Annotated in this window: 47 protein-coding genes and 1 other RNA gene; 39 read left to right on the top strand and 9 right to left on the bottom strand. The window is 48.6% G+C overall.

What is annotated here, in order from left to right; genetic code table 11:
• Window positions 1–309: 309 nt before the first annotated feature.
• The 5 genes from pckA to nadA all read left to right on the top strand — a co-directional run bounded on the left by pckA (window position 310) and on the right by nadA (window position 6,890).
• Window positions 310–1,914, top strand: coding sequence for a phosphoenolpyruvate carboxykinase (ATP) (pckA, locus tag DWZ76_RS04640; protein WP_022359843.1), 1,605 nt, complete (start codon window positions 310–312; stop codon window positions 1,912–1,914).
• Window positions 1,915–2,342: 428 nt separating this feature from the next.
• Window positions 2,343–3,887, top strand: a complete 1,545-nt coding sequence (locus tag DWZ76_RS04635; protein ID WP_118472035.1) for a DNA methylase — start codon at window positions 2,343–2,345, stop codon at window positions 3,885–3,887.
• Window positions 3,888–4,436, top strand: coding sequence for a hypothetical protein (locus tag DWZ76_RS04630; protein WP_117796438.1), 549 nt, complete (start codon window positions 3,888–3,890; stop codon window positions 4,434–4,436). It begins immediately after the preceding gene.
• 427 nt (window positions 4,437–4,863) lie between these two features.
• The gene (locus DWZ76_RS04620) at window positions 4,864–5,511 is read left to right on the top strand and encodes a hypothetical protein (RefSeq protein WP_118472033.1); all 648 of its coding nucleotides are present in this window, start codon (window positions 4,864–4,866) and stop codon (window positions 5,509–5,511) included.
• Window positions 5,512–5,978: 467 nt separating this feature from the next.
• Window positions 5,979–6,890: a quinolinate synthase NadA gene (gene nadA / locus DWZ76_RS04615; RefSeq protein WP_117796479.1), complete on the top strand. Its 912-nt coding sequence runs from the start codon at window positions 5,979–5,981 to the stop codon at window positions 6,888–6,890.
• Window positions 6,891–7,075: 185 nt separating this feature from the next.
• On the opposite strand, the gene DWZ76_RS04610 is transcribed toward nadA, so the two are convergent.
• Window positions 7,076–7,582, bottom strand: coding sequence for a flavin reductase (locus DWZ76_RS04610; RefSeq protein ID WP_107000129.1), 507 nt, complete (start codon window positions 7,580–7,582; stop codon window positions 7,076–7,078).
• A 431-nt stretch (window positions 7,583–8,013) separates the two neighbouring features.
• On the opposite strand from DWZ76_RS04610, the gene DWZ76_RS04605 reads away from it, so the two are divergent.
• From DWZ76_RS04605 to DWZ76_RS04540, 14 genes are all read left to right on the top strand, one after another.
• The gene (locus DWZ76_RS04605) at window positions 8,014–8,289 is read left to right on the top strand and encodes a transcriptional repressor (protein WP_118472032.1); all 276 of its coding nucleotides are present in this window, start codon (window positions 8,014–8,016) and stop codon (window positions 8,287–8,289) included.
• A 176-nt stretch (window positions 8,290–8,465) separates the two neighbouring features.
• Window positions 8,466–8,780, top strand: a complete 315-nt coding sequence (locus DWZ76_RS04600; RefSeq protein ID WP_118472031.1) for a DUF6110 family protein — start codon at window positions 8,466–8,468, stop codon at window positions 8,778–8,780.
• A 105-nt stretch (window positions 8,781–8,885) separates the two neighbouring features.
• Window positions 8,886–10,985 carry a heavy metal translocating P-type ATPase gene (locus DWZ76_RS04595; protein WP_118472030.1) on the top strand — a complete coding sequence of 700 codons (2,100 nt, stop codon included), beginning with the start codon at window positions 8,886–8,888 and terminating at the stop codon, window positions 10,983–10,985.
• Window positions 10,986–11,186: 201 nt separating this feature from the next.
• Window positions 11,187–11,954, top strand: a complete 768-nt coding sequence (locus DWZ76_RS04590) for a prolipoprotein diacylglyceryl transferase (protein ID WP_118472029.1) — start codon at window positions 11,187–11,189, stop codon at window positions 11,952–11,954.
• 502 nt (window positions 11,955–12,456) lie between these two features.
• A complete protein-coding gene (gene speD / locus DWZ76_RS04585) occupies window positions 12,457–13,224 on the top strand; it encodes an adenosylmethionine decarboxylase (RefSeq protein WP_118468053.1) in 768 nt (255 codons plus the stop codon).
• Between the two features lie 81 nt (window positions 13,225–13,305).
• Window positions 13,306–14,883: an aminotransferase class I/II-fold pyridoxal phosphate-dependent enzyme gene (locus DWZ76_RS04580; RefSeq protein ID WP_270224102.1), complete on the top strand. Its 1,578-nt coding sequence runs from the start codon at window positions 13,306–13,308 to the stop codon at window positions 14,881–14,883.
• A 28-nt stretch (window positions 14,884–14,911) separates the two neighbouring features.
• Entirely contained in the window at window positions 14,912–15,772 is an 861-nt protein-coding gene (gene speE / locus DWZ76_RS04575) for a polyamine aminopropyltransferase (protein WP_022360541.1), read from the top strand.
• A complete protein-coding gene (gene speB / locus DWZ76_RS04570; protein WP_118472028.1) occupies window positions 15,753–16,628 on the top strand; it encodes an agmatinase in 876 nt (291 codons plus the stop codon). The genes speE and speB overlap by 20 nt, the downstream gene beginning before the upstream one ends.
• A 207-nt stretch (window positions 16,629–16,835) precedes the next feature.
• Entirely contained in the window at window positions 16,836–18,038 is a 1,203-nt protein-coding gene (locus DWZ76_RS04565; protein WP_022360539.1) for a saccharopine dehydrogenase family protein, read from the top strand.
• Between the two features lie 106 nt (window positions 18,039–18,144).
• Complete coding sequence (nspC, locus tag DWZ76_RS04560; protein ID WP_118472027.1) at window positions 18,145–19,317, top strand: carboxynorspermidine decarboxylase; 1,173 nt, start codon at window positions 18,145–18,147, stop codon at window positions 19,315–19,317.
• 169 nt (window positions 19,318–19,486) lie between these two features.
• Window positions 19,487–20,485 (top strand): NAD(+) diphosphatase, encoded by a 999-nt coding sequence (nudC, locus tag DWZ76_RS04555; protein ID WP_118472026.1) that lies wholly within the window; start codon window positions 19,487–19,489, stop codon window positions 20,483–20,485.
• A gap of 260 nt (window positions 20,486–20,745) precedes the next feature.
• A complete protein-coding gene (gene ilvN, locus DWZ76_RS04550) occupies window positions 20,746–21,246 on the top strand; it encodes an acetolactate synthase small subunit (RefSeq protein ID WP_022360536.1) in 501 nt (166 codons plus the stop codon).
• Window positions 21,247–21,382: 136 nt separating this feature from the next.
• Window positions 21,383–22,405: a ketol-acid reductoisomerase gene (gene ilvC, locus DWZ76_RS04545; protein WP_107000119.1), complete on the top strand. Its 1,023-nt coding sequence runs from the start codon at window positions 21,383–21,385 to the stop codon at window positions 22,403–22,405.
• Between the two features lie 144 nt (window positions 22,406–22,549).
• Window positions 22,550–23,722, top strand: coding sequence for an acyltransferase family protein (locus DWZ76_RS04540; RefSeq protein WP_182431264.1), 1,173 nt, complete (start codon window positions 22,550–22,552; stop codon window positions 23,720–23,722).
• Between the two features lie 245 nt (window positions 23,723–23,967).
• On the opposite strand, the gene DWZ76_RS04535 is transcribed toward DWZ76_RS04540, so the two are convergent.
• The gene (locus DWZ76_RS04535; protein ID WP_118472024.1) at window positions 23,968–24,852 is read right to left on the bottom strand and encodes a LysR family transcriptional regulator; all 885 of its coding nucleotides are present in this window, start codon (window positions 24,850–24,852) and stop codon (window positions 23,968–23,970) included.
• A gap of 338 nt (window positions 24,853–25,190) precedes the next feature.
• On the opposite strand from DWZ76_RS04535, the gene leuC reads away from it, so the two are divergent.
• The 8 genes from leuC (at window position 25,191) to DWZ76_RS04495 (ending at window position 33,764) form a co-directional block, all read left to right on the top strand.
• A complete protein-coding gene (leuC, locus tag DWZ76_RS04530) occupies window positions 25,191–26,456 on the top strand; it encodes a 3-isopropylmalate dehydratase large subunit (RefSeq protein WP_022359392.1) in 1,266 nt (421 codons plus the stop codon).
• 183 nt (window positions 26,457–26,639) lie between these two features.
• Entirely contained in the window at window positions 26,640–27,125 is a 486-nt protein-coding gene (leuD, locus tag DWZ76_RS04525) for a 3-isopropylmalate dehydratase small subunit (RefSeq protein ID WP_022359393.1), read from the top strand.
• Window positions 27,126–27,165: 40 nt separating this feature from the next.
• Window positions 27,166–27,633 (top strand): Cys-tRNA(Pro) deacylase, encoded by a 468-nt coding sequence (ybaK, locus tag DWZ76_RS04520; RefSeq protein ID WP_117796452.1) that lies wholly within the window; start codon window positions 27,166–27,168, stop codon window positions 27,631–27,633.
• A 438-nt stretch (window positions 27,634–28,071) separates the two neighbouring features.
• Complete coding sequence (locus DWZ76_RS04515; protein ID WP_118293250.1) at window positions 28,072–28,893, top strand: cell wall hydrolase; 822 nt, start codon at window positions 28,072–28,074, stop codon at window positions 28,891–28,893.
• Between the two features lie 158 nt (window positions 28,894–29,051).
• Complete coding sequence (locus DWZ76_RS04510; RefSeq protein WP_118472023.1) at window positions 29,052–29,714, top strand: HAD family hydrolase; 663 nt, start codon at window positions 29,052–29,054, stop codon at window positions 29,712–29,714.
• 138 nt (window positions 29,715–29,852) lie between these two features.
• Window positions 29,853–30,033, top strand: a non-coding RNA gene (ssrS, locus tag DWZ76_RS04505) — 6S RNA.
• Between the two features lie 120 nt (window positions 30,034–30,153).
• Complete coding sequence (locus DWZ76_RS04500) at window positions 30,154–31,410, top strand: AI-2E family transporter (protein WP_107000114.1); 1,257 nt, start codon at window positions 30,154–30,156, stop codon at window positions 31,408–31,410.
• 47 nt (window positions 31,411–31,457) lie between these two features.
• Window positions 31,458–33,764: a SpoIID/LytB domain-containing protein gene (locus DWZ76_RS04495; RefSeq protein ID WP_243017777.1), complete on the top strand. Its 2,307-nt coding sequence runs from the start codon at window positions 31,458–31,460 to the stop codon at window positions 33,762–33,764.
• A gap of 203 nt (window positions 33,765–33,967) precedes the next feature.
• On the opposite strand, the gene DWZ76_RS04490 is transcribed toward DWZ76_RS04495, so the two are convergent.
• On the bottom strand, window positions 33,968–35,284 hold the full coding sequence (locus tag DWZ76_RS04490) for a 6-phosphofructokinase (protein ID WP_118472022.1): 1,317 nt from the start codon (window positions 35,282–35,284) through the stop codon (window positions 33,968–33,970).
• A gap of 524 nt (window positions 35,285–35,808) precedes the next feature.
• Window positions 35,809–36,261, bottom strand: a complete 453-nt coding sequence (locus DWZ76_RS04485) for an NUDIX hydrolase (RefSeq protein ID WP_022358438.1) — start codon at window positions 36,259–36,261, stop codon at window positions 35,809–35,811.
• 358 nt (window positions 36,262–36,619) lie between these two features.
• On the opposite strand from DWZ76_RS04485, the gene DWZ76_RS04480 reads away from it, so the two are divergent.
• Complete coding sequence (locus tag DWZ76_RS04480; RefSeq protein ID WP_118472021.1) at window positions 36,620–38,161, top strand: carboxypeptidase M32; 1,542 nt, start codon at window positions 36,620–36,622, stop codon at window positions 38,159–38,161.
• On the opposite strand, the gene DWZ76_RS04475 is transcribed toward DWZ76_RS04480, so the two are convergent.
• Window positions 38,097–39,086, bottom strand: coding sequence for a site-specific integrase (locus DWZ76_RS04475; RefSeq protein ID WP_118472020.1), 990 nt, complete (start codon window positions 39,084–39,086; stop codon window positions 38,097–38,099). The genes DWZ76_RS04480 and DWZ76_RS04475 overlap by 65 nt on opposite strands.
• 388 nt (window positions 39,087–39,474) lie before the next feature.
• On the opposite strand from DWZ76_RS04475, the gene glmS reads away from it, so the two are divergent.
• The gene (gene glmS / locus DWZ76_RS04470) at window positions 39,475–41,316 is read left to right on the top strand and encodes a glutamine--fructose-6-phosphate transaminase (isomerizing) (RefSeq protein ID WP_118472019.1); all 1,842 of its coding nucleotides are present in this window, start codon (window positions 39,475–39,477) and stop codon (window positions 41,314–41,316) included.
• A 203-nt stretch (window positions 41,317–41,519) separates the two neighbouring features.
• On the opposite strand, the gene DWZ76_RS04465 is transcribed toward glmS, so the two are convergent.
• Both DWZ76_RS04465 and DWZ76_RS04460 read right to left on the bottom strand, forming a co-directional pair.
• Window positions 41,520–42,059 (bottom strand): DUF4364 family protein, encoded by a 540-nt coding sequence (locus DWZ76_RS04465; RefSeq protein ID WP_107000108.1) that lies wholly within the window; start codon window positions 42,057–42,059, stop codon window positions 41,520–41,522.
• Between the two features lie 87 nt (window positions 42,060–42,146).
• Entirely contained in the window at window positions 42,147–43,301 is a 1,155-nt protein-coding gene (locus tag DWZ76_RS04460) for an NADP-dependent malic enzyme (protein WP_118472018.1), read from the bottom strand.
• Window positions 43,302–43,701: 400 nt separating this feature from the next.
• Between DWZ76_RS04460 and DWZ76_RS04455 the strand changes: the two genes are divergently transcribed.
• The 8 genes from DWZ76_RS04455 to DWZ76_RS04420 all read left to right on the top strand — a co-directional run bounded on the left by DWZ76_RS04455 (window position 43,702) and on the right by DWZ76_RS04420 (window position 52,782).
• Window positions 43,702–44,952: an argininosuccinate synthase gene (locus tag DWZ76_RS04455; RefSeq protein ID WP_117796458.1), complete on the top strand. Its 1,251-nt coding sequence runs from the start codon at window positions 43,702–43,704 to the stop codon at window positions 44,950–44,952.
• Between the two features lie 129 nt (window positions 44,953–45,081).
• Window positions 45,082–46,470 carry an argininosuccinate lyase gene (gene argH / locus DWZ76_RS04450; protein WP_107000435.1) on the top strand — a complete coding sequence of 463 codons (1,389 nt, stop codon included), beginning with the start codon at window positions 45,082–45,084 and terminating at the stop codon, window positions 46,468–46,470.
• A gap of 104 nt (window positions 46,471–46,574) precedes the next feature.
• Complete coding sequence (argC, locus tag DWZ76_RS04445; protein WP_118472017.1) at window positions 46,575–47,513, top strand: N-acetyl-gamma-glutamyl-phosphate reductase; 939 nt, start codon at window positions 46,575–46,577, stop codon at window positions 47,511–47,513.
• A gap of 249 nt (window positions 47,514–47,762) precedes the next feature.
• Entirely contained in the window at window positions 47,763–48,971 is a 1,209-nt protein-coding gene (gene argJ, locus DWZ76_RS04440) for a bifunctional ornithine acetyltransferase/N-acetylglutamate synthase (protein ID WP_107000104.1), read from the top strand.
• On the top strand, window positions 48,971–49,837 hold the full coding sequence (gene argB, locus DWZ76_RS04435) for an acetylglutamate kinase (RefSeq protein ID WP_118472016.1): 867 nt from the start codon (window positions 48,971–48,973) through the stop codon (window positions 49,835–49,837). Before argJ ends, argB begins: the two co-directional genes overlap by 1 nt.
• A gap of 104 nt (window positions 49,838–49,941) precedes the next feature.
• The gene (locus tag DWZ76_RS04430) at window positions 49,942–51,120 is read left to right on the top strand and encodes an aspartate aminotransferase family protein (protein WP_118472015.1); all 1,179 of its coding nucleotides are present in this window, start codon (window positions 49,942–49,944) and stop codon (window positions 51,118–51,120) included.
• Between the two features lie 2 nt (window positions 51,121–51,122).
• A complete protein-coding gene (gene argF / locus DWZ76_RS04425; protein ID WP_022358782.1) occupies window positions 51,123–52,025 on the top strand; it encodes an ornithine carbamoyltransferase in 903 nt (300 codons plus the stop codon).
• Between the two features lie 337 nt (window positions 52,026–52,362).
• A complete protein-coding gene (locus DWZ76_RS04420; protein WP_118472014.1) occupies window positions 52,363–52,782 on the top strand; it encodes a C-GCAxxG-C-C family protein in 420 nt (139 codons plus the stop codon).
• A 184-nt stretch (window positions 52,783–52,966) separates the two neighbouring features.
• Here DWZ76_RS04420 and DWZ76_RS04415 read toward each other — a convergent pair whose 3' ends face one another.
• Together DWZ76_RS04415 and nhaC are read right to left on the bottom strand one after the other, a co-directional pair.
• Window positions 52,967–53,845, bottom strand: a complete 879-nt coding sequence (locus tag DWZ76_RS04415; protein WP_022358555.1) for an MBL fold metallo-hydrolase — start codon at window positions 53,843–53,845, stop codon at window positions 52,967–52,969.
• 155 nt (window positions 53,846–54,000) lie between these two features.
• The gene (gene nhaC / locus DWZ76_RS04410) at window positions 54,001–55,389 is read right to left on the bottom strand and encodes a Na+/H+ antiporter NhaC (protein WP_118472013.1); all 1,389 of its coding nucleotides are present in this window, start codon (window positions 55,387–55,389) and stop codon (window positions 54,001–54,003) included.
• Between the two features lie 229 nt (window positions 55,390–55,618).
• Between nhaC and DWZ76_RS04405 the strand changes: the two genes are divergently transcribed.
• Window positions 55,619–56,956, top strand: a complete 1,338-nt coding sequence (locus tag DWZ76_RS04405; RefSeq protein ID WP_118468077.1) for an MATE family efflux transporter — start codon at window positions 55,619–55,621, stop codon at window positions 56,954–56,956.
• A gap of 201 nt (window positions 56,957–57,157) precedes the next feature.
• Window positions 57,158–57,556, top strand: coding sequence for an IS200/IS605 family transposase (tnpA, locus tag DWZ76_RS04400; protein WP_270807777.1), 399 nt, complete (start codon window positions 57,158–57,160; stop codon window positions 57,554–57,556).
• Window positions 57,557–57,671 lie beyond the last annotated feature (115 nt).

The following is a 57,671-nucleotide window of genomic DNA, read 5'->3' as shown; positions in this document are numbered from 1 at the left end:
TTTCGCGATTTCGCTTGATTTTTTACCATGAATGCATTAGAATGATGAAGTAATCTCTTTTGGTAAAAATAGATAAAGAGAAGAAAAGGCGAGTTTTCGCATTGTACAAAATATAAGAACCGTGAAAAGGTAAAGCGGTTGCAAACTATACACATGTACAGTGGGGGACACTGAAATCCCCGGTTCGGTGAGAAATGTCAGACAAAATTCAAGTCGAACGTCCGTGAGACTTGGCGCATGATTCTGGTCAGCGAGGCTGACAATTTCACACAGACGGGAGCCGCCGGATAACAGGAAAGGGGTATTAAGATGGCTAAGATCGATTTAAGCAAGTACGGAATCACAGGAACAACGGAGATTGTTTACAACCCTTCTTATGAGATGCTGTTTGAAGAAGAAACCAAACCGGAGCTGGAGGGCTATGAAAAAGGCCAGGTCAGCGAGCTTGGTGCAGTAAACGTTATGACAGGTATTTATACCGGACGTTCCCCGAAAGACAAATTCATCGTTATGGATGAGAACTCTAAGGACACAGTATGGTGGACTTCAGACGAGTACAAGAACGACAACCATGTAGCATCCAAAGAGACCTGGAACGCAGTAAAGGATATCGCTTTAAATGAGCTCTCCAACAAGAGACTGTTTGTAGTAGATGCTTTCTGTGGCGCAAATAAAGACACCCGTATGGCGATCCGTTTTATTGTGGAGGTTGCTTGGCAGGCTCATTTCGTAAAGAATATGTTCATCGTTCCGACCGACGAAGAACTGGCTGATTTCGAACCGGACTTCGTAGTATACAACGCTTCCAAGGCTAAAGTTGAGAACTACAAAGAGCTTGGATTAAACTCTGAGACAGCTGTTGTCTTCAATATCACAAGCCGCGAGCAGGTTATCATCAACACCTGGTACGGTGGAGAGATGAAGAAAGGTATGTTCTCCATGATGAACTACTACCTTCCGTTAAAGGGCATCGCTGCTATGCACTGCTCCGCTAACACCGACTTAAATGGCGAGAACACCGCTATCTTCTTCGGACTTTCCGGAACCGGCAAGACTACCCTTTCTACCGACCCGAAACGTCTTCTCATCGGTGATGACGAGCACGGCTGGGATGACAACGGTGTATTCAACTTCGAGGGCGGCTGCTACGCGAAGGTTATCAACCTGGATAAAGAGTCTGAGCCAGATATCTACAACGCTATCAGACGTGATGCACTGCTTGAGAACGTTACCCTGGATGAGAACGGCAAGATCGATTTCGCTGATAAGAGCGTAACCGAGAACACCCGTGTATCCTACCCGATCGATCATATTCAGAATATTGTACGTCCGGTATCCTCTGCACCGGCAGCTAAGAACGTTATCTTCCTGTCTGCAGACGCATTCGGAGTACTTCCGCCGGTATCTATCCTGACACCGGAGCAGACACAGTACTACTTCTTATCCGGATTTACAGCAAAACTGGCTGGTACCGAGCGCGGCATTACCGAGCCGACCCCGACCTTCTCCGCTTGCTTCGGACAGGCTTTCCTGGAGCTGCATCCGACCAAATACGCAGAAGAGCTGGTTAAGAGAATGGAGAAGAGTGGAGCAAAAGCTTACCTCGTAAATACAGGCTGGAACGGAACCGGCAAACGTATCTCCATCAAAGATACCCGTGGTATTATCGACGCTATCTTAAATGGTGACATCCAGAAGGCTCCGACCAAGAAGATCCCGTACTTCAACTTCGAAGTACCGACCGAGCTTCCGGGCGTAGATCCGGCTATCCTGGATACCCGCGATACCTATGCAAATGAGGCTGAGTGGGAAGAGAAAGCAAAAGATCTGGCAAGCCGTTTCATCAAGAACTTCGCTAAATACGAAGGAAACGAAGCTGGCAAGGCTCTGGTAAAGGCTGGTCCGCAGTTATAATGCCAGAAATAAATGGTAAATAAATCCAAGAGGTAAACCTGGTGAGATAGAAAACCTCCAGTTTGTTTGGATGAGAAATGTGATTCTCATTCGAATGGACTGGAGGTTTTTTGTTTCATAGGAAATTACATCCTATGAAACAAAAACGCTCCGCGAGGATGCACACTCGCGCGAAGCAGAAACATGTCGCAAGCGACCGCGCGAGACGCCCGGATGTGCCAAGGCGCATTCTTTTTACTGCTGCAAAACACATGTTTGGATTTGAGTATTTCGTGAAGCTGATGGTTATGCTATAATAGAAGCACTTAGTGAGTTTTTAACTGGATTTTCATATGTACGCTCGGAATCTTTCTGTGCTTGATTTTGTGAGATGATTTTTTACCAGTGGTGCTCAAATTTTAAATTCATAGAGAAGGGAGGAGCCTGCCATGCAGAAAACAGTTTCCAGGCGCGCGTACATTGCCATTGATTTAAAATCGTTCTACGCATCGGTCGAGTGCATCGAGCGAGGTCTGGATCCGTTGACGACGAATCTGGTCGTGGCGAATCCATCGCGGACGGAGAAAACGATCTGTCTGGCGGTATCGCCGCCGCTGAAATCCTATGGTGTGCCGGGGCGTCCCAGGTTATTTGAGGTGATTCAGCGGATTAGGGAAGTCAATGAGGAACGCCGCAGACGGGCGCCGGGACGCCAGTTCCGGGATAAATCGTGGAGAAATGAAGAATTAAAGGCGGATCCATCGCTGGCGGTCAGCTATCTGGTTGCGCCGCCGAGAATGGCGCACTATATGAAATGGAGCACGCAGATCTACCAGATTTATCTCCGGTATGTGGCACCGGAGGACATTCATGTGTATTCGATCGACGAGGTATTCATGGATGTTACGGAATATCTGGGAATTTACAAGGTTTCGCCGCGCGAGCTGGCAAAGCGCATCATCCGCACGGTGTTAGAGGAAACGGGCATCACGGCGACGGCGGGGATCGGGACGAATCTGTATCTGTGCAAGGTGGCGATGGATATTGTGGCGAAGCACGTGGAAGCGAACAAGGACGGCGTGCGGATTGCCGAGCTGGATGAGCAAAGCTATCGGGAACTTTTGTGGACGCATGAGCCGCTGACCGATTTCTGGCGGGTTGGACCAGGATACCAGAAGAAACTCTGGCAGGCGGGACTTCGGACGATGGGCGATATTGCGCGTTGTTCACTGGGAAAACCGGGCGAGTTTTACAGCGAGGAACTGCTGTACCAGATGTTCGGCGTCAATGCTGAGCTTCTGATTGACCATGCGTGGGGCTACGAGCCGTGCACGATCGCACAGATACGGGCATACAAGCCGCAGAGCAGCAGCCTGGGCTGCGGGCAGGTGCTTCCCTGTCCGTACACGGCGGATAAGGCGCGGATCGTGGTACAGGAGATGATTGACGGGATATCGCTGGAGCTGGTGGAAAAACGGCTGGTGACCGATCAGCTCGTTCTAACGGTCGGATATGACATCGAAAACCTGACCCGCCCGGAGATACGGAAAGTATACAAGGGACCGGTGACAACCGATCGCTACGGGCGGCGTGTGCCGAAGCACGCACATGGAACGTGGAATCTGCCGCGTGCGACTTCGTCCTCGAGCGAGCTTCTGGAGGCGATGGCGGCTCTGTATGATAAGATTGTCAACCCGGCGCTTCTCATCCGCCGGATGTCGCTCTCGGCATGTCATGTGGTAAATGAGAAAATGGCGAAAGAGCGTGAACAGAAGGAAACATTTGAACAGCTTGATTTGTTTACCGATTACGCAAAAAAGGAAGCAAAAGAGAAGGAAGAACAGAAAAAACGCGAGCGGGAGCGCCGGATGCAGGAAGCGCTTCTGACGATCAAGAAAAAATACGGAAAAAACGCGGTGTTGCGCGGGATGAACTTTGAGGAAGGCGCGACCGCCAAGGAGCGCAACGGGCAGATCGGGGGACATCAGGCGTAGATGGAAGATCAATATAGAGTGAATGAATTTGAAAACTTAAAAGGTGGACGAAGCCAAACCCAAAAAGGGCAGGAAAGTGACGCCCAGCGCCGCTATGGCGATATCCTCGGTCATTCTTACCCATTTCCCTTGCGCCATGCACGGATGCCGGTGGAGGACCGGGCGGCGCAGTTTGCCTCGTTTGCAGCACTGAATGGCTATGAGGAGGCGGTAGAGGAGGAAGCGCGTCTGACCGAGCGGGAGATCGATCTGGATGACAGCGTGCGTGAGATGATCAATCAGACGCTTGTGGAAGCGGAGGAGCAGCTGATGCGTGGCGAGACGGTTCGGCTTTCTGTGACCTGGTTCCAACCGGACGTGCACAAGGATGGCGGCGCTTACCGAACGGCAGCAGGACGATTGAAGAAAATCGACTATTACCGGCAGGTTTTGTGGTTGGCGGAAATAAGGAGTGGAAATCAGCCTGGACTTGAAAATATAGGCGGGGAGATCGCGGTAAATTTTCCACAGATCTGCCGTGTGGAGCTGATAGAAGAGGAAGTGGAGTGAAATGTTACATGGCAGCACAGTTGCTGAAGCTTTGTATAGACGTCCTGACCGGCAAAGGAAAATATCGTTACTGTTTACGGGTAGGCACTTTTGGAACCGAAAGTGCCGTAAGAAAACGTGGCGGCAGCAGGAATTTGCCGTATTTAAATGCGAAGCCACGGCAAATTCCGTTACTGGGCACGTATGCGTGAACAGTAATAAAATATCAGAAATCCGTAAGAAAAAAGCACTTTTACTTTTGAATGAAATAGGGTAGACTGTTAGAACAGAGAAAACCAGATAGAAGAGCTGAATACAGAGTATAAAGAAAAATATTTCACTGGTTTTAGAAACTAAAAAGTGCCTGGGAAGTTTTGAAAAATTTCAGAGAAGTCCCTGGGAACAGGCAGGGAGCAGGCATAAGAACAGTCGGAAGGAGATTCAAATTATGAAAAAATCGTTATATATTGCAGGAATTTGTGCAGCACTGTCGGTAGGTGCGCTTGGGTGCGCTTCCAGTGCAAAAGCGGGCGATGAGGAGACAAAGCCGGTTGTCGAAGATACGGAGGCAGCTGGGGAGGCCACTGCAGCGGAAACTATTTGTGTTTATGGTCCGGTTTCGGAGGTTACCAGCGATTCCGTCACGATCGACAATCAGTCGGGAATCAGCAGTGCCGGCGAGATGGTGATCACATTTTCACCGGAAACGCCGATTTTTGACGCAGAGACAGGCAATCCGGTCGATATGACCGAGGCGGAGACGGGAACCGTTGTATATGCCTACATCGGGGATGCGATGGCGATGAGCGAGCCGCCAATCACGAACGGACAGCTCTTCTTCGTCCATGTAACCGATGTGAGCGCCGTGCCGGTTTACACGGAGATCGAGTCGGTGAAAAAGAGTGCCGAGAATGATGATACCGTCTGTGTGAAAGCAAAGGATGGCGTGACCTATACTGTCAGCGCTGAGACACGTATTCTGCCGTATTTAACCCGGAATATCGTGACCGCAGACGATCTGGAAGCGGGAAAAAAATGCGCGATCTGGGCGGACGCGGAAGGAAAGGTATCAAGACTGGTGCTGTTTCAGCAATAAGGGCGGATGTGCATAAAGCGATAAAATTATAAATATGTCATGTAGATCGGACGGTTTGAACAGTGAAAAACACAGCGAAAAACCGTCCGATTTTTGGTTTGACTTTTTGTTGCACAGTAAAATACATTTGTGAAACAAAAAAATTGCATAAATGCATATTGGCTGCTCTGGTTGAAGCGCCGGCAAAGCAGACGTTCAGTCTGTATGTAGATGAATTGCTATGTGACAAGACAGATGTAATGAAAAGTGTCAAAATTTCATTGACACAGCTTTTCTCTTAGAGGTATAATCACAGAAGTTTACCGTGTGGAAGCTATATGGACAGAGAAATATGGCGTGGCAAAGATGTCGGATACATTGTAAAGAAGAAAATGAACCGCAGCTGTCGGAAAAATGGTATGGTTTCTGTCAATCGATGGGGATTCGGAAGCGTGAACAGAGCGGTGAAAAAAGGAGAGGAAAAAGAGATGGATCAGGAGATAAAGCAGCGGATCGAGACATTAAAAAAAGAGAAGGATGCCGTGATTCTGGCACATTATTACGTAGATGGAGAAGTGCAGGAGATTGCCGATTATGTGGGCGATTCGTATTATCTGGCGGAGCTGGCGACGACGGTGCCGCAGAAGACGATCATTTTCTGTGGCGTGTCATTTATGGGCGAGAGTGCGAAGATTTTAAGCCCGGAGAAGACGGTTATCATGGCAGACCGGAGCGCGGACTGTCCGATGGCTCACATGGTTGAGGTGGAGAAGATCCGCGAAGTACGCAAAGAGTATCCGGATGTAGCCGTTGTCTGTTATGTGAACTCGATGGCGGAGATCAAGGCAGAATCGGATGTCTGTGTTACGTCATCGAATGCACTCAAAATCGTGAAAAAACTGCCGAACAAGGATATTTTCTTTATTCCGGATGAGAATCTGGGACGTTTTATCGCAAAAAAAGTGCCGGAGAAACATTTTATTTTCAATGACGGTTTCTGCCATGTACATAAGAGTATTCATGCGGAAGATGTAAAGAAAGCAAAAGAGCTGCATCCGGAGGCAGTTGTGCTGGCGCATCCGGAGTGTACCGGCGATGTGCTGGAGCTGGCAGATTTTGTCGGAAGTACCTCCCAGATTATTGATTATGCGACGAATTCGGATGAGAAAGTCTTCCTGATCTGTACCGAGATGGGCGTGTTCTATGAACTGCTGCAGAAGAACCCGGAGAAGAAGTTTTTCTCCGTAGGTCACCGTCAGTTTTGCCCGAATATGAAGAAGATTCATCTGGACAGCGTACTGCGGGCGCTGGAAAATCCGGAGGAGGAAGTGGAGATGGATGAGGCGATGCGGCAGAGGGCGGTTGGTCCGCTGGCGCGGATGCTGGAATTGGCAAAATAAAGGAATAAATAAAGACACAATATAAACAAATAGACCCAAAAGGATCATTCAAAGGATTCCCACAGAAAATGCTGCAAATCAGCGTTTCCGGCTGTGATTGCCTGTCATGAAAACATACAATCACAGCTAGAGACCAGACAGCGGCATTTCCTGTGGGATTTAAATTTTAAATGGAGCGGCTCTGCTTATTCAGCCACAACCGCTTTCACAATCTCCGCAATATACATATCATGATAGTCCTTTTCCGGATAGAACTTGCTGTCAGCGTCCTTATCGATAAAATCTGCCGGATTCATGGATGTGCGGTACATTTTGCGGCAGATGAGGATGGTGTCAGCTTCTTCAAATGCCGGTACGCCGTCGATGAAGACCGGGGTCAGGCCGGCTTCCTTGATTTTGTCGTGGTCACGGCCAGATACGGAGCCGCAGAGTTTGAGGGCATCGCGGTGACCGTCTTTTAAAAAGCTGACGGAGAAGAGTTCTTCTTTGTCTATAAATTCTTTGGTGTAGCGCTGGGGACGGATATAGCAGGTAACAGCCGGTTTGCCCCAGAATACGCCTGCGCCGCCCCAGCTGGCAGTCATGGTGTTGAATTTATCCTCGGTGCCAGCGGTTAAAAGCATCCAGTCGGAACCGATGCGGGTAAACGGGTTAAAATTTAATTCTTCTGGCTTTATTTCTTTGAAGCTCATCAAAAAATCCTTCCTTTCCTGTCTGAATTGATCATTCTGTGAGTACCTTACCATTATCAGAGAAGAAAATCAAATATATTTTCGAAAATTCATTGACAGATGAGAAAAAAAGAGGTAGTCTTTAAATTGAGGTTAGAGATATCTAACTTGAGTTGTGGCATTCTAACCTGAGTTTGTTCATGCTAATTATGTTTTGTTTTTGATGAAACACGATATAATATGAGCACTTAGTGCGAGTCGTATCTAAGGACTTAATGAGGCTGAGCCAGAGGCAAAAGCGGAATTTAGTACTTGCAAAAAGAGTGGCAAGCAGAGTATGCCATATATTTTAAACGAACAGTTAGTCTGCGCTAATAAAAAGCCGGATTGTGGACGGAAACGGCAGATGTGCGGCAAAATAATTTAGAAGATATGGAAAGAGAGATGATACGATGCAGCAGAGAGAGCAGATTATCGGCGAACTGAAGAGACGGGGGAAACGGATGACCGATCAGAGAAAGATCATGTTGGATGTGATCCTGGAGGGAAGATGGAGCAGTTGTAAGGAGATCTACTACGAGGCATCCAAGCGCGACCCGGGGATCGGAAAGGCAACGGTGTACCGGATGATTGCAGTGCTGGAAGAAATCGGCGTTTTAAACCGTTGCCGCCAGTATTCTCTGCGGAATGAGGATGAACTGCCAAGTATAACTTCGGATGCTAGCTGATAAAAAATCTCAATAAGGAAAGTTAGGTTTGACTATCATGGGGATAAGCTGTTACCATCTACTTGTACCTCAGAAATGAGTCATTAAATGCAGCAATATTCGCATTTGAAATGGAATAAATAGTTTTCAAAAATCATATGTGAATATAATTAGATAATATCAGAGGAGGAGTAATCATGATGGACATTTTCAAATTAAAAAAATTAGGTTTATTTGCAAGCGGCGTTTTGTTCGGAACAGCAGGTGTTAAGATTCTTGGCAGCGAGGATGCAAAGAAATTTTACGTAAACTGCGTAGCAGCCGGACTTCGTGCACGTGATTGTGTGATGACCACCGCTACCAATATTCAGGAGAACGCTGAGGACATCCTGGCTGAGGCAAAGCAGATCAACGAGGCTCGCGGCTATGAGAGCTTTGGTGAGGATGAGGATTTCAACGAGACTGCTGAGACAACCGAGGCCGCACCGGAGGCTGAGAAGGCAGAGCAGTAATAGCAACTCCAAGAATACATGAATCTAAATAACAGGGGGGCTGCCGCAAGATAGCATGGGATGCTGTCTCGCGGCAGCTCTTCTATAACCGGAGGAAGATGAATCATGAAATTCATTATAAAGCATGAAATCAAAGGAAGAATCCGTATCAGCCTTGCCCGGAAATTCCATACCGTGCGCGAAGCGGACGTTTTGGAACAGTATCTGCTTGGTCTGGACGGCGTGACGGCGGCCAAGGTGTATGAGCGGACAGCAGATGCGGTTATCTATTATAAGGAGGATCGGGAGGCGGTACTCGTACAGGTAGCGGCGTTTGATGGCCAGATTACCGAAAAACAGGAGATGGCAGTTAAAAGCAGCGGACGCGCCCTGAATCAGGAGTACAAAGAAAAGCTGATTCAGAAGGTACTGACCCGCTTTGCGACGAAGACATTTCTCCCGGCGCCGGTCCGTGCGGTATACACGTCCGTGCAGGCGATCCGTTATATCGTGAAAGGTATCCACTGCCTCGTATTTAAGCGCAAGCTGCATGTGGAGGTGCTGGATGCGACGGCGATCAGTGTTTCCCTTCTGCGCCGCGATTTCAATACAGCTGGCTCCGTTATGTTCCTGCTCGGCGTCGGTGAGCTTCTGGAGGAGTGGACACATAAGAAATCCGTTGGTGATCTGGCGCGGAGCATGTCCTTGAACGTGGAAAAGGTCTGGAAGAAAGTGGACGGGACCGAAGTCTTTGTACCGCTTTCGGATGTTACCGCGGGCGACGAGCTGACCGTCCATATGGGTACAGTGATTCCGCTGGATGGTGTCGTAGTGAGCGGCGAGGCGATGATCAACCAGGCTTCGATGACCGGCGAATCCCAGCCGATCAGAAAAGAGCCGGGCAGCTATGTTTACGCAGGAACCGCGCTGGAAGAGGGCGAGATTACCTTCAAGGTAGAAAAATCCGCCGGCTCTACCCGTTATGAGCGTATCGTACAGATGATCGAGGATTCGGAGAAGCTTAAATCCTCTGTTGAAGGCAAGGCATCAAACCTGGCAGATGCACTCGTTCCGTGGAGTCTGGGCGGTACCGCGCTTACCTATCTGCTGACCCGCAATGCGACGAAAGCACTGTCGATCCTGATGGTTGATTTCTCCTGTGCACTGAAACTGGCAATGCCGCTTGCAGTCCTGTCTGCGATGCGTGAGGCAAGCCAGCATCACATTACGGTCAAGGGCGGCAAGTTTCTGGAGGCTGTTGCCGAGGCGGAGACGATCGTATTTGACAAGACCGGAACCCTGACCAAGGCAAAACCGGTTGTATCCGATGTGGTATCTTTCAACGGCATGGAGAAGGAAGAACTGCTTCGTATCGCAGCCTGCCTGGAAGAGCATTTTCCGCACTCGATGGCAAATGCGGTCGTACAGGAAGCGAAAAAACGTCATCTGGTACATGAGGAGATGCACTCGAGAGTGGATTACATCGTAGCGCACGGTATCGCTACCTATGTGGGCGAAGAACGCGTCGTGATTGGAAGCCACCATTTCGTATTTGAGGATGAGAAGTGCACACTGCCGGAGGATGGAAAAGAGAAGTTTGAGAACCTTCCGGAAAATTGTTCCCATCTTTACATGGCAATCGGCGGACAGCTTGCAGCCGTTATCTGCATCGAGGATCCGCTGCGTGAGGAAGCACCGTCTGTCATCCGCCAGTTAAAAGAGGCTGGATTTAAGCGCATTGTCATGATGACCGGCGATAGCGAGCGGACCGCAGCGGCGATCGCGAAGAGGGTCGGCGTGGATGATTATTTCTCCGAGGTACTTCCGGAGGATAAGGCGCGCTTTGTTGAGGAGGAGAAGGCGAAAGGCCACAAAGTTATCATGATCGGTGACGGCATCAACGATTCACCGGCCCTGTCAGCGGCAGACGCGGGCATCGCAGTCAGCGAGGGCGCAGAGATTGCCAGAGAGATCGCGGATATCACGATCAAGAAAGATTCCCTGGATGAAGTCGTGCTTCTGCGTCATCTGAGCATGGATCTGATGAAACGTGTCCATGGAAACTACCGTTTCGTCATCAGCTTCAACCTAGGTCTGATTCTCTTGGGGGTGGCTGGTATCATCACACCATCGATGTCGGCGCTGCTGCACAACAGCTCGACACTGGCGATCAGCTTAAAGAGCATGACGAACCTGCTGCCGGAGGAAGAGCGGGAAGAGGCGTAAGGAATCTGGATACGGGCTTGATTAGCTTGATTGTATCCTCAATTATAAAATAAGTACAGTGAAACAGATGTAGAATGGGAAGAAAAAAGCCTGTTTTACATCTGTTTTTCTGCTATCTATTAACATTTGTTTTTTTATATAAATAATGCTATAATCGAAAAGCATCAGGGAACGTAAACTAAATAGGAGGATAAACCTTTCATGAAAAATGACTTATTCACAATCGGCAGCATCACGATCCACGGCTACGGTCTGATGATCGGCATCGGCATTATCGCTGCGTATTACCTGGCAGAGTACCGGGCAAACAAGCGGGGGATGGATGTCGATATGATCCTCTCGATCGCGATCTGCGGTGTTGTATGTGGAATTTTAGGTGCAAAACTTCTGTACTATGTCACAATCTTTGACGAGATTCTGGCAAACCCGAAGAAATTGCTAGATATCAACGACGGATTTGTCGTGTACGGCGGCATCATCGGCGGTGTGCTGGGCGGCTATGTGCTGAGCCGGATCAAGCATATTTCTTTTTTCCAGTATGCGGATCTGGTCATGCCGTCGGTTGCGCTCGCGCAGGGCTTTGGACGGATCGGCTGTTTCCTGGCTGGCTGCTGCTACGGTATGCCGACCCACAGCCATTTTGCGATCGTGTTCCACGATTCGGACTTTGCCCCGAACAACATTCCCCTGGTTCCGACCCAGCTCATCTCAAGCGGTCTGGATTTCCTGCACTGCCTTCTGCTTCTCTATGCGGCGAAAAAGTGCAAAAAACAGGGGCAGGTGGTATCACTGTATCTGATCTGCTACAGTCTGGGACGCTTCGTGCTGGAATTTTTCCGCGGTGATTTGAACCGGGGAGCAGTCGGATCCCTCTCGACTTCACAGTTTATCTCGTTGTTTATCTTTGCGGCGGGCGTGGCGATGTTTGCGTTCTGCGGGAAGAGGACGGAAGTACCGTTAGAAAAGTAAAAATTTTTAAATGTCAACCCAAATAAAAATCATTCTTGACATTTTGCCAAAATTGCTGTATGATACCTCTGATATGGAAAATCTTAACATTTTAAGAGTCATCCATGCAAATATATCTGACCACCTGTGAAACAGGGAATGGCCATACGGACAGCCGGGTCAAATGCCGATTGGCAGTGCGAGCTGCCCTATTGATTGAGTTAAAAGCTCAATTTTATAAGTTGGTTACTTTACAACCAGTGCTCATGCACATCAACTTGTAAAACGGTCAATAAGAGTGGTAAAAGTAGATATTTGCTATATAGACTCTGAATGTGAGATTTCTGTGGATAAAAAGGTTTTGCAGTATATGCGGTAAATAGAGACAAGGGAAGATTTCGCAGATATACGGCAGATTTGTAAAAATAGAGCGAAGCAGGAAAAGAACGTTTTTGCGGATGATGTGGAGACACATCATCCGCTTTTTTGATCAACACCATTTATATTTCAGGAGAAGGAAGATATGGATCACAGCGAAAAATTAAAATTATACGGCTTTAATAACCTGACAAAGGCGCTTAGCTTTAATATCTATGATGTCTGTTATGCCAAGACACCGAGGGAGCAGAAGGATTATATTGCCTACATCGATCAGCAGTACAATTCGGAACGCCTGACCCGGATCCTAACATCGCTGACGGATATGATCGGGGCACGGGTATTGAGTATTTCCCAGCAGGACTACGATCCGCAGGGGGCTTCGGTCACACTTCTGATTGCGGAAGGCTCTATGGTGCCGGTGCAGGGGGAGACGCAGGTGGCGCATCTGGATAAGAGCCATGTGACCGTCCATACCTATCCGGAATACCATCCGGAGACCTGTCTGGCGACCTTCCGGGTGGATATCGATGTGGCGACCTGCGGGGAGATCACGCCGCTTTCGACTCTCGATTACCTGATCGGTTCGTTTGATTCGGACATCATCACGATGGACTACCGGGTGCGCGGGTTCACGCGAGATGTGGACGGAAAAAAGCTGTTTATGGATCGTGAGATCCGCTCGATTCAGGATTATATCTCCAAGGAAACGCTGCGGCGCTACGATGTGGTCGATATCAATGTGTACGAGGCGAATCTGTTCCATACCAAGATGATGCTGAAAGAGATCGATCTGCAGAATTATCTGTTTAAGACAGATGTCTATGAACTTCCGCCGACCACCAGACTCAGTATTATGGAGAGCCTGCGGCGGGAGATGATTGAAATTTTCAGCGGAAGAAATGTGTTTTAAAAGAAATGCTTTTTGAGAGGAAAGAGAAGAGTTTGACTGGAAAATACCGCGAAAACCAGGGAAATTCGATAGAAGAAACGAATGAGTGATTTTCAGGAGGGACGGCAGATGGAAGAAGAGAGAAGAAATCTGGAGCCGGGCGTCGGACGGAGTGCACGGCGCAGAAAGGAAGCTTCAGGACCGAAAGAAACGGGGGGAGGCAGTCGAAGAGATGACGCGCTGACCCAGGAGCGCGCGCCGATCTATGAGGCGCTGGAAGCATTTCAGAAGATGCGCGTGGTGCCGTTTGATGTGCCGGGGCACAAGAGGGGGCGCGGCAACCCGGAGCTGACGAAACTTTTAGGAGAGACCTGCATGCGGCTGGACGTCAATTCCATGAAGCCGCTCGATAACCTCTGCCATCCGGTGTCCGTCATCGCGGATGCGGAGCAGCTGGCGGCTGAGGCATTCGGGGCGGCACACGCATTCCTGATGGTCGGCGGTACGACATCGGCAGTTCAGAGCATGGTGCTGACGGCAGTCAAGCGGGGCGAGAAGATTATATTGCCGCGAAATGTCCACCGCAGCGTCATGGGCGCCATGGTGCTTGGAGGCGCGGTTCCGGTCTATGTGAATCCGGCGGGTGATAAGAGACTGGGGATTCCTCTTGGAATGCGTGTGGAAGATGTGCGCCGGGCGATCAAGGAAAATCCAGATGCTAAGGCGGTGTTTGTGAATAATCCGACGTATTACGGCATTTGTTCGGATCTGCGCTCGATCGTAAAGCTGGCACATGAGCATGGGATGTTGTGTTTAGCTGATGAGGCACATGGAACCCATTTTTATTTCGGGGAAAATATGCCGGTTTCCGCGATGGCAGCTGGGGCGGATATGGCGGCGGTTTCGATGCACAAATCGGGCGGAAGCCTGACGCAGAGCTCGATTCTTCTGACGGGTCCGGGTATGTCCGCCGGGTATGTCCGCCAGATTATCAATCTGACGCAGACGACGAGCGGTTCCTACCTGCTCCTTTCCAGCCTCGATATCTCCAGACGGAACCTGGCGCTTCGCGGGCGTGAGGCATTTAAGCAGGTGGTGGAGCTGGCGGAGTATGCGAGAACAGAAATCAACCGGATTGGCGGTTATTATGCCTATTCGAAGGAGCTGGTGAACGGCGACAGCATTTATGATTTCGATGTGACCAAACTTTCAATTCACACGCGCGATATCGGGCTGGCGGGGATCGAGGTTTATGATCTTCTCCGGGACGAGTACGATATCCAGGCGGAATTTGGTGATCTGGGAAATATTCTGGCATATCTGTCCATCGGTGACCGGCAGCGGGAGGTAGAGCGCCTGGTCAGCGCACTGGCGGAGATCAAGCGCCGGTTCAGCCGGGATAAATCGACGCTGATGGATTTTGACTATATTGACCCGATCGTGGCGATGTCGCCGCAGGAGGCATTTTATGGAGAAAAAGAATCCCTTCCGATCCGCGAGACAGCCGGGCGTGTGTGCAGTGAGTTTGTCATGTGCTACCCGCCTGGCATCCCGATTCTGACGCCGGGCGAGCAGATCACGGAAGAGATCATTGACTACATTGCGTATGCGCTGGAAAAAGGATGTTCAATGACCGGACCGGAGGATCCGGGGATTGAGCGCCTGAATGTGCTGAAATAAATAAGCAGTAGATAGAAAGGGGAAAATTATGAATTTCTGGTTTTCAGAGAATCATACGCCAAATGTAAAAATTTCCATCCGGGTGGATCGCCAGCTTTACAGCGGAAAGAGCGAGTTTCAGCGGATCGATGTCTTTGATTCGCCGGAATTTGGGCGGTTTTTGACTTTGGATGGATATATGATGCTGACGGAAAAGGATGAATTTATCTATCACGAAATGATCACGCATGTGCCGATGGCAGTGCATCCGTTGGTCAAAAAGGTACTGGTAATTGGAGCCGGGGATGGAGGCGTGATCCGGGAGCTGACCCGCTATCCAGAGATCGAGCACATCGACATGGTGGAGATCGACCCGCTGGTGGTGGAGGTCTGCCGGAAATATCTGCCGAAGACAGCGTGCCGTCTCGATGATCCGAGACTCTCGATCCACTATGAGGATGGGCTGAAATATGTCCGCTTTAAGGAAAATGAATACGATCTGATCATCGTGGATTCAACCGACCCGTTTGGACCGGGCGAAGGGCTTTTTACCCGGGAATTTTACGGGAACTGCTATAAGGCGTTAAAAGAGGACGGCATCATGGTCAATCAGCATGAAAGCCCGTTTTATGCCGAAGATGCGGAGGCGTGCAAGCGGGCTCATAAGCGGATCGTGGAGTCATTTCCGATCAGCCGCGTCTATCAGGCGCATATCCCGACCTACCCGTCCGGGCACTGGCTGTTTGGATTTGCGTCGAAGAAATACCATCCGTTAAAAGATTTGGATGAGACAAGATGGAACCTGCGGGGACTGGATTGCCGGTATTATACGACGACCCTGCATAAAGGGGCATTTTACCTGCCGGCATATGTGGAGGAGATGTTAGAAGATGTTGAAGGCAAATATTGAGACGTTTCTGGCGTGTGACGCCAGCTATGAGAAGGCGGGGATCGTGCTCTACGGCGCGCCGTTTGACTCGACCACTTCGTACCGCCCGGGCACCCGGTTCGGCTCACGGGCGATCCGCTCGGAATCCTATGGGCTGGAATCGTATTCGCCGTACCAGGACCGTGATCTGACCGATTACGCCGTGTTTGACGCGGGCGATCAGGAGCTCTGCTTTGGTGACGCATCGTTGGCGTTAAAGGATCTGCGGGAACGGGCGGCGGAGATTGCCGGGGATGGCAAGATCCCATTTATGCTGGGCGGCGAGCACCTGGTGACGCTGGCACCGGTGCAGGCGCTGGCAGAGAAATATCCGGATCTGCATATCATCCATTTTGATGCACACGCCGATCTGCGGGACGATTATCTGGGCGCGAAACTTTCCCACGCCTGTGTGCTGCGCCGCTGCTGGGAAGTCCTGGGAGATGGCAGGATCACGCAGTTTGGTATCCGCTCCGGCGACCGGGAGGAATGGCGCTGGGGAAAAGAACACGTGACGACGCATCCATTTATCGTGGATATGGAAGTCCTTCAGGAAACTCTTCGGAAACTGGAAGGAAAACCGGTGTATTTTACCCTGGATCTGGATGTGCTGGATCCGAGTGTATTTCCGGGAACAGGAACGCCGGAACCGGGCGGAATCAGTTTTGAGGAACTTCGACGGGCAGTCACGCAGATCTGCAGTGCAGCTTGGATTGTTGGATGTGATGTGAATGAATTATCCCCGGCGCTGGATGCGTCCGGTGCATCGACGGCGGTGGCGTGCAAGATTGTAAGGGAGATGCTGCTGGCGCTGTTGGGAAATCCAAAGATTAAGTAAGAAATGTTTTTGGCGGGTCCCAAGGTCAAAAATTCTCCTGCAAGCAAGCTTGCGTCGAACTTCTGACCTTTTGACCCTGGTATCATCAAATAAAAGTGTGTGTTTGAGACATGAACTGAAAAGTGTTTGAACAAAAGCAAATGTGAAATTTGGATTATAAAATGGAACAAAAACAGAGTACATTTCAGAATACAGGAGGAAAAAAAGATGGGAAAAGCGTTAATTATCGGATGTGGAGGCGTAGCTTCCGTAGCAATTCACAAGTGCTGCCAGAACAGCGAGGCATTTGAGGAGATCTGCATTGCAAGCCGGACGAAGTCCAAATGCGATGCGCTGAAAGAAAAATTAGAGGGAACCACCAAGACGAAGATCCAGACTGCACAGGTGGATGCAAACAACGTGGACGAGCTGATTGCCCTGATTGAGAAATTTAACCCGGATGTGGTGCTGAACCTGGCGCTTCCGTACCAGGATCTGACGATCATGGATGCCTGCCTGGCAACGAAGACCCATTATATCGATACTGCGAACTATGAGCCGGAGGATACGGCAAAATTTGAGTACAAATGGCAGTGGGCATATCGTGAGAAATTTAAAGAGGCGGGCATTACCGCACTGCTGGGAAGCGGCTTTGATCCGGGTGTAACCGGCGTATTTTCGGCGTATGCGCTGAAACATGAGTTTGACGAGATCAACTACATCGACATTCTGGATTGCAACGGCGGCGACCACGGCTATCCGTTTGCAACCAATTTTAACCCGGAGATCAATATCCGGGAGGTGTCGGCAAACGGTTCTTACTGGGAAGATGGACACTGGGTAGAGACGAAACCGATGGAGATCAAGAGAGAGTATGATTTTGACGGCGTCGGCATGAAGGATATGTACCTGCTTCACCATGAGGAGATCGAATCGTTGGCGCTCAATATGCCGGGAATCAAGCGGATCCGCTTCTTCATGACCTTCGGTCAGAGTTACCTGACCCATTTAAAGTGTCTGGAGAACGTCGGCATGACTTCGATCGAGCCGATTATGTACGAAGGAAAAGAGATCGTACCGCTGCAGTTCTTAAAGGCAGTGCTTCCGGATCCGGCATCCCTTGGTCCTCGTACTGTTGGAAAAACGAATATCGGATGCATTTTCCAGGGTAAGAAGGATGGAAAAGAGAAGAAGTATTACTTATATAATATCTGTGATCATCAGGAGTGCTACAAAGAGGTTGGTTCCCAGGCGATCTCCTACACAACCGGTGTACCGGCGATGATCGGTGCGATGCTGGTGATGAATGGAACCTGGCAGAAACCGGGCGTTTATAATATTGAAGAATTTGATCCGGATCCATTTATGGATGCGTTAAATAAATGGGGACTTCCGTGGAAGGAATCCTGGGATCCGGCACTGGTGGATTAAGATAAAAATACCTCCATGTAAGAAACTGGTTTTATTTTGCGTTTTTTAGGCGCAGGAAGAGAATGGACAGGGAAGATGGAAGCGAGAAGGAAAGGAAGGAAAACAGATGCAGGAACGGGAGGCGGCTGGGGTTCTCCGGGACACGGCGGCGATCCGCACGCCATTTTATGTGGTGGATGAGACGCTTTTAAAGAAAAATCTGGAAATTTTGAAAGATACGGCAGAGCGGGCTGGATGCCGGATTCTGCTGGCACAGAAAGCATTTTCCATGTATTCGGTCTACCCGCTGATTCGTCAGTATCTGTCGGGAACCGCGGCGAGCGGGCTTTATGAGGCGCGACTTGGAAAAACGGAGTTTGGCGGGGAGACCCATGTGTTTTCTGCCGCCTACCGCCCGGATGAGTTTGATGAGATTTTAAATTATGCCGACCACATCGTTTTTAATACGCCGGGGCAGGTGCTGAAATATGGTGAAAAAGTAAAAAAAGCCGGAAAACAGGCGGGACTCCGGCTGAACCCGGAGTGTTCCACGCAGGAGGGTCACGCGATCTATGATCCGTGTGCGCCGGGATCCCGCATGGGGACGACTCTTTCGATGCTTTCGGAGGCGGGAAACTTTGAAGAAACTATCCTTCCGTATCTGAATGGATTTCATATGCATACGCTCTGCGAGCAGAATTCAGATGACCTGGAGACGACGCTGCGGGCAGCGGAGGAGAAGTTTGGAGCCTGGTTTTCAAAGGTAAAATGGCTGAACCTGGGCGGCGGACACCACATTACGAGAGAAGATTATGATCGGGAACGCCTGATCCGTCTGGTGTGCGGGCTGCGCGAAAAATATGGGGTAGAAGTATACCTGGAACCGGGCGAGGCAGTTGTCTTAAACGCGGGATTTCTTGTGACTTCCGTGCTGGAGACGATGGAAAACGGCATGCAGATTGCAATTCTGGATACCTCGGCGGCCTGTCATATGCCGGATGTGTTGGAAATGCCGTACCGTCCGCCGCTTATCGGAGCGGGAGAAGCGGGCGAAAAGCCGTATACGTTCCGCCTGGGCGGACCAACCTGTCTTTCGGGAGACTGCATCGGGGATTATTCGTTTGATGCACCGCTAAAAGAGGGCGGGCGGCTGGTGTTTGGCGATATGGCACTCTATACGATGGTCAAAAATAATACCTTTAATGGAATGCCGCTTCCGTCGATCGTATACCGGCATGAAGATGGGACAGCGGAAGTGGTGCGGGCGTTTGGATATGAGAATTTTGTGGGACGGTTGTAAGCTTGGGGCGAATCGGGGATTGTATTTTTTTATTAAAAAGAGTAAAATGAAATGACTTGCAGAAAGATTACAAAGAATGTCTGCGAGGACAGCCGTTATACATTGTTACACAGTATGGGAATAACGGTTACACAAGTTTTAGAGAATAAAAGGATAGAGAGATAAAGTTATGATACAGGATATCGCACCACATCGCTATGACAATACATACCACATTCAGAAACCTGGAGCACAGGACTACGTCTTCTGCATCCAGAAAAGCCGGATTCTTCTGCGTGAGACCGTGGAGGAACATGTGCTTACTATCCCGCGCCGGGAGGAGATTGAGGCGGCAGTTCCGGAACTGATGGATCGGGCGGTTTATCTCTTTTCGGTTGATGAGAAGCCGTATTTTCTGGTCAGTGTGCCGGAGAAAGAAGCGGAAGAGATTCTGGCAAAGCTAAAAGAAGGTGCTGGTCAGATGCCTGTTTCAGACAAAAATCATATGGAAGCTGGGAAGATGGCTTCTGGTGCACTGGAAGGGGCAGAAAAAGAGCCGGAGCAGCTTTGCTATGCATGGAAAACGTCAACCGACATCCGTGCGATGGAGCCGATGCACCAGGCATTTGCAGCGATCACGGCGGTGCAGCTGTGGCGCTGGAGACAGAGCCGTCAGTTTTGCGGACGCTGTGGGGCAAAGACGCAGGACAGCCGGACCGAGCGGGCACTCGTCTGCCCGGTCTGCGGTCAGACGGAATATCCAAAGATCTCCCCGGCAGTCATCGTGGCGATCACGAACGGGAACAAACTTCTTATGTCGCGCTACCGCGTCAACCACAGTACCTACCGTGGGTATGCGCTGATCGCTGGATTTGTCGAGATCGGAGAGACATTTGAAGAGACCGTCCGCCGCGAAGTGATGGAGGAAGTCGGGCTGAAAGTTAAAAATATCCGCTATTTCAAGAGTCAGCCGTGGGCATTTACTGATACGGAGATGATCGGATTTTTTGCAGAACTGGATGGGGACGATAAGATCCGGCTGCAGGAGGACGAGCTTTCTGAGGCAGGCTGGTATACGCGTGAGGAGATCCCGGACGATGCACGCCTCATCAGTGTCGGAACCGAGATGAAGATGTATTTTAAATACGGTCCGGACTGGGAGAAAAAGTGGCAGGAACACCAGAAATGATGTGTTGATATATCGTTAATGTACACAGGTAGGCACTTTTGGAACCGAAAGTGCCGTAAGAAAACATGGTGGCAGCAGGAATTTGCCGTATTTAAATGCGGAGCCACGGCAAATTCCGTTACTGGGCACGTATGCGTGAACAGTAATGATATAGCTCTGGGGAATACTAGGCATTCCTTTTAATTAGTTGACAAACTGAGAATTGGTTGCTATCATTAAGGCAATACGAACAAGACAGAAGATCAAGGTGGGAAGATTGCATGAGCAGAATTGTGTTATCACTGCTGGTAGATAATACTGCCGGCGTTTTAAGCCGTGTGGCTGGACTTTTCAGCCGCCGCGGATATAATATCGAAAGTCTTACAGTTGGCGTGACCGCGGATCCGAGATACTCCCGTATGACGGTTGTATCGCTGGGCGATCATCAGGTTCTGGAGCAGATTCAGAAGCAGCTTGGAAAACTGGAAGATGTACACGACATAAAGGAACTGCGGGAAGGTCATTCCGTATACCGTGAGCTGATGCTCGTCAAGGTGAGAGCAAATGCAAACCAGCGGATGGCGATTAATGCAATTTCCGAGATTTTCCGTGCGTCGATTGTCGATGTGGGAAAAGATTCTGTCACTGTTATGCTGACAGGCGACCAGTCCAAACAGGACGCGCTGATTAATCTTCTGGAAGATTATGAGATTCTGGAGTTAGCCAGAACAGGTCTTACAGGTCTTTCCAGAGGTGCCGATGATATCCGCTATCTGCCATAGTACATCAGTCGATAGACTGGATACAAGGCATTCAACAGGTTTACAAAGTTTGGTCCAAAGACGCACAGAGAGGCGCCGGTCTATGCTTTATAATAAATTTATTTTATTTTTGTTAGATCCAAGGAGGAAATGAAAAATGGCAGCAAAGATTTACTATCAGGAAGATTGTAATTTATCCTTATTAGAAGGACAGAAGATTGCTATTATCGGTTACGGCAGCCAGGGTCATGCACATGCCTTGAACTTAAAAGAGTCCGGATGTGATGTTATCATTGGTCTTTACGAGGGCAGCAAGTCTTGGGCAAAAGCAGAGGCACAGGGATTTAAAGTATACACCGCAGCAGAGGCTGCAAAACAGGCTGATATCATCATGGTCCTGATCAACGATGAGCTTCAGGCAGATATGTACAAGAAAGACATCGAGCCAAATCTGGAAGAGGGCAACATGCTTATGTTCGCTCATGGCTTTAACATCCACTTCGGATGCATCAAACCGCCGAAGAATGTCGATGTAACCATGATCGCTCCGAAGGCACCGGGTCACACTGTAAGAAGTGAGTATCAGGCTGGTAAGGGTACACCGTGTCTGGTAGCAGTAGAGCAGGATTACACAGGCAAAGCACTTGACCGCGCACTGGCTTATGGTCTTGGCATCGGCGGCGCTAGAGCAGGCCTTCTGGAGACTACATTCCGTACCGAGACTGAGACAGACCTCTTCGGTGAGCAGGCAGTTCTTTGCGGCGGTGTTTGTGCTCTGATGCAGGCTGGTTTCGAGACTCTGTGTGAGGCTGGTTATGACCCGAGAAATGCTTACTTCGAGTGTATCCATGAGATGAAGCTGATCGTAGACCTGATTTATCAGTCTGGTTTCGCTGGTATGAGATACTCCATCTCCAACACAGCTGAGTACGGCGATTATGTAACCGGACCGAAGATCGTTACCGCTGAGACAAAGAAAGCTATGAAGAAAATTCTGTCCGATATCCAGGACGGTACCTTTGCAAAAGAGTTCTTACTGGATATGTCCCCGGCAGGTCGTCAGGTACACTTCCAGGCTATGAGAAAGCTTGCTTCCGAGCATCCGTCTGAGAAAGTCGGCGCAGAGATCCGTAAGCTTTACAGCTGGAACAACGAGAACGATAAGCTGATCAACAACTAATCGTTTTTCGAGTATAGGAAATCTTATACAGGGCTGCTGCAGTTTTGCAGCGGTCCTGTTTTTTTGTTTCATAGGAAATTCTTTGGAATGTTCTATTACACAAAAAGGCACATTCTTTTTATATGAATGGGAAAGGAAACGCGGATGAAACGCTATGATGACGTAAATATAATCAAGGCATACGCCTGTCTGGCGGTCTTTGGAAGTCACTGGTTCGGTACATTCGGGAGTTGGGGCAGCAATAAGGTAAATGCGCTGATGGAAATAGGACCGCTTCCCCTGTTCCGCTATGGAACCTTCGGGGTTAGTCTTTTTTTGATGATCAGCGGAATGCTGATAGCCGATAAGGTATATTCCGGGCGGTTTACTTCGTGGAGCTTAGAGATCCTGCGCCGCTATCTGAAACTGACCTGCCCGCTGACGGTCACCTTTCTGCTGGCATATCTATTTTACCGGGGCGGTCTCTTCTACACGGTGCGGGTTGCGCCGCGTCTGGAAAATGAGTGGCTGAGCAACTTTTACAGCTATCTGCCAGGCGGTCTGAAGGCGATCCGCTATGCCTGGTTTGATACAATCTTCAAGGCGGATTCAACGTACTATGGTCCATCCTGGATGCTGACCTACACTTTCATGGGAAGTATTCTGACTCTTGTACTTTCATCCGCCCTCCGGGAAGTAGGAACCCGCCAGAAAATCCTGATTCTGGCAGGTGTCGCGGCAGTGCTGATCGGAATGAACAGCTTTTATATCTGCCTGCTTCTGGGAAATGGGATCTGTCTGCTGATGCGGGCAGTTGAAAAGTCCATGAAAGAAAGAGAGCGAAAAGAGAATCTGCTTAAAGATGGAGAAGGAAAATATGGCATCTTTGGTGCTGCCCTCTGGATTTTCAGCATCTGGTTCGTCCGAAAATCTTTCTGGATCGGAACCACATTGGGAGCGCATGGATTTCCAGGCGGACTCGGAACCATGGAATTCTATGGTCATGTTGCTGCATTCCTGATGATTTTAGGCTTCCGTCTCTTCTGGCTCGGCGGTCTGGAGACCTGGCTCCCGGAGATACTTAAAAAAATTATTCTGTGGATCGGCGAGTATAGCATGGGAATCTTCCTGACGCACTGGCTTGTGATTGCCAGCTTTTCCTGTTGGTTTTATAGCATTTATTCTGAGGCGGGAGAGAAGCTGGCGATCGGGGTGAATCTGGTTCTGAGCTGTATTTTAATAGGAATTTGTTCGAAAGTGTATGTCTGGCTGGTAGATGGGAAAATATTTCCATGTGTGTGGAAATGTGCGAAGAATATTTTAAAAGAAAATCGGTAACTGCTCAGTAGGTCTGCGCATTTACTGCGCTGACCGTACGAAAACATGGGCTAGCAGGCAAAAATTCCATTGCCGCAGGCAATTTTTAATGAATTTTTGCGCGTGACTGTGAAGGTACTGAACAGTTACGAAAATTGATAAAAATAGGAACTAAACAGAAAAAGTCCGGCATATGGCAGCTTGACCGCCATGCGCCGGACTTTTTCGTTTCATAGGAAATGGCGTCCGTGTTGCCAATTATTTCATCATTCTGAACAAAACTGCACAAAATCATTCATCGTCCGCGTCATCGCCGTCGGATGATAAGCAAATCCAATCGTTCGGTTTCGGATTGGCACTTCCAGCGGGAGTTCGATCAGCGAACCATCTTTTAATTCTTCCCGCACAAACTCGCGGATCACACATCCGATTCCAAGTCCCGTTTTGGCAAATTCAATCAGAAGATCCATCGTCGTCGCCTCTAAAATCTGCTTCGGTTCAATTCCGTGCTCTGCAAAGTAGGCGTCAATGTGCGTGCGCGTCATATTGCTGCGGTCGAGCAGCAGGATTGTCCCGGATTCGAACGGATCAACATCGGCACCTTCGCGGATCCGCAGATTTTCCAGATACGACCGGGTGCAGACGAAGGTGTCCTCAATTCGCATGACTGGGAGAAACGAAAGGCTGCGGCGGTTTTTCGGCTCGGCGATCAGACCGATGTCGAGTTTCTGCTGTTCCAGCATCGAGATTGTGCGTGCAGTGTCCTGACTTTCAATCAAAATGCGGACATGCGGGTACTGCGCGATAAATCCCTTTAAATAAGGAAGAAGAATATATTTGCACAGCGTGTTGCTGACGCCGATCTTGAGCTGTCCGATGTGGAGGTTCTGGATCTGTTTCAGCTCATTTTCACCGCGCTCCAGTGCTTCAAAAGCGGCTTCCACATGCTGAAATAAGACCTGTCCCTCTGCGGTCAGGGAGACACCGCGGGAATTGCGGATAAAAAGTGCCATGCCGAGGCTTTCTTCCAGCTTGCTGATTGATTTGCTGATCGCGGGCTGACTGATAAAAAGTTCCTTGGCGGCGCGGGAAATATTACCGGCGCGTGCAACGGCGTAGAAAATACGGTACTGGGTTAAATGTTGTTCCATAATACTCCTTTATATCTATAAAGTTACTGTTCACGCATACGTGCCCAGTAACGGAATTTGCCGCGGCTTCGCATTTAAATACGGCAAATTCCTGCTGCCACCACGTTTTCTTACGGCACTTTCGGTTCCAAAAGTGCCTACTCGTGAACAGTAACACTATAACTTCGACTCATAGTATCTATTAATAATATATATTTGTATTATAACAGAGCCGGTGCTATAATACAAACATAAAAAAGCAAAAGATGGCAGCGGCACCGTTGGAACAGAGTTTTTTCCTATAACAGTAAGGGCATCGGAGCCGTTACCAAGTATGTATATGCAGGAGGAAATAAATCATGGGAATGACAATGACACAGAAGATCCTGGCAGCGCACGCGGGTCTTGCAGAGGTAAAAGCAGGACAGTTGATCGAAGCAGATCTGGATCTGGTTCTTGGAAATGATATCACAACGCCGGTAGCGGTCAATGAGATGAAGAAGATGGACAACCAGACGGTATTCAATCATGACAAAATTGCGCTGGTTATGGATCATTTTATCCCGAATAAGGATATCAAGTCGGCGGAAAACTGCAAATGCTGTCGTGAATTTGCCTGTCGTCATGATATCACCAACTATTTTGACGTAGGAGAGATGGGAATCGAGCATGCACTCCTTCCGGAAAAAGGTCTGGTTGTAGCAGGTGATGCAGTCATCGGTGCGGATTCCCATACCTGTACATACGGCGCACTTGGCGCATTCTCTACAGGTGTCGGCAGTACCGATATGGCAGCTGGCATGGTAACCGGTAAGGCTTGGTTCAAGGTACCGTCCGCGATCAAGTTCAACCTGATCGGCAAACCGGCAAAATGGGTCAGTGGTAAAGATGTCATTCTTCACATTATCGGTATGATCGGCGTAGATGGCGCGCTGTACCGTTCCATGGAGTTTGTCGGCGAGGGCATCAAGAACCTTTCCATGGATGACCGTTTCACGATCTGCAACATGGCGATCGAGGCAGGCGGCAAGAACGGTATCTTTCCGGTTGATGAGAAGACCATCGAGTACTTAAAAGAGCATTCTAAACGTGATTTCAAGGTATATGAGGCAGATCCGGATGCAGAGTATGACGAAGAGTACACCATAGACTTATCCGAGTTAAAGCCGACCGTATCCTTCCCGCATCTTCCGGAGAATACGAGAACGATCGATGAGGTGGGTGACATTGCGATCGATCAGGTTGTCATTGGCTCCTGTACGAACGGACGTATCGAGGATATGCGTATCGCAGCTGAGATCTTAAAGGGCAGAAAAGTGAAAAAAGGTCTGCGCTGCATCGTGATTCCGGCGACACAGGCGATCTATTTACAGTCCATGAAAGAGGGACTTTTAGAGACCTTCATCGAGGCTGGTGCTGTTGTCAGCACTCCGACCTGCGGTCCGTGCCTGGGCGGTTATATGGGTATCCTGGCAGAAGGCGAGAGATGTGTATCCACGACCAATCGTAACTTCGTTGGACGTATGGGACACGTGGATTCTGAGATTTATCTGGCAAGCCCGGCAGTGGCAGCAGCCAGCGCCATTACCGGAAAAGTGAGCGGACCGGCGGAACTGGGACTGTAATAGGCATAAAAGTTTAGGAATAAGTAAAACGGATGTAACTGTTCAGTAGGTCTGCGCGTGACTGTGAAGGTACTGAACAGTTACAAACGGATATTACGGTTCGGGGAAAGGTTTCCTGCAATCGCAGATGCCGTTTCGTGAATTGGAATAAAATAACAGGATAAATCGCAGGAGGATATAGAAATGAAAGCAAATGGACATGTGTTTAAATATGGAGACAATGTAGATACAGACGTTATCATCCCGGCAAGATACTTAAACTCTCCGGATGGCAACGAGCTGGCAAAACATTGTATGGAAGATATTGATAAAGAGTTTGTAAATAAAGTACAGAAGGGTGATATCATCGTAGCAAATAAGAACTTTGGCTGCGGTTCTTCCCGCGAGCATGCGCCGCTGGCAATCAAGTGTGCAGGTGTAAGCTGTGTTATTGCTGAGACGTTTGCACGTATTTTCTACCGCAACTCTATTAATATCGGTCTGCCGATCATCGAGTGCCCGGAGGCTGCAAAAGCAATCGCGGCTGGTGATGAGGTAGAGGTTGATTTTGACAGCGGTGTGATTACCGATAAAACCACCGGCCAGAGCTTCCAGGGGCAGGCGTTCCCGGAGTTCATGCAGAAGATCATCACAGCCGGTGGACTGGTAAACTATATCAACCAGAAATAAGAGGAGTGCACTAAATTTGTCTCCAGAAAGGATTTAGCTTATGACAAAAACAAACGTAATGCGTCTTTTAGACGCGGCTGGAATCGATTATGAAGCAGGCGAGTATGAAGTAGATGAGGACGACTTATCCGGCAGCCATGCGGCGGATATGATGGGGATGGACCATGACACGATGTTCAAAACGCTCGTTTTAAAGGGCGATAAGAACGGCTATCTGGTCTGCTGTATCCCGGTCGATGAGGAGCTGGACCTGAAAAAGGTGGCAAAGGCTTCCAAGGACAAGAAAGTGGAGATGATCCATATGAAGGAACTTCTTCCGCTGACCGGCTATATGCGAGGTGGTTGTTCCCCGATCGGCATGAAAAAGAAGTTCCCTACTTATATAGAAGAAACAGCGCAGATTTTCGACAAAATCAGCATCAGCGCGGGTCAGAGAGGTGTTCAGGTCATTCTGAATCCGGAGGAACTTGCAAAATATGTGGATGCACAGTTTGTAGCGCTGATCTAGAGTGGTAAGGAGTCTGTCTGACACCTTTACAGATACCATAATTGTTCTATTACAGTTGACATAAAAAACAGGCGACTTGATTCGCCTGTTTTTTTGACGGGCAGAATTTAACAGAATTGTAAAAAATTGAAAATTTTATACCAGCCAAAGTTTATAAAAATTGGGAAGAAAAAGCAAAAAAGTTTATAAAATGCTCACATAAATATTAAGGAAAAGTTAAATGAGAATGTGATTTGTCACAAAAATGTAAAAAAGACGTTGACTTTGAAGCCGGAAACCACATATAATGTCTCCCGTCACTTGAAGGAAGCGGCACAGGCAGAGAGGATCTGTCCTTAGCTGTCAGAAAAAATCAGACAGCCAAAGAAGATGCCGCAGATGTTAAATGGCAGTCAGACCGGTTTTGGGAGGACTGCACTGATAGAAAGAGGAGAGTGTATGCCAAGCATTGACACATTTCTTCAGACTGCTTATCAGTTTATAAAGGCATTATTTGTCCGTGTGACAAAAAGGATGTACCGGACCGCAGCCGTATTGATGACGGGGGCAGCGGTTGTGACGGTGATAGCATTTAATTCGGTCAGTTTTGGCGGCGTTGGCAAAAATGCAGCCTCGGCACACCGGGAATATCCGGATGATGTGGAACTGACAGAAATGCTGCAGTCAGAAGAAACGACAGAGACAGAGAGCTTATCAGAATTTACGATTCTCGCCTCCAACGAGGAAAGTCAGCATCTACTCGGACAGAGGATGGAGCAGGGGATTCAGGATGAACTTGCGAAGGAAGCTCTGGAAGTAGAGGTAATCGAACGAGAAGTACGAATGCAGACCCAGCAGGCGGCGCAGGAAGCAGAAGAACGGGAGCGCCGGGAACGCGCAGTCATCTCTTACAGCGATGAAGATTACAGTGTTCTGCAGAAAATTGTGCAGGCGGAGGCGGGTGTGTGTGACGACAGGGGAAAGATACTGGTTGCAAATGTAATCATCAACCGGGTGAAAAACAAGAAATTCCCGAACAGCGTTAAAGCCGTTGTGTACGAACCATCCCAGTTCTCACCGGTACTGGATGGAACGATCAACAGCTGTAAGGTAACGCAGCAGACAATTGACTGCGTCAACCGTGCACTGGAAGGCGAGGATTACTCGGGCGGCGCCCTGTACTTCATGAACCGCGGAATCTCTGCTTCCTCCAATGTACGCTGGTTCGATGGCAAGCTGACCTATGTCATGCAGCATGGTGGACATGAATTTTACAAATAAAGAGTGAAAAGCAGAAAAGAAAGATGGCTGGAGAAAAGTTGTCTTTCTTTTTTGCGTAAAATGTATTAGAATGGTCGTAAGCAATGAAAACGTAGTTTTTTCAAGCTGGTGTGCTGCGGAGTAATGCACCGCGGACTACAATAAGGAGAACGAACCATATGAACCATATCATACTATTTGACCTCGACGGAACCCTTACAGATCCGAAGGAAGGCATCACAAAGTCTGTCCAGCATGCGCTGCAGGCATACGGGATCGATGAGCCGGATCTGGATAAACTGTGTCCGTTCATCGGACCGCCGCTGTCGGACAGTTTTAAAGAATATTACGGATTCAGCGAAGCGCAGGCGCGCGAAGCGATTGACCATTTCCACGAATATTTTACGAAACAGGGAATGTTTGAAAACAAAGTCTATCCGGGAATCCGGGAGATGCTGGCACGTTTAAAGGATGCCGGTCTTACGCTGGCGGTGGCAACCTCGAAGCCGGAACCGTTTGCTATTCAGATTCTGGAGCATTTTGATCTGCTTTCCTACTTTACCCTGGTTGGCGGGGCGGATATGGAGGAGATCCGGGTCCGCAAAGGCGATGTGATTGCCTACACGCTGGACCGTCTGGGAACAACACCGGAGAAATCGAAGGTTATCATGGTGGGCGACCGGAAACACGATATTATCGGGGCGCATGAAAATCAGCTCCCATGTGCGGCAGTGCTGTATGGATATGGTTCCCGGGAAGAGTTTACGGAAAATGGGGCAGACTACCAGATTGAGACGGTGGAAGAGCTGGGAGATTTCCTGATGAAGTGGGGAGAAGTATAAAAGACAAAAAAGAGCTTCTTAAAAGAGATAGAGAGATGGATAACCTGAACAGTAACAACCTGACCGCATTATCAGAAAATGGAACTTGAAAAAACATCCGACTTGCGGTATAATAGCCGTATCAAAAGAGAATATTTGTAATTCCTGGGATGCTCGACAACTCTTGCTTTTTTTGAACCTACATTTTGACTAACGGGATTCCGATATTTTTAGATGGATGTCAGGCCTCCTCTCGAGTGGAAGACAGAAATCTAAGTGAGGTTGCCCACCTAGCAGCGCTAGGCGTCAATATGGTAAGAGCCGGCATTTTGGGGTTACAAAGGATAAAAGCAGCGAGCAATCGCTGCTTTCTCTGTAAAAGAAAGTGTGTAAAGAAAATGTAACATTTTCCAGAAGCACATTGTAAAATCAGAAAAGAGGAACGGATAAGAACATAAGTATGGAAAAAAGAGATTTCAAAGAATACATTTATATGGGGATGACGGCAGTTTCGGTGATTGCGGTCTGCATACTGCTCTGGTTCAGCATCCAACACTGGGATGTGGTGTCGGCGGGCACCCGCAAGGTTGTGAAAATCCTCGCGCCGATTCTCTGCGGTGCGGTGCTGACGTATCTGACCGCCCCGGCATATAACTGGGTAGCAGGGATCGTGGAAAAGACCCTTGGCTCTGTCACTAAGAATTCCAAATACGTTCGTGGTGCAGCCCGGATGCTTGCGACGGCAGCCTGTCTGGGGCTGGTTATTGTGCTTGTGGTAGGGATGTTCCAGCTTATGATCCCGCAGCTGATCGAGAGTTTGATCGGCATTCAGGATTCATTTCCGCTGTATGTGCAGAATGTGTATGAATGGATTCAGCGTATTTTGAAAAATAATCCGGAGATCGAAAATATGGTTCTGAGCAGTTTTGAAAATAATCTGGCAGTTTTTCAGAACTGGGCGGAGAAATCGTTTACCAACATTGATATGCACCGGATTGGACAGATCGTGACAGGCCTTTCCAGCAGCGTGCTGGGTGTCCTGGAATTTATCAAAAACTGGCTGATCGGTCTGATCGTCATGGTGTATCTGCTAAATATCAAAGATACACTGGCAGCACAGGGAAAGAAGATTGTCTATGGCTGCCTGAATCTAAGACAGGCGAATCTGGTAATCGAGGAGCTCCGGTTTATCAATCAGATGTTCGGCGGCTTCATCATCGGCAAGCTGGTGGATTCCCTCATTATCGGTATTATCTGTTTCATCGGTGTGACGATCTTAAATATGCCGTTCCCGATGCTTTTGAGCGTCATTATCGGTGTGACGAATGTGATACCTTTTTTTGGACCGTTCATCGGTGCGATACCTGCAGCGTTCCTGGTATTCTTAGTCAGTCCGCTCCAGTGTGTGTATTTCCTCATCTGGATTCTGCTTCTGCAGCAGTTTGACGGCAATATTCTGGGACCGAAGATCCTGGGCAATTCGACAGGACTTTCGAGTTTCTGGGTACTGTTTTCGATTCTCTTCTTTGGCGGACTCTTTGGTTTCGTCGGCATGATTATCGCAGTACCGGCATTTGCGGTTATCTATGACTTGATCTCCCGCGCGGTGCACCGGTCGCTGCGGCTTCGGAAATTGCCGATGGAGACAGACGAATACCGGAAGTTAGACCACATTGATGAGAAAACAGGAACGTTTATGGAGTTAAATAAAAAGTGACTGTGAATGAGAAAGGACAGTTAAAAAATAAAGGCGGCTGGAGAAATATGGAAAAGAAAACAGGCAGATCGCGAAAGGCAGTACAGTCTCTGAAACCTAAAAAGCTGGTTTACTGGGCAGTGGCGATTCCGGCTTTTCTGGCACTCCTGCTCTTTGCAATTGTATTTTTGGATCACTCGGATAATGATATTTCACGCGCCATGGCATCGAAAGCTATGGCGTTATCATTTGCAGACCGGGACGACATCGTTGCGTCGCAGGGAGAACACGGAAGCCATTTTGGAACGCCGGATCAGGATGAATGGTATGCCAAATATATTGACTATATGATTGAGGAAGGCTATCTGGAGCCGGGAGACGAGAAGATAAGTAAAAGCTACGCGATGGGCGCACTGACCTATGGCGAAGCGGCATATGCGGCAGATCGCGTTTCAAAAGGGCTTTCGAGCGCCCTGAATGTATCTAAAAATAAATATAAAAAGGCAATGCCGAAGGAAGAATGGTGGCTGTTTTATGAGTCATTCTTAAAAAAGGCAGATTCGGAAAACGCGGTCAAAAAACAGAAGCTGGTGCTTTATGGAACACCGAAAAATGTGAAGGAAGCAGCGGCATGGACGGCATATACGGATCAGGGAACGATGAATTTTGAGGGCGTGTCGCTGGATGCCTGCATCGATCGGAAGATCGAGGTCTATGAGCGTGATGGTTCGATCATCACGCTGTGCGGCGTACAGTCTGAAAAAGTTACATATAAGAATGTCTGGATCGTTCCGGGAGAATCGGGTGGGATGGATGTGTATATTGGCACGATCGTCCGGACATTTCCAGAGGAAGAAAAGCTCAAGGATCGTACCGATGGCGTGCTGGCGGATGTCGAGCTGGATAAGGGCAAGATCCGCAAGCTGTCGCTCAAGGAAGATATGATCGAAGGAAAGGTACTTTCGGTCAAGGATGATACGATCGAGATTGACGGGTACGGAACGCTGAAACTGGACGATGATTTTAAAGTATATAAAACATATGGAGTCGTCAAGGAGCAGAAAAAGCGGGATGTGCTGGTCGGCTATGATCTGGGAAAATTTGTCGTGGCTGGCAAAAAGGTTTGCGCAGCACTCTTAAATCATGATTTTTCAGCGACGAACATCCGCGTGCTGATCATGAATGATGATTATTCCTCCTTGTTTCACACGAAGGTGGTACTCCAGTCGGACAGCACGATGCATGTGACCTGGGGCGAATCAGAGGAGACTTTGAGCCCGGGAACGAAATTGTCCGTGAGTCCTGGCGATGACCGTCTGAAAGAAGGGCGCATGACGATCACGCTGGAAGACCCGCAGAAGGAGATCCGCATCCTGAGTACCAAGCGGGCGCAGGGAACGCCGTCGTATTTCGGCAGCTTCGAGTTGAGCGAGGAGTCGGATGGGCTGCTTCTGATCAATGAGCTGGACGTCGAAGATTACCTGACACGCGTAGTGCCGAGCGAGATGCCATCTAATTATGAGCTGGAGGCGCTCAAGGCGCAGGCAGTTTGCGCACGGACGTATGCCTACCGGCAGATCAAGGCGAATGCATACAGCCGTTACGGCGCACACGTTGATGACAGCACGAACTATCAGGTGTACAATAATACAGAGAGCAGTGAGCGGACGAATCTGGCAGTCAAGGAGACGGACGGGAAGATTGTATATTACAACGATACCCCGGCGGAAACGTATTATTTTTCAACTTCCTGCGGATATTCTACCGATGGAACGATCTGGGGCGCCAGCAAAGACGAGGTTCCGTATCTGAAAGGGATCGGTTTGACGGAAAAGAAGAAGATTCCGGATTTGACGGACAACGACACATTTCTCAAGTTTATCCAGGGACAGGGTGAGCAGAATTATGATTCCTCGTTCCCGATGTACCGCTGGAAAACAACGATCACGAATAAGAAGCTGCAGCAGAAGGTAGATACCGTCGGCGAGATTCAGGGTATTTTTGTGACTTCCCGCGGTAAGGGTGGTATCGCCCAGACGGTGCAGATCGTCGGAAGCGAGGGAACCAAGACACTGAAAGGTCAGAGTCAGATTCGGAGTGTCCTCGGCTCGGAATCACTCGTTTATAAGAAAAATGACGGAACCGAACTGACAGGATGGAGTACGCTTCCGAGTGCCTTTTTCTCGGTGGATGAAACTGCCAGGGATGAGGAAAAAGACATCCGCACATTTACCATCTGGGGCGGCGGCTACGGTCACGGAGTCGGCATGAGCCAGAACGGCGCACAGGAGATGGCGCGCGAAGGCAAGAATTATGAAGAGATTCTGATGTTCTTTTATGATGGGGTTGAAATTCGGGATTGTGAGGAAGATTAGATTTAGAAGATGGCTGCGCTGAAAGGGCACGGTCAGGATTCCTCCCCAAATGATAAGAGTGTGTGATTGGGGTAAATTAGAAAAAATTCAGGTATTATGTATTATTAAGTAGAAAAGAGACGCATTCGTAAAATGAAAGAAGCGTCTCTTTTTCTGTTGCTTGTATGGATTTCAAGGATGAAGCAGTTATACTGTGTGACGGACTATTTGCGGTACAAATATTTTGGAAGTCCGTTTTCCATAATATGGGAAACGTCCCCTTGGATCAGCGGCTGCGAGTAAGCCAGGAAATCATCGCTGACATCGGTACCGTTTTTCGTGATCCACTCGGCAGGTACTTTCTTTTCCTGATTGCAGATCAGATTGACATCCTTGAGAACTGGATGAATTTTATATACAGTGTTACGATGTTTTACGCATGAAGCGGATGCTGCGCCTAAGTCTGCAGCGTTTGAAACGGCAGCAGCTGCATGAACAGGTTCAGAAGCAGCTGTATCAGTCTCACGCTCAAATGCCACCATCTGCCCAGTATGGCCGTCCAGAGCTGCCTGGACACCGAAACGGCCTGCCATCTCGGCCTCATTCAGATCAGTAGCGGAAACGGTGAGACCGGAGCAGCGCTGGTTGACGTTGAGCTCGACCGAGCGCACCTTGACGCCGAACTGGTTGCGGACATAATTTTCCAGAATTTTTCCGCATCCGGCTAACATTTTGTGACCGAAGGTGTCGACCTGGGCTTCGGTTGAATATTCGCAGATAAAACGACCGCCGTGGTCGCGGATGCCCTCGGAGACGCAGACGATGACATTCGCTGTCTTTTCAAACGCTTTCTTTAAGTCGTCATTAAATTGTGCCAGCTCAAATGGAGCTTCCGGCAGATAGATTAAGAGCGGATTGTCACCGGCTTCCTTGCGTGCTAAGGCAGAGGCAGCCGTCAGCCATCCGGCATGGCGTCCCATGATCTCAACGATGGTGACCGATTTCTGCTGATAGACAGAGGCGTCCAGCGCAATTTCACGGATGGATGCAGCGACATAGCGGGCAGCGCTGCCGTATCCCGGCGTGTGATCGGTCAGGACGAGATCGTTGTCGATCGTCTTGGGAATGCCGATAAAGCGGATCGGGCTTTTGATCTGCGCCGCATAGCGGGAAAGCTTGCTGACGGTGTCCATCGAGTCGTTGCCGCCGATGTAAAAGAAATAGCCGATGTCCAGCCGCTCCAGTTTTTCAAAGAGGACGCGGTAGAAGCTGTCGGAGAGGTTCTCAGGGAGTTTAAAACGGCAGGAACCCAGATACGCCGCCGGAGTCAGGCGAAGAAGTTCCAGATCGTCATCGGAGAGTGTTTCTGAAAGGTTCATATAAGAATCCGCGAGAAAGCCCTCGATTCCATTGATCATACCGTAGACGCAGCCAACCGCATCGCTGTGGCGCGCACCTTCGCAGATAACGCCGTAAAGGCTCCCGTTGATAACTGCGGTCGGTCCGCCGGACTGTCCGACTAAGATGTTTTTCTTGTTCATAAGGTAAATCTCCTTTTTGTGAGGTAAGTACAAGGTTTATGATATAAAAAGTTTCAAATCAATATAAAAATGTACATAAAATGATTTGCTGGAGTTGTATTTTTCATAGAGGTAAAAATAAATTAAAAAGTACAACTCAAAACGTATCTATTGTAACGGAAAGAGAGGAAGAAAGCAAGGGAAAAAGGTATGTATGATAAATAATATGAAAACCGGATACTCGGAAGCAGATAAAAGGCGTATAAAAATTTGGAGATTGATGTATAGAATAACAGAAACGGGTCATACTGTTAGTATCACAAAAGAGAAATTTTTGAATACTTATCCTCCCCTTTTTAATACCCTGTTCGTTGGCTTTGTGCAGCGGACGGGGTGTTTTTTTGTTTCATAGGAAATTACCGAAAAGCCTTTTTTAACAGGAAAACCGCGAATTTTAACCCAGATTAGCTTGCAGAGAAATGGAAGCTGCCGCTCAATCATCTATTTTTGATAATGATTTTGCAACAGCCTCTTTGTTCTTGTGATTAAAAGTATTTCCGATTCCCCCACAAATTTGCCTTTTTCAGATCCAGATACTCATTGTAGGCTTTTTCCAGGATCTGTTTTTCGTTGGAAAATTTCAGAAGGTGGTAGGCTTCGTAAAATTTGTAGTAGCCGGAATCGACGAAGTATTCTTCGCGCTGCGGCTTACTGTAGTAGCTGTCCGCCATCATCAGATACCAGTGCACGGTCTTTTCGATGGTATCCTGAGGGGTGTTGAAGGTGTACTGGCTTTTACCAATGTACTTGATGATGGAGGCGGCGACGCCAGTCTCCTCATGAACCTCCCGGAGGGCGGTCTGCTTGAAGTCTTCGCCCGGTTCTACGGTTCCTTTGGGAAGAACCCAGCCTTCGTATTTGTTCCGGTAGTTTTTGTAAAGAACGAGTAATTTTCCCCGAAATATAACCACACCGCCGCAGCTCGTTGCTTCGATCATCTGCAATCCCTCCTGTCCTGGTGTGTGCATGGAAGTTGATTCGTGGCGTATATCCGTGAGCCGGGAACCAGCTTTATGCATATGATTTAAACTGGTTTTAGTATACCGCGTTTTGCATGATTATGCAAGATTGGAAAGTCACATAAGGCATCATGAGAAAATCCTGTTACAGTTTGCACAATGTGTGAACTGTAAAAAATCATAAGAAAGATATAAGAAACAGAAGAAAGAAAATCTGGTATGATGAAGATGGAAATGGCTCATATTACAAAAGAATGCAGGCATATGTGCAGCGAAACCTAAAAAATACACAGAATTTGGATGATAGAATTACGAAAAAAAGACAGGAGGCAGGAAAATGGCACAGACAGAACAAAAGAATCAGAATGTAAAAAAACAGTTTGAGGAGCTGCAGTCTCTTTTGGAGCGGGCGATGGCGCTTCAGACGTCGATGGTTTTGTTTGAGTGGGATGATGAGACGCTGGCGCCGAAGGGTGCAGCAGAGCATACCGCGCGGGTGATAGGTTCACTTTCGGAGCAGTATCAGGAGATTCTGGCGTCAATGCGTTTTAAGGAGCTGCTGGATGCCTGCCAGAAGGCAGAAAAAGAGAATGCGGGCGTATTTGATGAGGTGCAGTCGGCAATTCTCCGGGAAGCAGCCGAGGAGCAGGAGCGGCTTTCCTGCATTCCGCCGGAGGAATACCGTGCGTATGCAGAACTTACGGCGCGTGCGACGGGAATCTGGACGCGTGCGCGAGAGAAAAATGATTTTGCTTCATTTGCCCCTGTTTTGAAGGAGATTATTTCCTATCAGAAGAAATTTGCGGCGTACCGGGCAAAGCCGGGACAGAAGCTTTACGATGTGATGCTGGATACCTACGAAAAAGGTTTTAATATGGAGATGTTAGATCCATTTTTTGAGCTGATGAAAGGGAAAATCGTGCCGCTTTTGAAAGAATCGGCAGAGCGCTCGAAGACGGTTCCGGACGCCTTTTTATCCGCAGATTATCCGGAGGCGGCGCAGGCAGAGGCGGCGCGTTTCCTAGCAGAGTATGAGGGCTTTGATTTTGACCGGGGAGTACTGGCACTCAGCGCCCATCCGTTTACGACGAATCTGCACAATCATGATGTACGGATCACGACGCATTATCAGAAACGGATTGATTCTTCGATTTTTTCCGTGCTGCATGAGACGGGACATGCTATCTATGAATTTGGCATCCGGGATGACCTGACACAGACGCTGGTGGGGCAGGGAACTTCGATGGGAATGCATGAATGCCAGTCCCGTTTCTTTGAAAATATCGTGGGGCGCAGCCATGCATTCTGGAAACCGATTTATGGAAAAGTGGCGCAGATGTTTGGAAGCCCGCTGACGGAGACGAGTCTGGAGGATTTTCTGGCGGCGGTTAATAGAACCGTTCCGGGGCTGATCCGGACGGAAGCGGATGAGCTTTCTTATCCGCTGCATGTGCTGGTGCGCTATGAAATTGAGAAAATGCTGATTGAGGAGGATCTGGAGGTGGAGAAGCTGCCGCAGATCTGGAATGATAAGTATGAAGAATACCTGGGAGTACGCCCGTCCACGGATCGGGAGGGCGTACTGCAGGATATTCACTGGTCACAGGGATCGATCGGCTATTTTCCGTCCTATGCATTAGGAAATGCCTTTGGCGCGCAGATTTATCACCAGATGAAGAAGGAATTGCCGGTAGAAAAACTACTGGAGGCAGGAAACCTGGGAGAAATCCGTGAATATCTGCGGAAAAATATTCACCAGTATGGCAAATTGAAGGACAGCCGTCAGATCCTGCGCGATATGACGGGGGAAGATTTTAATCCGTCATATTATGTGGCATATCTGGAAGAGAAGTATGGACGGCCGGAGAAAGTGCAGTAAGGCGGTCGATCTGTTCTTTCTTGAATTCCAGAGAGGAATGAAAATAGTATTCAAGCGTGACTTTCAAATCGGAGTGTCCCAGAATTTCGCTGAGCGTTTTGGGATCCATGCCATTTGTGATACAGCGGGTGGCAAACGTGTGCCGGATTGCATGAAAATTCAGATAGCGCAGTCCGGCTTGTGATAGAATGCGCTGGTAGTGATTCTGGAAGGTTCGCGGATCCATCGGGGAGCTGGCAGATTGTGACAGCAGAAAATAATCCGGGTGTTCCGGATGAGAATAGGGCTGTAGGATCGACAGAAGGAAAGCGGGCAGGGGAACCAAACGGTTGGAGGAGATGCTTTTGGGAGCGGATAAAATGAGTTCTGATTTATGGGTTGTGTCAAGGCGCGTCAGGCGCTGCACCGTGTGTCGGACATGGAGATAGCGATCGGAAAAATGAATATTTTCCCAACGCAGGGCGCAGAGTTCTCCAACTCGCAGCCCTGTATAGAGTCCCAGATAGATGACGGCTTCGGAGACTCCTGTACGGGCAGTTAGATAGTGTTCGAGCTGTTCCTGTTCCTGAAGGGTAAAAACAGGTACTTCAGGGCGCTTTTTTGGAAGACGGGGCGGGAGATAGAGAATGCCGTTTGTCTGCCCGGTTTCATAGGAAAGACGCAGAATGGAGTTGACGAGCAGAAGAATACAGCGGATAGTTCCGTTCCCAAGCGGATGCAGGGAATCCGGGGATAAAAGGGAATTGCGGAATGTCTGAAGCATAGGCAGATCGACATCTGAAAGCTGGATGGATCTAAAATAAGGGGAGATATAACGGTCTGCCAGATGCCGGTATTTCACATAGGTAGACAGGGCTCGCGCCTGTTTCTGCTTTTCCAGCCAGATGGAAAGAAGATCGTTAAAGTACATTGTTTCGTTTTTCATGATGAAACCTCCTGTATAAAAAATAGTTGTCGTGGACAATCGTTATTTTACAGGCAGATATGCAGAAGAAATATGTGACTGCTTATGGCGGAGGGTTTTAAAATGAGATGTGTCTATATGATGACTGACGAAAATATTACAGCAAATGCTGACAAGAAGATTCTTTTTTGGTATAATGAGACAGAATATGTACATGACTGAGAAGAAAGTCTATATCGAAGGTGCCGGTCAGGCGCTATTTAGGGATAAACGACATATTTTATAGAAGATTCTATTTTGAAGAATCAATAGATTTATCATATTCTTGAGATAGAGATACGAAGGCGGGAGTGTCTGAGGCGATATGATGGCAGCGGCTCGCTTGGTTGAAAAAAGGAGGAATAATTATATGTGTGGTATCGTAGGATATACAGGAGACCAGCAGGCGGCTCCGATCTTATTAGCGGGTCTGGAGAAGCTTGAATATCGTGGATACGATTCAGCAGGTCTGGCAGTCAGAGACGGAGAAGGTGTACCGGAGGTTGTAAAGGCGAAGGGACGTCTGCGCGCGCTGGCAGAGAAAACAGACAATGGACGCGCAATGCGGGGCAACTGCGGTATCGGTCATACCCGCTGGGCGACACACGGGGAGCCGTCTGAGAACAATGCACATCCGCACTGCACGGATGACCGCAGCGTGGTAGCGGTTCACAATGGTATTATCGAAAACTATCAGGAAATTCGCGAAAAACTGATTAAAAATGGATATACGTTTTATTCAGATACTGATACAGAGGTGGCTGTAAAGCTGATCGATCATTATTATAAGAAATACAACGAGGGACCGCTCGATGCGATGGCGCGTGCGATGATGCGTATCCGTGGCACGTATGCACTGGCGGTTATGTTTAAGGATTATCCGGAGGAGATCTTTGTAGCCCGTCAGGATAACCCGATGATCATCGGAGTAGGCGAGGGTGAATCCTTTATCGCGTCGGATGTTCCGCCCCTGCTTCCATATACCCGCAAGGTATACTATATCGGCAACCAGGAATTGGGACGCTTACATAAGGGAGAGGTTACTTTCTATAATATTGATCAGGAAGAGATTCAGAAAGAACTTGTGACGATTGAGTGGGATGCAGAAGCTGCTGAAAAGGGAGGTTATGAGCATTTCATGATTAAGGAGATCCATGAACAGCCGCGTGCGGTTCGGGATACATTAAATTCAGTCATTCGCGATGGTCATATTGACCTGACCGAGGCGGGACTTTCCGATGATGTCATTCGTTCGTTAAAGCGTATTTATATCGTAGCGTGTGGTTCTGCTTACCATGCAGGCGTGGCAGCGCAGTATGTGATCGAAGATCTGGCGCGTATTCCGGTCCGCGTCGAGCTGGCTTCCGAGTTCCGTTACCGGAACCCGATTCTGGAAGAGAACAGTCTGGTTATCATCATCAGCCAGTCGGGCGAGACAGCCGACAGCCTGGCAGCCCTGCGTCTGGCAAAGAGCCAGGGCGTTCCTACGATGGCGATTGTCAATGTAGTAGGTTCCACGATTGCGCGTGAGGCAGATCATATTTTCTACACATTGGCAGGTCCGGAGATTGCGGTGGCGACCACCAAGGCATATAGCACACAGCTGGTTGCCGGATATCTTCTGGGCGTGCAGTTTGCCCATGTGCGCGGTACGATCACAGAAGAAAAATATGAAGAACTCCTTGCAGCCCTGCAGGAACTGCCGGATCAGATCGCGAAGCTGCTCGAAGATGACAAAGAACGCATCCAGTGGTTCGCAGCGAAATATGCCAATGCAAAAGACGTGTTCTTCATCGGCCGCGGCATCGACTACGCAGTCAGCATGGAAGGCAGCCTGAAATTAAAAGAGATCAGCTACATCCATTCCGAAGCGTATGCAGCCGGAGAATTAAAACACGGAACCATCAGCCTGATTGAGGATGGTATCCTCGTAGTCAGCATCCTGACCCAGGAAGCCCTGTATGAGAAGATGATCAGCAACATGGTAGAAGTAAAATGCCGCGGCGCCTACCTCATGGGACTCACAACTGCAGGCAACTACAATATTGAAGACACCGTCGATTTCGCAGTCTATATACCGAAGACTGACGAGCACTTCACACCGAGCTTAGCGGTTGTGCCGCTGCAGCTGCTGGGATATTATGTAAGTGTATCGAAGGGACTGGATGTAGATAAGCCTAGAAACCTGGCGAAGAGTGTTACGGTAGAGTAATAGAGCTTTTTATGGTGTTGTTATAGATCTAGAAAAAGTAATATAAATGGAAAGAAAAGACAAGGTTTGCAAAAAGGCATAAAATGTCAGACGCAGACCTTGTTTTTTGCTTGAAACTAAACAGAAAAAGAGAGTTCTCCGTGTGATTTTGCAATCACGCGGAGGACTCTCTTTTTCGTCTCGTATGCGATTTTTTATCGTCTTTATTTTTTCTCCACCCCATGCTCACTCATCAAAGATTTCATCACATAAGCATAAATCTCTTGGCTTCGATCCTTCCAGTGATTGCACATGATTTCCGCCTGCTCCTTATCCGGAACGGAGATATCGAGATTGACAAGAACGGCTTTTCCTTCCCGCACCTCGCAGTGAACGATGTAGTCCTGATTGGTCGATTTATAGAAATCGGAGATCAGTCCTACCTCGTTTCGCATGCGGAAGCGGTTCTGTTTCAGGTATTCATCCATGTCGCTGACGATGGCAGGAGAGATGTTTTTGCCGAAAAATTCCAGCGTTTCCTCGCCCTCCTTAGTGATCTCATAGCGGGAGCTGTTCCGCATCGTCTCCTTTTTTACCAGACCTGCATCCAGAAGCTCGTTCAAAGCCTGCTGGAGTGTGAAATACGTGGTGTACTCACGATCCAGGAAAAAATTGGAGAGCTGCGCGTTGGTCAGCGGAAAATTGACCTGGTGCAGCATATAGAGATTCATCAGTTTGTAAAGTGTCATCGGTTCAGCCAGCATGGAAAAACTCCTTTATTATTATTTCGTAACGGTGCAAATTTTGTGCGGTTCTTACGGTAAATGCGAGAATCGCTTGAATTGTTACGTTTATTTCTTAATGTGTTCCTTCACAGCCTTGGAAACAGCGTCAGCTACACGCGGATCAAATGCTGCCGGAAGAATGTTCTCGTCGCTCAATTCGCTGTCATCAACCAGAGCAGCAATTGCGTTGGCAGCAGCCAGTTTCATTTCTTCGGTGATAGCGGTTGCGCGTCCTTCCAGAGCGCCGCGGAAGATGCCTGGGAAGATGAGAACGTTGTTGACCTGGTTCGGGAAATCGGAACGTCCGGTTCCTACGACTCTTGCACCAGCAGCTTTTGCCAGATCCGGCATGATCTCCGGTACCGGGTTTGCCATTGCGAAGAGAATGGAATCCTTATTCATGGAAGCAACCATCTCCTGGGAAACGATGCCCGGAGCAGACACGCCTACGAAGATGTCAGCGCCTTTTAATGCATCGGCAAGTGTGCCCGTCTTGTGCTCTAAGTTGGTAACTTCGACCATCTTTTCCTGCATCCAGTTAAGCCCTTCCATGCCCTTGCAGAGCATACCGGTCTTATCACACATGGTAATATGCGGGAATCCGTAGTTTGAGAGCAGTTTGGTGATGGCAACGCCTGCGCTTCCGGCGCCGTTGACAACGACGCGGCAGTCTTCCTTCTTCTTGCCGGTTACTTTCAGGGCGTTGATGATACCTGCCAGTACGACGATGGCGGTTCCGTGCTGATCATCGTGGAAGACCGGAATGTTTAACAGTTTCTTTAAACGTTCCTCGATCTCAAAGCAGCGCGGTGCGGAGATGTCCTCCAGGTTGATACCGCCGAATGCCGGAGCAATGCGGACAACTGTCTCGATGATCTCCTCGGTGTCCTGTGTGTCGAGGCAGATCGGGAATGCATTGATGCCGCCGAACTCTTTAAACAGAACGGCTTTTCCTTCCATAACCGGCATAGCTGCTAACGGTCCGATATTGCCAAGTCCCAGAACGGCGCTTCCGTCGGAGACAACGGCTACAGTGTTGGACTTGATGGTGTAGCGGTATGCAGCTTCCGGATCTTTTGCAATTACCTTACATGGTTCTGCAACGCCCGGTGTGTATGCCAGAGCCAGATCCTCTCTGGTTTTTACCTGTACTTTGGAGACGGTATCGAGCTTGCCGTTCCATTTTTCATGAAGTTCGAGTGCTTTTTCATTGATCGTCATGGTTTTTATCCTTTCGAATGCTTTCATTTTATTCTTACATTATAATAGCAATTTTGACATTTTAAATCAAGATGCATATTTTAGAATGCAGGAAGGGCAGTACCATGTTACTGTACACACACAGTACCACTTATTTATAATACTTATACCTATCATGTAGCATAGCATATAAATGAAGTTCGTAAATGTTATTTTTATGCATAAAACACATGAAAAATGCATAAAACACGTTTTTATACAAAAATTATTCATAAAAATGCAAAAAAAGTATTGCATAATTAGGATCAAGGAGGTATAATCTGGGTAATTTCACGTGAGGCATATAAATCTGCCGGTCTTAGTTGACTGGACGGACAAAGAAAAAAGCATCACGCAGGCAAATGATTGGAGGAAATGAAAAATGGCTAAGAAATATAATAAAATTGTTCTTGCATATTCAGGCGGTCTGGACACATCGGTTTTAATCCCGTGGCTGAAAGAAAACTATGGCTGTGAGGTTATCGCAGTTTCCGCTGACGTAGGTCAGGGTGCGGAGCTGGATGGTCTGGAAGAGAAGGCATTAAAGACAGGTGCTTCCAAGCTGTACATCGAGGATCTGAAGAAAGAGTTCGTAGATGAGTACATCATCCCGACCATGAAGGCTGGCGCTACTTATGAGCATTACCTGTTAGGTACTTCCTTCGCTCGTCCGATTATCGCTAAGAGAATCGTTGAAATTGCGAAGAAAGAGGGCGCAGACGCTATCTGCCACGGCTGTACCGGTAAAGGAAACGATCAGGTTCGTTTCGAACTGGCTATCAAGGCATTTGCTCCGCAGATGGATGTTATCGCTCCGTGGCGTTTCTGGGAACTGAATTCCCGTGAAAAAGAGATCGAGTACGCAGAGGCTCACAACATTCCGTTAAAGATTACGAAAGAGACCAACTACTCCAAGGATAAGAACCTGTGGCATCTGTCCCATGAGGGTCTGGATCTGGAGGATCCGGCAAACGAGGCTCCGATCAACAAACCTGGATTCCTTGAGTTAGGCGTATCTCCGGAGAATGCACCGGATAAAGCTGCTTATGTAACCATCCACTTCGAGAAAGGTGTTCCGACCAGTGTAAACGGCGAGGAGATGGATGCAGAGAAGGTAATCGAGGTTCTGAACAAGGTAGGCGGTGAGAACGGCTGCGGACTTCTGGATATTGTAGAGAACCGTCTGGTTGGCATGAAGAGCCGTGGTGTATATGAGACTCCTGGCGGAGCTATCCTTTACAAGGCTCATGAGAAACTGGAAGAAATCACTCTGGACAAAGAGACACAGCACTACAAACAGCAGCTGGCTCTCAAGTTCGCTGAGTTAGTATACAATGGTCAGTGGTACACACCGCTGCGCAAAGCAATGAGCGCGTTTGTTGATTCCACACAGGAGACCGTAACCGGTGATGTAAAACTGAAACTTTACAAGGGCAACATCATTCCGGCATCTGTTACATCTCCATACACCCTGTATTCTGCAGGCATGGCTACATTTGATGAGGATGACTGCTACAACCAGGCAGATTCCGCTGGATTCATCAACCTGTTCGGACTTCCGATCAAGGTTCGCGCCCTGAACGACGAAGTTCTGGCAGCAAAGACCGGCGAGCATTTTCCGAGCGTAGAATAATTTAGGAAAATAATAAATAATCTGCAGGCGACAAGCCCGCAGCCGATGGTGACCATTGGTTTTCCGGTATCTGCCGATTCCAATGGTCGCATTGGTTCTAAATCAGAGAATAAAAAGGAGTTTACACTTATGGCAAAGTTATGGGCAGGACGATTCGGAAAAGAGACAGATCTGGAGGTAAATGATTTTAACTCATCGATTTCCTTTGACTGTCGTCTTTATAAGGAAGATATCACAGGCTCCATGGCCCATGCGGCTATGCTGGGCAAGCAGGGCATCATTGCGAAGGAAGAATCAGACAAGATTATCGAAGGACTGAAAGGTATCTTAGCGGATATTGAGGCAGGTAAGATTCATTTCTCACAGGATTATGAGGATATTCATATGAATGTAGAGCAGATTCTGACCGAGCGCATCGGCGATGCCGGAAAACGTCTTCACACGGCGAGATCCAGAAATGATCAGGTTGCACTGGATATGCGTCTTTACGTGAAGAAAGAGATCGTGGCAATCAAGAAAGAAATCATCGATTTCATGGAAGCACTCTGTGAGAGCGCGAAAAATAATCTGGAGACCGTTATGCCGGGTTATACACATCTGCAGCGTGCACAGCCGGTTACATTTGGACATTATATGATGGCATATGCCAATATGATGCGCCGTGATGTAATTCGTCTGGAAAACTGCTTAGAGGGCATGGATGATATGCCGCTCGGATCCGGCGCGCTGGCTTCCACGACTTATCCGATCGACCGTGATTTTGTACGCCAGCAGCTTGGATTTGCCAGAGTGACCAACAACTCCCTGGATGGTGTTTCTGACCGCGATTACTGCGTGGAGCTGACAGCCGCTTTATCCATCCTGATGATGCATCTGTCCCGTTTCTCTGAGGAAATTATTTCCTGGTGCTCCTGGGAGTTCAAGTTTGTAGAGCTGGATGATGCATTCTCCACCGGTTCTTCCATTATGCCGCAGAAGAAAAACCCGGATGTATGCGAGCTGGTCCGCGGCAAGACAGGGCGTGTCTACGGCGATTTATTTACTCTTCTTACAATGTTAAAGGGCATTCCGCTGGCATACAACAAAGATATGCAGGAAGACAAAGAGGCTGTCTTTGATGCGATTGACACCGTAAAACAGTGTCTGCGTGTGCTGACACCGATGTTCTCCACGATGCAGATCCTGAAAGACAATATGAAGAAAGCGGCTCTGAAAGGCTTCATCAACGCAACGGACTGTGCAGATTACCTGACCAAGAAGGGAATGCCGTTCCGTGACGCATACAAGACCGTCGGACAGCTGGTAGCCCAGTGTGTACGTGAGGACAAGTCCTTAGCCGATTTGACTCTGGAAGAGTACAAGACGCATTCGGATGCCTTTGAGAATGACGTATATGAAGCGATAGACTTAAAGACCTGTGTACGTGGACGTAAGGTGATTGGTGGACCGGCTCCGGAGGAAGTAACCCGTCAGATTTTGGTGATTGAGAAGTTTGTGAGCGAGCACGAAACGGTTTAGTGCATTCTGGTCAGCGCCGGATGCGGATGGTGATGGCTGCGTAAGCAATGACGGGCGTTGGAAATGTGACATAAGAAAGACGGATAGGAAACGGGGGACGAACAATGGCGAAACCGAAGATTTATATAGACGGAAAAGAAGGAACAACCGGACTGCAGATTTATGATCGTCTGGCCGGGAGAGAGGATATCGAACTGCTTCTGATTGATGAAGAAAAGCGGAAAGACAGTGAAGAACGGCGGAAACTGATTCACGCAGCAGATATTGTATTCTTGTGTCTGCCGGATATGGCGGCGATCGATGCGGTTGCGCTGGCAGAAGGTTCCAAGGCACGTATCATCGATGCCTCTACCGCACACCGGACGGCAGCCGGATGGACGTATGGTATGGCAGAGCTTTCGAATGCACATCGCGAGGCAATTCAGAAATCGAACCGCGTAGCGAATCCAGGCTGTCATGCGACCGGATTTATCACTTCAACGTATCCGCTGGTTGCACAGGGCGTGATTCCGAAGGATTATCCGATGACGGTATTTTCGCTGACTGGCTATTCGGGCGGCGGCAAAAAGATGATTGCCGAGTATGAATCCCCAGAGAAGCCGCAGAGTTATTTTGCACCCCGTATCTATGGCCTGACTCTGAAACATAAACATCTGCCGGAAATGCAGAAAATCTGCGGACTGGACTTCCCGCCGGTATTCAGTCCGATCGTGGATGACTACTATAAAGGAATGGCAGTCACGATTCAGCTTCAGAACCGCCTGCTTCCGGGGAAGCCGACCGCGGAAGATATCTACGAGAAGCTGGCTGGCTGGTATGACGGACAGAAGCTCATTAAGGTACATCCGTTTGGATATGACGGTATGATCGCGGCGGCAGATATGGCAGGCCGAGACAGTCTGGAGCTGATTGTCAATGGTCACGGGGAACAGACCATGGTGACGGCGCTCTTTGATAATCTTGGAAAGGGTGCTTCAGGCGCAGCCGTTCAGAACATGAACCTGATGCTCGGATTTGAGGAGACAACTGGACTGGCACTATAGAGGGGTTGAGAGATAAAATCATAAAATAGCTGCGGGGGACTATAGAGACGAAGTTATATAAAAATGTACTCTCGGAGTCTTTCTGCACTTGCTTTTGTGGCTGATTTTCCGCCAGCCGCACCCGAATTTCATCAACGTACGCACCGCGTACGCCTCAGAAATTTGGGCACAACTGACAAAAAAACATCTCACAAAATCAAGCACAGAAAGATTCCGAGAGTACATTAAAAATGACAGGAGGAATGTCATATGAAGATAATCGAAGGCGGCGTTTGTGCTGCAAAAGGATTTAAAGCGGGTGCGATGCGCTGCGGAATCCGCAAATCTCATACAAAAAAGGATCTGGCGATGATCCTTTCGGACTGTGTCTGCAACGCATCGGCGGTTTATACGACCAACCGCGTCAAGGCATCGCCGATTTTACTGACAAAGGAACATCTGGCCGACGGAAAGGCACAGGCGGTTATTGTCAATTCCGGTAATGCGAATGCGTGCGCTCCGTTTGGCATGGAGAATGCAAGAAGACAGGCAAAGGCAGGCGCGCGAGCGCTGGGCGTTTCGGAGGAAAATGTAATCGTAGCATCGACCGGCGTCATCGGTCAGACGCTTCCGGTTGAGGCGATCGAGGCTCATGCAGGCGAGATGGAGATGAAATATGACAACTCCCTGGTAGCTGCAGAAGCGATCATGACGACCGATACAAAAGTGAAGACGATCGCTGTTGAATTTGATGTAGATGGAACAACCTGCCACATCGGCGGTATCTGCAAAGGTTCCGGCATGATTCACCCGAATATGGGAACGATGCTGTGCTTCATCACAACCGATTGTGCAGTCAGCAGCGAGATGATCCGCAAGGCGCTGTTATTCAATGTAAAACGTACCTTCAACCGTGTGACTGTTGACGGCGATACTTCCACCAACGATATGTGTACCGTTCTGGCAAATGGTATGGCTGGCAATGCGGAGATTACTGCAGAAGATCCGGCATACGAGGCATTCCGCGAGGCATTGCAGACGGTTATGCAGGATCTGGCTCGTAAGATTGCGGCAGACGGCGAGGGCGCAAGCAAGCTGATGACCTGTACCGTGAAGGGAGCGAAGGACGAGGAGACAGCCGAGGTACTGGCAAAATCCATCGCCGGTTCTTCCCTGACCAAAGCAGCAATGTTCGGTTCCGATGCGAACTGGGGACGCGTTCTCTGCGCGATGGGCTATTCCGGAGCTGAGTTTAACACGGAGAAAGTGTTAGTCGAGTTTGCTTCCAAAGAGGGCAGCATTGCGGTCTGTGAGGACGGCAGAGGACTTGATTTTGATGAAGATTTGGCAAAGAAAATCTTAAGCCAGGATGAAGTGGAGATCAATGTAACGCTTCAGGAAGGCAGCGGAAGCGCTACCTGCTGGGGATGCGATTTGACCTATGATTATGTGAAGATTAATGGAGATTATCGGACGTGATGAAAACAGGATCAAAAATGAGCGCAGAAGTCCTGGTAGAGGCACTGCCTTATATTCAGGAATATGCAGGTAAAATTATCGTTGTAAAATACGGCGGAAACGCCATGATTAATGAAGATTTAAAGCAGGCGGTGATCGAGGATATCGTCCTTTTAAATCTGGTAGGAATCAAGGTCGTGCTGGTACACGGCGGCGGTCCGGAGATTTCGGAGATGCTCAAAAAAACCGGAAAAGAGTCTAAATTTGTCAAAGGTCTGCGCTACACAGACCGCGAGACGATGGATATTGTCCAGATGATTCTCTGCGGCAAGGTTAACAAAAACCTTGTTTCCCTGTTTGAGAAAGCAGGCGGACATGCCGTTGGTCTGGGCGGCATGGACGGCGGACTCTTCAAGGCGATCCAGTTAGTCGATCCGGATGGAACGGAATACGGCTATGTGGGAGATATTAAAGAAGTCAATGAGAAAGTCGTTCTCGATGTTTTAAATGAGGGCTTTATCCCGGTTGTTTCCTCCGTGGCAGCAGGCATGGACGAGGAGACGAACTATAACATCAATGCAGATACGGCAGCGGAGAAGCTGGCGGTGGCACTGAAAGCGAAAAAACTGATTCTTCTGACGGATGTATGCGGTCTGATGCGCGATCCGAAAGACGATTCGACATTGATTCCGAGACTGAAAGTTTCCGAGGTTCCGGCACTCATCAAAGAGGGCGTGATCTCCGGCGGCATGATTCCGAAGGTAGATTGCTGCGTTGAGGCAGTGCGCCAGGGCGTAGAACGTGCCAATATCCAGGATGGTCGTGTGCCGCACTCGATTCTGGTCGAGCTTTTGAGCAATGACGGTGTAGGAACCATGTTCTCGTAAACAGCAGATGAACTAGATTCTGCACGAATCCGGGCTGTTTTAGCTGAAATGCAGGACGGATGCTGGAAGCTTTGCGGGCAGATGTGGGCGTTAGGAGGTTTTTTATGACATTTGAAGAAATCAAGCAGGGCGAAGAAACATATATCATGCATACATACGGCCGCTTTCCGATTGCGCTGGATCACGGAAAAGGCGCGACGCTGTGGGATACGGAGGGAAAGAAATACATTGATCTGACCTCCGGCATCGGTGTCAACAGTCTTGGCCATGACAACGAGGCGCTGACGACTGCGGTATCGGAGCAGGCACATAAGCTGATGCATGCCTGCAACCTGTATTACACCGAGCCGATGGTGCAGGTAGCAAAGAAGTTGGTCGATGCAGCCGGAATGGGAAAAATCTTTTTTGCAAACTCCGGTGCGGAAGCCAACGAGGGCATGATCAAGCTGGCAAGAAAGTATTCCTTTGACAAATACGGCGAGGGAAGAAATAAGATTATCACGCTGAAACAGTCCTTCCACGGACGTACCGTGACGACATTAAAGGCAACCGGACAGGACAAGTTTCATCAGTATTTCTTCCCATTCACGGAAGGATTTGATTATGCGGCAGCCAATGATATCGAAGACATGAAGCGCAAGATTGATAATACGACCTGCGCTGTCATGATGGAGATGATTCAGGGCGAGGGCGGTGTCCTTCCGCTTGATAAGGAATTTGTACAGGCAACTGCCGAGTTCTGCAAGGAGAAGGACATCCTGCTTCTGATTGACGAGGTTCAGACGGGCATCGGACGTACCGGAAGCCTGTTCTGCTATGAGCAGTACGGCGTTCAGCCGAACATCATCAGTATGGCCAAGGGACTCGGCGGCGGTGTTCCGATCGGTGCTGTCATGGCGGATAAGAAATGCCAGGATGTACTGGGCGCCGGTACGCACGGTACAACCTTCGGCGGCAATCCGCTCTGCTGTGCGGCTGCCAATACCGTATTAGATATCGTAAATAAGCCGGAATTCCTGAAATCGGTTCAGGAAAAGGGCGAGTACCTGAAAAAGGAGATTTTAGCGATCGGTTCTCCGAAGGTAAAAACTGTTCGCGGCATGGGACTGATGTTAGGCATCGTAGTGGACAAAGACGAGAGAGCTGCGATGGTCAGTCAGCTGATGGAGAAAGGCGTCCTGGTCCTGACAGCCGGTACAGAGGCGATCCGTCTGCTTCCGCCGCTTGTTATCACGAAAGAGGAGATGGACGAGGCAATCGCTGCTATGAGGGAGGTATTTTAGACATGAAGCATTTATTAAAGCTGTTGGACTGCACACCGGAGGAGATTACCTCGATTCTGGATCTGGCAGATCAGTTAAAATATGAGCGGAAACATCACATTTCACATCGTCTTCTGGAGGGCAAATCCATCGGTCTGATTTTCCAAAAGTCATCCACCCGTACCAGAGTTTCGTTTGAGACCGGTATGTTCCAGCTCGGCGGACAGGCACTGTTCCTTTCCTCCCGCGACTTACAGATCGGACGCGGTGAGCCGGTACAGGATACCGCACGCGTACTCTCCCGTTATTTGGACGGCATCATGATCCGTACCTACGAGCAGAAAGAAGTGGAGGATCTGGCAAAATACGGTTCTATCCCGATCATCAACGGTCTGACTGATTTCTGCCATCCGTGCCAGGTACTGGCTGACCTGATGACGATCCGTGAGAAATACGGCGTACTGAAAGGGCTCAAGATGTGTTACATCGGCGACGGCAACAACATGGCGAACTCCCTGATCGTAGGCGGTCTGAAATCGGATATGCAGGTATCTATCGCAACTCCGGATAATTACCGTCCGGCGAAAGAAGTGCTGGATTTCGCAGCTGGCAATGACGCATTTACACTGGTAAATGATCCGATCAAGGCAGTGGAAAATGCAGACGTTGTCATCACAGATACATGGACTTCCATGGGTCAGGAAGAAGAGAAGAAGATCCGCCAGCAGGCATTCCAGGGATATCAGATCAATGATGAACTGATGGCTGCGGCAAAACCGGGGGCGATGGTAATGCACTGTCTGCCGGCTTACCGTGGACAGGAGATTACCGAGAAGATCTTTGAAGAACATGCGTCTGAGATCTTTGAAGAGGCGGAAAACCGGTTGCATGCCCAGAAGGCGGTTATGGTTACGCTGATGAAATAGAAATGCATAAAAATGGCAAGGTGACGCGCCAGAAGCCAAATGCCCTCCGTTGCGGTTTCGGAGCCGGTAACACTAGGCTTGCATAGATTTGTTAAAAGCAGAGTCCAAAATACAAACTCGCTTCGCTCAGACAGGTGTATTTTGAACTCTAACACAAATCTCTGCGAGCCAAGAGTTACCAAGACTCCTGCAAATGCAACGGAGGGCATTTGGCTTCTGGCGCTGTATGTTGTATGCTTTTTGGGGTGTTTAAAAAGTGGAAATGTATGTTATAATTGGCATAAATAGTATAATATAAAAAATTTAGCAGATTAAGAAAATTTTAGGAGGTATCAGTATGACGAAAGAAGAGATTTCAGCGCGTCAGCAGCAGGCGGCTCAGTTTCATGGAATGGGGTATAATTGTGCCCAGTCGGTGGCGTGTGCGTTTGCGGATAAGGTGGATTTGGACAAGGTGGCGCTGTTTAAGGTGACGGAGGGGCTTGGTCTTGGCATGGGCGGCATGAATGGTACCTGTGGGGCCATTTCGGCGGCGGCTGTGCTGGCGGGGCTGAAGGATAGTACCGGGGATCTGGAGCTGGCGAATTCGAAGGCGGTTTCTTATAAGGATGCCAGAGAGTGCATCGCGCGTTTCCTTGAGAAGAACCAGAGCGTGGTCTGTAGGGATTTGAAGGGTGTGGAAACGGGAAAGGTGCTGCGTGCCTGTCCGGACTGCATCAGCGATGCGGTGGAGATTATCGGAGAAGTATTGTTCTAATACATCCTCACAAATTGGCACGCTTGAAACTTCAGGTCTATGTTTTCCGTACCGTAGAATGAGTCAGACTGGATGGCAGATATTCTCCATTGTGTGAGAATATCTGCTTTTTATATATAAGGCTTGAAGATCTGAGAACAGGGGTGGCAGCGACTGACTTAATGCGCATCCCCTTAAATTTTTCTTAGAATACATCTAAATCCTGTCCATTTACAACGGCACCTTCATATCCGGCATCACGGATTTCCTGCAAAATGGCGGTGTTTCTGCGCGCCATCTCAGCCTCGACATCGCGGGTGTTGTCCTGGATTTCCATGTGATAGATACGGTGGTAGGTAACCAGAAGCCGCGGGTGCGCTTTGGCGGCAATCTTTGCCAGATCAACGCTGAGAGTGTGAACTTCCTGGTGGTATTTCTGCCATTTTGGCTCTCTGGCGGAGAGTCCGGCGGTGTACTCGACCTCATGGAGGAGAATATCGCAGCCTTCCGCTTTCTGCGCCACGATCTCAAGCGGAGCCGTGTCACCGCTGATCACGATCACCTTATCCGGTGTTGTAAACTTAAATCCGTAGCTTTCAAGCGTACCGTGGCTGACTGGAAATGCCTCAACCGTCACGCGGTCATCCTGATAAATGATACCAGGCTGGATATCGGTAGTTTCGACTTTGTAGCCATTTTCGTTGGCTTTTTCAAAGCCGTGGATACGGAAGTCGATGTCCGTCTCATATGCTTTTAAAATATGTTCGGTCATGTTCTGGATGCCTTTTGGACCGAATACTTTCAGCGGCTTCGGGCGTTCCAGTACCCACGGGGTAAAAATGAGATCCGGATAGCCGGCCGTGTGGTCGGTGTGCAGATGTGTGCAGAATGCGATCATCAGCCGGTCCGGGCGCAGGGCATCAATTCCCTGTTGGTATGCTTTCGCCGCCTGACGGACAACGCCAGGACCAAAATCTACAAGATAAGCGCGGTCGCCTACGACAACTGCAGAAGAAGGACCGCTGGCATTCGGGCAGGCGTTCGGGGTACCGGTTCCGAGAAGTACAAGCTTTGTTTCCATCATAAATATTCATCTCCTAAATTCATATGTAATATATTTTGCGCGAAATCATGAAAAAAGTTCGGGCAAATTAGATGTGTTCAGCCTTTGCACAGGTAAACACTGTGTCAAAGGCTGAATATATGTTTCGATCCTTTTGTTTTCATCAAGAGAAAGGTTTAATTTTGAGCGCCGTCTGTATGCCGGATGGAGATTCCCGTAAATCCATAGAAAATACTGAACAAAGGTGTTAAGTACAGTAAGAACAGGTATGGGAAGAATACTGACCAGGCAACGCCGAGGGTTCCAGACATGTATACACAGTAACCGTGCCACGGAATCATCGGACCGGATAAAGTACCTGCGTCCTCAAGGGTACGAGAAAGGATTTCTGGTGCGATTTTTCTGGATTTGAACAGCGGTTTCATCATATTTCCAGTCAGGACGTGGGACATCGGCTGGGAACAGCTGATTAAGCTGGTTACATAGCCGACTAAAAGGCTTGCTGCAATCAGGCTGCCATCGCTGTTGATGTGATTTACGATGGCGTTTAAGAGATTGCCGAGAACGCCGAGGCGATCCAGCATACCGCCCATACCAACTGCAAAGCAGATGATTGCCACATACTGAAGCATGCTGCTCATACCGCCGCGGTTTAAGATGGTCTGTAAAATACCTTCCTCAATGCTGGTACTGTATCCGTTGTAAGCAACACGGATGATACTCTGCAGAGTTGCGCCCTGATAGAAGAAAGAGACAGCTCCGGCGCAGATGGCGGAAAGACCAAGGGAGACAACCGAGTTTACTTTGCATAAAAGCAGAATAATGATTGCGATGGCTGGCAGCAGAGTGATGAAGCCAAGTTTAAACTCACCTTGCAGGGCATCGATGTATGTCAGAAGATTTCCAGTTTCATAGTTCCCTGAAGTCTGGCTGATGCCAAGAATTACAAAGAGAACCAGGCTGATGACAAAGGTCGGAAGCGTGGTCCAGAGCATGGAACGCACGTGGTCGTTTAATTTAGAGCCAGCAACCGCTGGAGCCAGGTTGGTTGTGTCGGAAAGCGGGCTTAATTTGTCACCGAACATCGCGCCGCAGATGACAGCACCTGCCACCATGCCAGGATGGATGCCCATCGCGTTGCCGATTGCCATCATGGCAACACCGGCACTGCCGACGGAACCGTAGGAGGTTCCGGTCACAAGGCTTAATACGGCACAGAAAATCAGGGTCAGAGGCAGCAGCCAGGTCGGGTTGATCAGTTTTAAACCGCCGACAATGATGGTTGCAATCGTGCCGCTTTGCAGCCAGGTACCGATCATGACGCCGATTGCCATGAGCAGGCACAGGGTAGGAACGACAACCCGGATCGCGTCGTAAGCGCCGTTTACAACATGCTCATAATTTATGCGTAATACCTTACAAAACAGATAGATGATGATCCAGCTCATAAATAGTCCAATCATCGGTCCGCCCGTTTTCAGCCGGATGCAGACTGCAACCGCTCCGATGATCAGGAGCAGAAGCAGAAGCGACTGAGGCATGTTTAATTTTTTGTCTTCGCTCATAACATAGTTCCTCCCTAATGTGAAAGTCGTGCTTTTTTGAATTTAATGCGTTGAGGTTTAACGCGTTAAATTGTAAATTTATTTTCATTATATAGAATAATTCCGAAAAAATCAACCGTAGGAATAATATTTATTTGGCTCAAGGGAGAAGAGGTGCAGGTGATGTTCCGTGATGTGAAGAATTATGATATAATGGCAGAATTACTTAAAAATTTGACAGGAGAATGTTATGGAACAGAGGATTCAGTTATCGGATCATTTCGGTTTTGGGAGATTGATCCGGTTTACAATTCCATCTATTTTAATGATGATTTTTACCTCCATTTACGGAGTGGTAGATGGATATTTTGTATCGAATTTTGTAGGAAAAACGCCGTTTGCGGCGGTCAATTTCATTATGCCGTTTCTGATGGTCGTAGGTGCCATGGGATTTATGTTCGGCACGGGTGGAAGTGCCCTGATCGCCCGGATTATGGGCGAGGGCAGGCGTGAGAAGGCGCAGGAGATTTTTTCCCTTCTGATCGCTGCGACCTTTGTTTCTGGTCTGGTAATTGCGGTTATCAGTATTCTGTTTTTACCGCAGATCGCTGCCTTTCTTGGCGCGAAGGGAGAGATGCTGGCGGACTGCATCCGGTATGGACGGATCATTCTGGTGGCGCTTCCGTTTTTAATGTTGCAGTATGCGTTTGGCAGCCTTTCCGTGACGGCGGAGAAGCCGAAGCTGGGGCTGATTGTAACGATCATTTCGGGTGTGCTCAATATGACGGGAGATGTTCTGTTCATGGGAGTGTTCCATTGGGGAATTGCCGGAGCGGCGATGGCGACTGCGATGGGACAGATCATAGGCGGAACGATACCGCTGGTTTATTTCCTGCGGAAGAACAGCAGCAGCCTGCGCCTTCGCAGACCAAAGTGGGATGGAGGAGCGCTCAGACGTGCCTGCACCAACGGTGTATCGGAATTGATGAGCAGTATTTCCATGTCCATTGTCGGCATGCTGTATAACGCGCAGCTGATGCGCTACGCGGGAGAAAACGGAGTCGCAGCTTACGGAACCATCATGTATGTGGATTTTATTTTCCTTGCGATTTTCATCGGTTATGCGACCGGCGTAGCTCCAGTTATCAGCTATCACTACGGCGCAGGAAATAAAAAGGAGTTAAATAACCTGCTAAAGCGCAGTGTGCTTCTGATCGCGGCGGCGTCTCTGAGCATGCTGCTGCTGTCCGAGGTGATGGCGGCACCGTTGGCAGCTATTTTCGTAGGATATGATGCCGGGCTTCTGGACATGACGGTACATGCGTATTCCATTTATGCGGTTTCGTTCTTATTCTGCGGTTTCTCCATTTTCAGTTCCGCCTTTTTTACGGCGCTGGGAGATGGACTGACCTCGGCGCTGATAGCATTTTTGCGTACTCTTGTGTTTGAAAGTGCATCGGTTATCATTCTGCCGCTGCTCCTGGGCTTGAACGGAATCTGGGGTGCAATTATCGTGGCGGAGTGTATGTCCGTGACGGTGTCAGTTATCTTTTTGGTGGCGAAGAGAAGGAGGTATCAATATTTTTAGGACAATAAGCGGGAATCCTCGGCAATTCAATTACCGAGATGAAAGCGCAGGAGTGTGCATATCTGCACAATGCAAATAGTATAATAATTCTCATCCTTTGATAGTAATGCCGTAACCGGCATACAATAAAAGCGAAAATATGTTCGAATAATAATTGCGTATTACACTTCAATATGATATACTATATGTATGAAATGAAATCTGATACATTATAGAACTTGCGTGTGTAATATTAACTACCATATGGTTTGGTCGGTGAAATACAGACGGAAGATATTAACCCCAGAAGTTGAGAAATACCTACAGGAACTCGTGCAGCAGATAGCTGACGATAAAGGTTTTACCGTTCATTTATTTGAATGTGGTGAAGGTGATCATGTTCACTGTTTTGTATCAGCTCCACCAAAGCTGTCAATAACAGCCATTATCAAGTATCTGAAGGGGATCACAGGCAGGAAATTATTCGAACGTTTTCCGGAAATAAGAAACCAGTTGTGGAAGGGAGAACTGTGGAACCATTCCTATTATGTGGAAACGATCGGATCCGTATCTGAGGAAAATATTCGCTGTTATATTGAACATCAGAGCAAGTCGTATTAATTCAATGTGAATTGTAAATATTCATATGCATGGCTGTCTGAAGGGGGGAAGGGGAATGCTGCTGTCGCACAGAACATCGGTCAATATCCGGCCGGAATATTCTAATATTATAGGG

The organism is Clostridium sp. AF35-15 (genome assembly GCF_003477745.1).
Taxonomy (GTDB): Bacteria; Bacillota; Clostridia; order Lachnospirales; family Lachnospiraceae; genus Otoolea; species Otoolea fessa.
The sequence above is the reverse complement of the archived record's forward strand: the minus strand, read 5'-3'. Positions and strand labels throughout refer to the sequence as shown.

What these genes read in the sequence shown, in the direction of transcription:
- pckA (WP_022359843.1), top strand. Translation starts at nt 310, where the DNA reads ATGGCTAAGATCGATTTAAGCAAGTACGGAATCACAGGAACAACGGAG.
- DWZ76_RS04635 (WP_118472035.1), top strand. Translation starts at nt 2,343, where the DNA reads ATGCAGAAAACAGTTTCCAGGCGCGCGTACATTGCCATTGATTTAAAA.
- DWZ76_RS04630 (WP_117796438.1), top strand. Translation starts at nt 3,888, where the DNA reads ATGGAAGATCAATATAGAGTGAATGAATTTGAAAACTTAAAAGGTGGA.
- DWZ76_RS04620 (WP_118472033.1), top strand. Translation starts at nt 4,864, where the DNA reads ATGAAAAAATCGTTATATATTGCAGGAATTTGTGCAGCACTGTCGGTA.
- nadA (WP_117796479.1), top strand. Translation starts at nt 5,979, where the DNA reads ATGGATCAGGAGATAAAGCAGCGGATCGAGACATTAAAAAAAGAGAAG.
- DWZ76_RS04610 (WP_107000129.1), bottom strand. Translation starts at nt 7,582, where the DNA reads ATGAGCTTCAAAGAAATAAAGCCAGAAGAATTAAATTTTAACCCGTTT.
- DWZ76_RS04605 (WP_118472032.1), top strand. Translation starts at nt 8,014, where the DNA reads ATGCAGCAGAGAGAGCAGATTATCGGCGAACTGAAGAGACGGGGGAAA.
- DWZ76_RS04600 (WP_118472031.1), top strand. Translation starts at nt 8,466, where the DNA reads ATGATGGACATTTTCAAATTAAAAAAATTAGGTTTATTTGCAAGCGGC.
- DWZ76_RS04595 (WP_118472030.1), top strand. Translation starts at nt 8,886, where the DNA reads ATGAAATTCATTATAAAGCATGAAATCAAAGGAAGAATCCGTATCAGC.
- DWZ76_RS04590 (WP_118472029.1), top strand. Translation starts at nt 11,187, where the DNA reads ATGAAAAATGACTTATTCACAATCGGCAGCATCACGATCCACGGCTAC.
- speD (WP_118468053.1), top strand. Translation starts at nt 12,457, where the DNA reads ATGGATCACAGCGAAAAATTAAAATTATACGGCTTTAATAACCTGACA.
- DWZ76_RS04580 (WP_270224102.1), top strand. Translation starts at nt 13,306, where the DNA reads ATGAGTGATTTTCAGGAGGGACGGCAGATGGAAGAAGAGAGAAGAAAT.
- speE (WP_022360541.1), top strand. Translation starts at nt 14,912, where the DNA reads ATGAATTTCTGGTTTTCAGAGAATCATACGCCAAATGTAAAAATTTCC.
- speB (WP_118472028.1), top strand. Translation starts at nt 15,753, where the DNA reads ATGTTGAAGGCAAATATTGAGACGTTTCTGGCGTGTGACGCCAGCTAT.
- DWZ76_RS04565 (WP_022360539.1), top strand. Translation starts at nt 16,836, where the DNA reads ATGGGAAAAGCGTTAATTATCGGATGTGGAGGCGTAGCTTCCGTAGCA.
- nspC (WP_118472027.1), top strand. Translation starts at nt 18,145, where the DNA reads ATGCAGGAACGGGAGGCGGCTGGGGTTCTCCGGGACACGGCGGCGATC.
- nudC (WP_118472026.1), top strand. Translation starts at nt 19,487, where the DNA reads ATGATACAGGATATCGCACCACATCGCTATGACAATACATACCACATT.
- ilvN (WP_022360536.1), top strand. Translation starts at nt 20,746, where the DNA reads ATGAGCAGAATTGTGTTATCACTGCTGGTAGATAATACTGCCGGCGTT.
- ilvC (WP_107000119.1), top strand. Translation starts at nt 21,383, where the DNA reads ATGGCAGCAAAGATTTACTATCAGGAAGATTGTAATTTATCCTTATTA.
- DWZ76_RS04540 (WP_182431264.1), top strand. Translation starts at nt 22,550, where the DNA reads ATGAAACGCTATGATGACGTAAATATAATCAAGGCATACGCCTGTCTG.
- DWZ76_RS04535 (WP_118472024.1), bottom strand. Translation starts at nt 24,852, where the DNA reads ATGGAACAACATTTAACCCAGTACCGTATTTTCTACGCCGTTGCACGC.
- leuC (WP_022359392.1), top strand. Translation starts at nt 25,191, where the DNA reads ATGGGAATGACAATGACACAGAAGATCCTGGCAGCGCACGCGGGTCTT.
- leuD (WP_022359393.1), top strand. Translation starts at nt 26,640, where the DNA reads ATGAAAGCAAATGGACATGTGTTTAAATATGGAGACAATGTAGATACA.
- ybaK (WP_117796452.1), top strand. Translation starts at nt 27,166, where the DNA reads ATGACAAAAACAAACGTAATGCGTCTTTTAGACGCGGCTGGAATCGAT.
- DWZ76_RS04515 (WP_118293250.1), top strand. Translation starts at nt 28,072, where the DNA reads ATGCCAAGCATTGACACATTTCTTCAGACTGCTTATCAGTTTATAAAG.
- DWZ76_RS04510 (WP_118472023.1), top strand. Translation starts at nt 29,052, where the DNA reads ATGAACCATATCATACTATTTGACCTCGACGGAACCCTTACAGATCCG.
- DWZ76_RS04500 (WP_107000114.1), top strand. Translation starts at nt 30,154, where the DNA reads ATGGAAAAAAGAGATTTCAAAGAATACATTTATATGGGGATGACGGCA.
- DWZ76_RS04495 (WP_243017777.1), top strand. Translation starts at nt 31,458, where the DNA reads ATGGAAAAGAAAACAGGCAGATCGCGAAAGGCAGTACAGTCTCTGAAA.
- DWZ76_RS04490 (WP_118472022.1), bottom strand. Translation starts at nt 35,284, where the DNA reads ATGAACAAGAAAAACATCTTAGTCGGACAGTCCGGCGGACCGACCGCA.
- DWZ76_RS04485 (WP_022358438.1), bottom strand. Translation starts at nt 36,261, where the DNA reads ATGATCGAAGCAACGAGCTGCGGCGGTGTGGTTATATTTCGGGGAAAA.
- DWZ76_RS04480 (WP_118472021.1), top strand. Translation starts at nt 36,620, where the DNA reads ATGGCACAGACAGAACAAAAGAATCAGAATGTAAAAAAACAGTTTGAG.
- DWZ76_RS04475 (WP_118472020.1), bottom strand. Translation starts at nt 39,086, where the DNA reads ATGAAAAACGAAACAATGTACTTTAACGATCTTCTTTCCATCTGGCTG.
- glmS (WP_118472019.1), top strand. Translation starts at nt 39,475, where the DNA reads ATGTGTGGTATCGTAGGATATACAGGAGACCAGCAGGCGGCTCCGATC.
- DWZ76_RS04465 (WP_107000108.1), bottom strand. Translation starts at nt 42,059, where the DNA reads ATGCTGGCTGAACCGATGACACTTTACAAACTGATGAATCTCTATATG.
- DWZ76_RS04460 (WP_118472018.1), bottom strand. Translation starts at nt 43,301, where the DNA reads ATGACGATCAATGAAAAAGCACTCGAACTTCATGAAAAATGGAACGGC.
- DWZ76_RS04455 (WP_117796458.1), top strand. Translation starts at nt 43,702, where the DNA reads ATGGCTAAGAAATATAATAAAATTGTTCTTGCATATTCAGGCGGTCTG.
- argH (WP_107000435.1), top strand. Translation starts at nt 45,082, where the DNA reads ATGGCAAAGTTATGGGCAGGACGATTCGGAAAAGAGACAGATCTGGAG.
- argC (WP_118472017.1), top strand. Translation starts at nt 46,575, where the DNA reads ATGGCGAAACCGAAGATTTATATAGACGGAAAAGAAGGAACAACCGGA.
- argJ (WP_107000104.1), top strand. Translation starts at nt 47,763, where the DNA reads ATGAAGATAATCGAAGGCGGCGTTTGTGCTGCAAAAGGATTTAAAGCG.
- argB (WP_118472016.1), top strand. Translation starts at nt 48,971, where the DNA reads ATGAAAACAGGATCAAAAATGAGCGCAGAAGTCCTGGTAGAGGCACTG.
- DWZ76_RS04430 (WP_118472015.1), top strand. Translation starts at nt 49,942, where the DNA reads ATGACATTTGAAGAAATCAAGCAGGGCGAAGAAACATATATCATGCAT.
- argF (WP_022358782.1), top strand. Translation starts at nt 51,123, where the DNA reads ATGAAGCATTTATTAAAGCTGTTGGACTGCACACCGGAGGAGATTACC.
- DWZ76_RS04420 (WP_118472014.1), top strand. Translation starts at nt 52,363, where the DNA reads ATGACGAAAGAAGAGATTTCAGCGCGTCAGCAGCAGGCGGCTCAGTTT.
- DWZ76_RS04415 (WP_022358555.1), bottom strand. Translation starts at nt 53,845, where the DNA reads ATGATGGAAACAAAGCTTGTACTTCTCGGAACCGGTACCCCGAACGCC.
- nhaC (WP_118472013.1), bottom strand. Translation starts at nt 55,389, where the DNA reads ATGAGCGAAGACAAAAAATTAAACATGCCTCAGTCGCTTCTGCTTCTG.
- DWZ76_RS04405 (WP_118468077.1), top strand. Translation starts at nt 55,619, where the DNA reads ATGGAACAGAGGATTCAGTTATCGGATCATTTCGGTTTTGGGAGATTG.